The 56,460-nt window shown below is 72.1% G+C and carries 54 protein-coding genes and 2 tRNA genes (2 of these 56 running past the window's edge); 40 read left to right on the top strand and 16 right to left on the bottom strand.

Features of this window, described 5'->3' with window-relative positions; translation table 11 throughout:
- From AAD528_RS03105 to AAD528_RS03085, 5 genes are all read left to right on the top strand, one after another.
- Positions 1-843, top strand: partial view of a type II secretion system F family protein gene (locus tag AAD528_RS03105; RefSeq protein WP_345750558.1) — the 3' portion only. The gene continues 102 nt to the left of window position 1, outside the view; only the last 843 of its 945 coding nucleotides appear in the window; its start codon lies beyond the left edge, outside the window; its stop codon occupies positions 841-843.
- 62 nt (positions 844-905) lie between these two features.
- Complete coding sequence (locus tag AAD528_RS03100) at positions 906-1,112, top strand: hypothetical protein (protein ID WP_345750557.1); 207 nt, start codon at positions 906-908, stop codon at positions 1,110-1,112.
- A 17-nt stretch (positions 1,113-1,129) separates the two neighbouring features.
- A complete protein-coding gene (locus tag AAD528_RS03095; RefSeq protein ID WP_345750556.1) occupies positions 1,130-1,516 on the top strand; it encodes a TadE/TadG family type IV pilus assembly protein in 387 nt (128 codons plus the stop codon).
- Entirely contained in the window at positions 1,491-1,952 is a 462-nt protein-coding gene (locus AAD528_RS03090) for a TadE family protein (protein ID WP_345750555.1), read from the top strand. The genes AAD528_RS03095 and AAD528_RS03090 overlap by 26 nt, the downstream gene beginning before the upstream one ends.
- On the top strand, positions 1,949-2,377 hold the full coding sequence (locus AAD528_RS03085; protein ID WP_345750554.1) for a pilus assembly protein TadG-related protein: 429 nt from the start codon (positions 1,949-1,951) through the stop codon (positions 2,375-2,377). The genes AAD528_RS03090 and AAD528_RS03085 overlap by 4 nt, the downstream gene beginning before the upstream one ends.
- 7 nt (positions 2,378-2,384) lie before the next feature.
- On the opposite strand, the gene AAD528_RS03080 is transcribed toward AAD528_RS03085, so the two are convergent.
- Both AAD528_RS03080 and AAD528_RS03075 read right to left on the bottom strand, forming a co-directional pair.
- Entirely contained in the window at positions 2,385-4,478 is a 2,094-nt protein-coding gene (locus tag AAD528_RS03080) for a SpoIIE family protein phosphatase (protein WP_345750553.1), read from the bottom strand.
- Positions 4,479-4,628: 150 nt separating this feature from the next.
- On the bottom strand, positions 4,629-5,945 hold the full coding sequence (locus tag AAD528_RS03075) for an MFS transporter (RefSeq protein ID WP_375339570.1): 1,317 nt from the start codon (positions 5,943-5,945) through the stop codon (positions 4,629-4,631).
- Positions 5,946-6,022: 77 nt separating this feature from the next.
- On the opposite strand from AAD528_RS03075, the gene prfB reads away from it, so the two are divergent.
- The 8 genes from prfB (at position 6,023) to AAD528_RS03035 (ending at position 13,972) form a co-directional block, all read left to right on the top strand.
- Positions 6,023-7,132, top strand: a complete 1,110-nt coding sequence (prfB, locus tag AAD528_RS03070) for a peptide chain release factor 2 (protein WP_345750552.1) — start codon at positions 6,023-6,025, stop codon at positions 7,130-7,132.
- A 10-nt stretch (positions 7,133-7,142) separates the two neighbouring features.
- The gene (locus AAD528_RS03065) at positions 7,143-7,643 is read left to right on the top strand and encodes a DNA polymerase III subunit gamma/tau (protein WP_345750551.1); all 501 of its coding nucleotides are present in this window, start codon (positions 7,143-7,145) and stop codon (positions 7,641-7,643) included.
- Positions 7,640-7,987, top strand: a complete 348-nt coding sequence (locus AAD528_RS03060; RefSeq protein WP_345750550.1) for a hypothetical protein — start codon at positions 7,640-7,642, stop codon at positions 7,985-7,987. Before AAD528_RS03065 ends, AAD528_RS03060 begins: the two co-directional genes overlap by 4 nt.
- Positions 7,988-8,125: 138 nt before the next feature.
- Positions 8,126-9,715, top strand: a complete 1,590-nt coding sequence (gene serA, locus AAD528_RS03055) for a phosphoglycerate dehydrogenase (protein ID WP_345750549.1) — start codon at positions 8,126-8,128, stop codon at positions 9,713-9,715.
- 2 nt (positions 9,716-9,717) lie between these two features.
- A complete protein-coding gene (locus tag AAD528_RS03050) occupies positions 9,718-10,770 on the top strand; it encodes a 3-isopropylmalate dehydrogenase (protein WP_345750548.1) in 1,053 nt (350 codons plus the stop codon).
- Between the two features lie 34 nt (positions 10,771-10,804).
- Positions 10,805-11,911, top strand: coding sequence for a branched-chain amino acid aminotransferase (locus AAD528_RS03045; protein WP_345750547.1), 1,107 nt, complete (start codon positions 10,805-10,807; stop codon positions 11,909-11,911).
- 32 nt (positions 11,912-11,943) lie between these two features.
- Positions 11,944-12,717 carry a fumarylacetoacetate hydrolase family protein gene (locus tag AAD528_RS03040; protein WP_345750546.1) on the top strand — a complete coding sequence of 258 codons (774 nt, stop codon included), beginning with the start codon at positions 11,944-11,946 and terminating at the stop codon, positions 12,715-12,717.
- A 10-nt stretch (positions 12,718-12,727) separates the two neighbouring features.
- Positions 12,728-13,972: an MFS transporter gene (locus AAD528_RS03035; protein WP_375339581.1), complete on the top strand. Its 1,245-nt coding sequence runs from the start codon at positions 12,728-12,730 to the stop codon at positions 13,970-13,972.
- 6 nt (positions 13,973-13,978) lie between these two features.
- Here AAD528_RS03035 and AAD528_RS03030 read toward each other — a convergent pair whose 3' ends face one another.
- The gene (locus AAD528_RS03030) at positions 13,979-15,046 is read right to left on the bottom strand and encodes an aminotransferase class V-fold PLP-dependent enzyme (RefSeq protein WP_345750544.1); all 1,068 of its coding nucleotides are present in this window, start codon (positions 15,044-15,046) and stop codon (positions 13,979-13,981) included.
- Between the two features lie 147 nt (positions 15,047-15,193).
- Between AAD528_RS03030 and AAD528_RS03025 the strand changes: the two genes are divergently transcribed.
- The 3 genes from AAD528_RS03025 to AAD528_RS03015 all read left to right on the top strand — a co-directional run bounded on the left by AAD528_RS03025 (position 15,194) and on the right by AAD528_RS03015 (position 17,833).
- On the top strand, positions 15,194-16,135 hold the full coding sequence (locus AAD528_RS03025; protein ID WP_345750751.1) for a LysR family transcriptional regulator: 942 nt from the start codon (positions 15,194-15,196) through the stop codon (positions 16,133-16,135).
- A 10-nt stretch (positions 16,136-16,145) separates the two neighbouring features.
- Positions 16,146-17,672, top strand: a complete 1,527-nt coding sequence (gltX, locus tag AAD528_RS03020; protein WP_345750543.1) for a glutamate--tRNA ligase — start codon at positions 16,146-16,148, stop codon at positions 17,670-17,672.
- Between the two features lie 89 nt (positions 17,673-17,761).
- Positions 17,762-17,833: transfer RNA gene (locus AAD528_RS03015), tRNA-Gln, on the top strand.
- Between the two features lie 48 nt (positions 17,834-17,881).
- Here AAD528_RS03015 and AAD528_RS03010 read toward each other — a convergent pair.
- Complete coding sequence (locus AAD528_RS03010; protein ID WP_345750542.1) at positions 17,882-19,102, bottom strand: S8 family serine peptidase; 1,221 nt, start codon at positions 19,100-19,102, stop codon at positions 17,882-17,884.
- A 165-nt stretch (positions 19,103-19,267) separates the two neighbouring features.
- Between AAD528_RS03010 and AAD528_RS03005 the strand changes: the two genes are divergently transcribed.
- From AAD528_RS03005 to AAD528_RS02990, 4 genes are all read left to right on the top strand, one after another.
- A complete protein-coding gene (locus tag AAD528_RS03005; RefSeq protein WP_345750541.1) occupies positions 19,268-20,125 on the top strand; it encodes a class II fructose-bisphosphate aldolase in 858 nt (285 codons plus the stop codon).
- Between the two features lies 1 nt (position 20,126).
- Entirely contained in the window at positions 20,127-20,855 is a 729-nt protein-coding gene (locus tag AAD528_RS03000) for an HAD-IA family hydrolase (protein ID WP_345750540.1), read from the top strand.
- Positions 20,852-21,490 (top strand): dihydroxyacetone kinase subunit DhaL, encoded by a 639-nt coding sequence (dhaL, locus tag AAD528_RS02995; RefSeq protein ID WP_345750539.1) that lies wholly within the window; start codon positions 20,852-20,854, stop codon positions 21,488-21,490. Before AAD528_RS03000 ends, dhaL begins: the two co-directional genes overlap by 4 nt.
- Positions 21,491-21,572: 82 nt before the next feature.
- Positions 21,573-22,568 carry a dihydroxyacetone kinase subunit DhaK gene (locus tag AAD528_RS02990; protein ID WP_345750538.1) on the top strand — a complete coding sequence of 332 codons (996 nt, stop codon included), beginning with the start codon at positions 21,573-21,575 and terminating at the stop codon, positions 22,566-22,568.
- A 49-nt stretch (positions 22,569-22,617) separates the two neighbouring features.
- Here the strand turns inward: AAD528_RS02990 and AAD528_RS02985 are convergent, their stop codons facing one another.
- Both AAD528_RS02985 and AAD528_RS02980 read right to left on the bottom strand, forming a co-directional pair.
- The gene (locus AAD528_RS02985; protein WP_345750537.1) at positions 22,618-23,733 is read right to left on the bottom strand and encodes a hypothetical protein; all 1,116 of its coding nucleotides are present in this window, start codon (positions 23,731-23,733) and stop codon (positions 22,618-22,620) included.
- Positions 23,730-25,367 carry a sensor histidine kinase gene (locus AAD528_RS02980; RefSeq protein WP_345750536.1) on the bottom strand — a complete coding sequence of 546 codons (1,638 nt, stop codon included), beginning with the start codon at positions 25,365-25,367 and terminating at the stop codon, positions 23,730-23,732. The genes AAD528_RS02985 and AAD528_RS02980 overlap by 4 nt, the downstream gene beginning before the upstream one ends.
- Positions 25,368-25,436: 69 nt before the next feature.
- Here AAD528_RS02980 and AAD528_RS02975 point away from each other — a divergent pair, with 69 nt between their 5' ends.
- Positions 25,437-26,177 (top strand): hypothetical protein, encoded by a 741-nt coding sequence (locus tag AAD528_RS02975; protein WP_345750535.1) that lies wholly within the window; start codon positions 25,437-25,439, stop codon positions 26,175-26,177.
- Between the two features lie 7 nt (positions 26,178-26,184).
- On the opposite strand, the gene AAD528_RS02970 is transcribed toward AAD528_RS02975, so the two are convergent.
- The gene (locus AAD528_RS02970; RefSeq protein WP_345750534.1) at positions 26,185-26,823 is read right to left on the bottom strand and encodes an MBL fold metallo-hydrolase; all 639 of its coding nucleotides are present in this window, start codon (positions 26,821-26,823) and stop codon (positions 26,185-26,187) included.
- A 174-nt stretch (positions 26,824-26,997) separates the two neighbouring features.
- Here AAD528_RS02970 and AAD528_RS02965 point away from each other — a divergent pair.
- Positions 26,998-27,070, top strand: a tRNA-Glu gene (locus AAD528_RS02965).
- Between the two features lie 88 nt (positions 27,071-27,158).
- Here the strand turns inward: AAD528_RS02965 and AAD528_RS02960 are convergent.
- The 3 genes from AAD528_RS02960 to AAD528_RS02950 all read right to left on the bottom strand — a co-directional run bounded on the left by AAD528_RS02960 (position 27,159) and on the right by AAD528_RS02950 (position 30,598).
- Entirely contained in the window at positions 27,159-28,859 is a 1,701-nt protein-coding gene (locus tag AAD528_RS02960; RefSeq protein WP_345750533.1) for a long-chain-fatty-acid--CoA ligase, read from the bottom strand.
- Between the two features lie 84 nt (positions 28,860-28,943).
- Positions 28,944-30,053: a DUF4349 domain-containing protein gene (locus tag AAD528_RS02955; RefSeq protein WP_345750532.1), complete on the bottom strand. Its 1,110-nt coding sequence runs from the start codon at positions 30,051-30,053 to the stop codon at positions 28,944-28,946.
- On the bottom strand, positions 30,050-30,598 hold the full coding sequence (locus AAD528_RS02950) for an RNA polymerase sigma factor (protein ID WP_345750531.1): 549 nt from the start codon (positions 30,596-30,598) through the stop codon (positions 30,050-30,052). The genes AAD528_RS02955 and AAD528_RS02950 overlap by 4 nt, the downstream gene beginning before the upstream one ends.
- A gap of 284 nt (positions 30,599-30,882) precedes the next feature.
- Here AAD528_RS02950 and AAD528_RS02945 point away from each other — a divergent pair, with 284 nt between their 5' ends.
- The 7 genes from AAD528_RS02945 (at position 30,883) to AAD528_RS02915 (ending at position 38,542) form a co-directional block, all read left to right on the top strand.
- A complete protein-coding gene (locus AAD528_RS02945; RefSeq protein WP_345750530.1) occupies positions 30,883-31,881 on the top strand; it encodes a TerC family protein in 999 nt (332 codons plus the stop codon).
- Positions 31,882-32,123: 242 nt separating this feature from the next.
- On the top strand, positions 32,124-33,602 hold the full coding sequence (gene leuC, locus AAD528_RS02940) for a 3-isopropylmalate dehydratase large subunit (protein WP_345750529.1): 1,479 nt from the start codon (positions 32,124-32,126) through the stop codon (positions 33,600-33,602).
- Between the two features lies 1 nt (position 33,603).
- Positions 33,604-34,200, top strand: coding sequence for a 3-isopropylmalate dehydratase small subunit (leuD, locus tag AAD528_RS02935; protein ID WP_345750528.1), 597 nt, complete (start codon positions 33,604-33,606; stop codon positions 34,198-34,200).
- Positions 34,201-34,287: 87 nt separating this feature from the next.
- Positions 34,288-35,655 carry a UDP-N-acetylglucosamine 1-carboxyvinyltransferase gene (gene murA, locus AAD528_RS02930; protein ID WP_345750527.1) on the top strand — a complete coding sequence of 456 codons (1,368 nt, stop codon included), beginning with the start codon at positions 34,288-34,290 and terminating at the stop codon, positions 35,653-35,655.
- 10 nt (positions 35,656-35,665) lie between these two features.
- The gene (locus AAD528_RS02925; protein WP_345750526.1) at positions 35,666-36,409 is read left to right on the top strand and encodes a lysophospholipid acyltransferase family protein; all 744 of its coding nucleotides are present in this window, start codon (positions 35,666-35,668) and stop codon (positions 36,407-36,409) included.
- Positions 36,406-37,551 carry an NAD(P)H-dependent glycerol-3-phosphate dehydrogenase gene (locus AAD528_RS02920; RefSeq protein WP_345750525.1) on the top strand — a complete coding sequence of 382 codons (1,146 nt, stop codon included), beginning with the start codon at positions 36,406-36,408 and terminating at the stop codon, positions 37,549-37,551. Before AAD528_RS02925 ends, AAD528_RS02920 begins: the two co-directional genes overlap by 4 nt.
- Entirely contained in the window at positions 37,451-38,542 is a 1,092-nt protein-coding gene (locus AAD528_RS02915; RefSeq protein WP_345750524.1) for a D-alanine--D-alanine ligase family protein, read from the top strand. Before AAD528_RS02920 ends, AAD528_RS02915 begins: the two co-directional genes overlap by 101 nt.
- 6 nt (positions 38,543-38,548) lie before the next feature.
- Here the strand turns inward: AAD528_RS02915 and AAD528_RS02910 are convergent, their stop codons facing one another.
- Complete coding sequence (locus AAD528_RS02910) at positions 38,549-39,028, bottom strand: DUF3515 family protein (protein ID WP_345750523.1); 480 nt, start codon at positions 39,026-39,028, stop codon at positions 38,549-38,551.
- 57 nt (positions 39,029-39,085) lie between these two features.
- Between AAD528_RS02910 and thiL the strand changes: the two genes are divergently transcribed.
- A complete protein-coding gene (thiL, locus tag AAD528_RS02905; protein ID WP_345750522.1) occupies positions 39,086-40,081 on the top strand; it encodes a thiamine-phosphate kinase in 996 nt (331 codons plus the stop codon).
- Here the strand turns inward: thiL and AAD528_RS02900 are convergent.
- A complete protein-coding gene (locus tag AAD528_RS02900; protein WP_345750521.1) occupies positions 40,051-40,635 on the bottom strand; it encodes an RsmD family RNA methyltransferase in 585 nt (194 codons plus the stop codon). The genes thiL and AAD528_RS02900 overlap by 31 nt on opposite strands.
- A gap of 63 nt (positions 40,636-40,698) precedes the next feature.
- Here AAD528_RS02900 and AAD528_RS02895 point away from each other — a divergent pair, with 63 nt between their 5' ends.
- The 8 genes from AAD528_RS02895 (at position 40,699) to AAD528_RS02860 (ending at position 48,117) form a co-directional block, all read left to right on the top strand.
- Positions 40,699-42,879 carry an ATP-dependent DNA helicase RecG gene (locus AAD528_RS02895; protein WP_345750520.1) on the top strand — a complete coding sequence of 727 codons (2,181 nt, stop codon included), beginning with the start codon at positions 40,699-40,701 and terminating at the stop codon, positions 42,877-42,879.
- Between the two features lie 112 nt (positions 42,880-42,991).
- A complete protein-coding gene (locus AAD528_RS02890; protein WP_345750519.1) occupies positions 42,992-44,344 on the top strand; it encodes a D-alanyl-D-alanine carboxypeptidase family protein in 1,353 nt (450 codons plus the stop codon).
- A gap of 56 nt (positions 44,345-44,400) precedes the next feature.
- Positions 44,401-44,901 carry a pantetheine-phosphate adenylyltransferase gene (gene coaD, locus AAD528_RS02885; RefSeq protein ID WP_345750518.1) on the top strand — a complete coding sequence of 167 codons (501 nt, stop codon included), beginning with the start codon at positions 44,401-44,403 and terminating at the stop codon, positions 44,899-44,901.
- 116 nt (positions 44,902-45,017) lie between these two features.
- A complete protein-coding gene (locus tag AAD528_RS02880) occupies positions 45,018-45,506 on the top strand; it encodes a YceD family protein (protein ID WP_345750750.1) in 489 nt (162 codons plus the stop codon).
- A gap of 3 nt (positions 45,507-45,509) precedes the next feature.
- Positions 45,510-45,719, top strand: coding sequence for a 50S ribosomal protein L32 (gene rpmF / locus AAD528_RS02875; protein ID WP_050721097.1), 210 nt, complete (start codon positions 45,510-45,512; stop codon positions 45,717-45,719).
- 10 nt (positions 45,720-45,729) lie between these two features.
- Complete coding sequence (gene rnc / locus AAD528_RS02870) at positions 45,730-46,428, top strand: ribonuclease III (RefSeq protein WP_345750517.1); 699 nt, start codon at positions 45,730-45,732, stop codon at positions 46,426-46,428.
- A gap of 9 nt (positions 46,429-46,437) precedes the next feature.
- The gene (gene mutM / locus AAD528_RS02865; protein WP_345750516.1) at positions 46,438-47,346 is read left to right on the top strand and encodes a bifunctional DNA-formamidopyrimidine glycosylase/DNA-(apurinic or apyrimidinic site) lyase; all 909 of its coding nucleotides are present in this window, start codon (positions 46,438-46,440) and stop codon (positions 47,344-47,346) included.
- A gap of 123 nt (positions 47,347-47,469) precedes the next feature.
- Positions 47,470-48,117, top strand: coding sequence for a SatD family protein (locus AAD528_RS02860; RefSeq protein WP_345750515.1), 648 nt, complete (start codon positions 47,470-47,472; stop codon positions 48,115-48,117).
- Here AAD528_RS02860 and cofD read toward each other — a convergent pair whose 3' ends face one another.
- The 4 genes from cofD to AAD528_RS02840 all read right to left on the bottom strand — a co-directional run bounded on the left by cofD (position 48,118) and on the right by AAD528_RS02840 (position 51,716).
- On the bottom strand, positions 48,118-49,086 hold the full coding sequence (cofD, locus tag AAD528_RS02855; RefSeq protein ID WP_345750514.1) for a 2-phospho-L-lactate transferase: 969 nt from the start codon (positions 49,084-49,086) through the stop codon (positions 48,118-48,120).
- A 38-nt stretch (positions 49,087-49,124) separates the two neighbouring features.
- A complete protein-coding gene (locus AAD528_RS02850; RefSeq protein WP_345750513.1) occupies positions 49,125-50,216 on the bottom strand; it encodes a GNAT family N-acetyltransferase in 1,092 nt (363 codons plus the stop codon).
- A complete protein-coding gene (locus tag AAD528_RS02845; protein ID WP_345750512.1) occupies positions 50,216-51,307 on the bottom strand; it encodes a GNAT family N-acetyltransferase in 1,092 nt (363 codons plus the stop codon). The genes AAD528_RS02850 and AAD528_RS02845 overlap by 1 nt, the downstream gene beginning before the upstream one ends.
- Positions 51,308-51,389: 82 nt before the next feature.
- Positions 51,390-51,716, bottom strand: coding sequence for a hypothetical protein (locus tag AAD528_RS02840; RefSeq protein WP_345750511.1), 327 nt, complete (start codon positions 51,714-51,716; stop codon positions 51,390-51,392).
- Positions 51,717-52,261: 545 nt separating this feature from the next.
- On the opposite strand from AAD528_RS02840, the gene smc reads away from it, so the two are divergent.
- The gene (smc, locus tag AAD528_RS02835) at positions 52,262-55,828 is read left to right on the top strand and encodes a chromosome segregation protein SMC (protein WP_345750510.1); all 3,567 of its coding nucleotides are present in this window, start codon (positions 52,262-52,264) and stop codon (positions 55,826-55,828) included.
- Positions 55,825-56,460, top strand: partial view of a class I SAM-dependent methyltransferase gene (locus tag AAD528_RS02830; RefSeq protein WP_375339580.1) — the 5' portion only. Its footprint extends 492 nt past the window's final position; the window shows 636 of its 1,128 coding nt (coding positions 1-636); its start codon is at positions 55,825-55,827; the stop codon falls past the right edge of the window. The genes smc and AAD528_RS02830 overlap by 4 nt, the downstream gene beginning before the upstream one ends.

Raw genomic sequence — 56,460 nt, 5'->3', positions numbered from 1 at the left:
TCGGTGTCGCGCCGCATCGCGCCGTACATCCGCGAGGTCACCGATCCCGCCGGCACCACCGCGTGGGAGCTCATCGGACGGGCCGGGGCCGCCGGCGCCCTGGGGTGGTCGTCGGCGCTGGAGCGCGTCGCGACGTGGGTGGTGCGCGTCGTCGGCGCGCCCGACTCCCTCGCGCTGCGGCTCGCGCAGGCGGGGAGGGACCAGGATCCGGCGGCCTTCCGCGCCCGCCAGCTCGCTTGGGGTGTGGCCGGGCTCGTCGTGGGGGCGCTCGCCGTGGTGGTGCTCGCGCTCGCCGGAGCCTTCACCGGCCCGGCGCTGCTGCTGCCGGTCGCGGCCGGCGTCGGCGCGGTCGTGGTGTGCGACGTGCTGCTCACCGGGCAGGCGAAGGCCCGCACGGCCCGCATCGCCGACGAGCTGCCGACCGTGCTGGAGTTCCTCGCGCTCTGCCTCGCCGCCGGGGAGGGCATCCTCGACAGCCTGCGCCGGGTCGGATCCGTGGGCTCCGGAGAGCTGACGGCCGAGCTGCGCGTGGTGGTGCTCGACGTCGGGACAGGATCGAGCCTGCCGGACGCGCTCACGGCGATGTCGCGCCGCCTGCAGGTGCCCGCGCTCGCGCGCGCCGTCGAGCACACGGTCGCCGCACTGGATCGCGGCGCGCCGCTCGCGCAGGCCCTGCAGGCGCAGGCGACCGACGCCCGGGAGGACGCCAAGCGCGCGCTGATCGAGACGGCCGGGCGCAAGGAGATCCTGATGCTCCTGCCGCTCGTGTTCGGACTCCTGCCGCTGAGCGTGCTGTTCGCGGTCTTCCCCGGCGTGTTCATGCTGCGCCTCGGGATCGGCTGACGGACCAGACGGGCAGAGCGGCCGGACGACACAGACACAGACCACCGAGAGAGGACCGAGACATGGAACGACTGACCGAGGCGCTGACACAGCGCGCCCGCACCGCATGGGGCGACCTGACGGACGAGGAACGCGGCGACGTTCCCGGCTGGGTGCTGATCACGCTGATGACCGCGGGCCTGGTCGTCCTGATCTGGGCGCTGGCGGGACCCGCGCTCGAGGGCCTGTTCCAGCAGGCGATCGACCGGGTCACCGGCGGCCTGGCCTGACCGTGCGGCCCGCGGCCATGCGGCTCCCGGATGACGAGCGCGGCTCGAGTCCGGCGGAGTTCGTGCTCGTCGGCGGGCTGCTGACCCTCCTGACCCTCGGCGTCCTGCAGCTGGGGCTCGCGGTGTACGTCCGGAACGTGGTCCACGACGCCGCGGTGGAGGGCGCGCACCACGCGGCGCTCGCCGACTCCGGCCGGGCGGAGGGAGTGACGCGGACGCGCACGGTGATCCAGCGGGCCGTGGGCGCGGAGTACGCCGACGACATCACGGCGGCGTACACGACGACCGGGGGAGCCTCCTCGGTCACGGTGACCGTCCGCACCGTGCTGCCGATCGTCGGACTCGCCGGCGTGCCGGCGGCGATGGAGGTGAGCGCCAGTGCCCCGCTCGAGTCGCTTCCGTGACGCGCCGACCCGGGTGCGGACCGCGGTCGGCGACGACGCGGGTTCCGCGGCGCTGGAGTTCCTCTCGGTCGGGGTGCTGATGCTCGTCCCCCTCGCGTATCTCGTGCTCGCGCTCGGGCAGATCCAGGCGCAGTCCCTGGGCGTCGAGGCCGGAGCCCGGTTCGCCGCGCGCACGATCGCCGGGGGACAGGGCGATCCGGATGCAGTGCTCGCCTCGGTGACGCGGCAGTACGGGATCGAGGCGTTCGACGCCGACGTGACGTGCGTGCCCGCGGCGGCGTCGTGCCCGGAGCCGGGCGCCACGATCCAGGTGACGGTCACCGCCCGCGTGCCGCTGCCGCTCATGCCGCCGCTGCTCGGCCTCGACCGGATGACCAGCGTGCCGGTGCAGGCGGTCGCGGTGCACAAGGTGTCGCGATACTGGCAGGCCCGATGAGGCGCGACCTGTCGGCAGTCGACGTCGACGACGAGGGCAGCATTCTGCCGCTCGTGCTCGGATACGCCGTGCTCGCCATCGCGGTGATCCTCGTATGCGTCGACGCCACCTCCCTGTATCTGGCGCAGAAGCGGCTCGACGCGCTCGCCGATGCGGCCGCGCTCGCCGCATCCGACGGCTTCAGCCTGACGATCGAGGGCGACGAACCCCGCGCTCGGCTCGACGAGGAGCGGCTGCGCGTCCAGGCGCAGGCGATCGTCGAGGCGGCTCCCGGCGATCCGCAGCTCGTCGCGGCCGCATCGGATGACCTCGTCTCGGTGCGCGTGACCGTGGCGGCTGCCTGGCACCCTCCGGTGCTCGCGCCGTTCGTTCCCGACGGCGTCTCGCTGCGGGCGAGCGCGACGAGCCGGAACGCGCTCGACTGATCGGCCGTCAGGCGTGCCGGTGCAGGGCGAGCACTGTGAGGTCGTCCTCGGGAGCGCCTTCGACCGCTCGCGCGACCACGGCCTCCACGACCTCGGCCGCGGATCCGCCGCGCGGCAGCTCCGACCACACGTCGGCGAGGTCCTCGAGCGAGCCGCCCACTGCGTCGAGGACGCCGTCGCTGACCACCAGCAGGGTCTCACCCGGACGGATCTGCTCGGTGGCGTAGGTCCGCTCCTCGTCGGGCACGATGCCCAGCGGCAGCCCGTTGGCGGGGAGACGACGCGCGCTGCCGTCGCGGGTCAGCACGGCGGCCAGGCCATGGCCCGCGTCGATGTAGGTGACGGCGCCGGTCGGCGTGTGCACGAAGGAGCGGAACAGTGTGACGAATGCGCCCGCGTTGTCCAGGTCCCGCGCGATGCTGCGCTCCGCTTCGACCAGCGGCTGCACGACGTCGGCATCGGGGCCGTGGGCGCCCAGAAGCGAGCGCGTGGTCGCGGCGAGGATCGCGGCGCCCATGCCCTTGCCCATGACGTCGGCGAGTGTCAGCACGATTCCGTCCTGCACCGTGTGCCAGTCGTAGAAGTCGCCGCCGACGCTCCCCGCGGGCACGAAGCGCGCCGCCAGGTCGTAGCCGGGCAGATCCGGGAGCTCCGTCGGGAGGAGACCCTCCTGCACCTGGGCGGCTCGCCGCAGCTCCCGACGGCCTGCGGTGACGTCGCGCATCACGAGCACCGCGCCCTCCGCGGGGGCGGGCAGCCGCGCGGCCGTGAACGTGACGATCCGCTCGTCGTCGGTGCCTCCCGGATACACCAGGAAGTCGCGCTGGTCCGGGCCGGACTCCGGGATGGAGTCGAACAGCACGCGCAGATCCGGCAGCGGCCCGCCGTCGAGCTCGCGCACCCACATCATGTCGTCGACCCCGTCGGCGCCCGGGGCATCCGCGGCGGCCCCCAGCAGCAGGCGCCGTGCCGAGTGGTTGCGCAGGATCGTGTTGCCCTCGGGATCGACGACCCGCACGCCCTCGGACATGCTGTCGATGATCGTCTCGAGCAGCTTCGCCTGCGCCTCCGCGTCGCGGCGGGACCTCGACACCGCCGTCACGAGCGCCTCGCGCTCGTCTCGCTCGGCCGCCAGCGCGAGCCCGATCACGACCATCAGCGCGATGTAGACGTGCGCGGTCGCGATCTGGAACGACGGCAGGCCGACGTCGTCGAAGGGGCCGGTGCCGTCGATCGTGGTCGCGATGATGACCGTCGTGACGAGTGCGCCCTGCAGCGTGACGATGCCGGTCGGGAGCCGGGCCCCGGACCAGCAGGCGAGGGCCAGCAGCGGGAACACGACGTTCAGGTGGTCGAGCTCGGTGAACCAGTACCAGTAGATGGCGGGGCAGAGCAGCAGCAGGACGAACCACTCGATCGGATGCGCGCGCACCGACCAGCCGACCGCGGAGAACCGTCGCAGCGGCTCACGCGCCACGCGGCGACGGACCCACTCCATGATCGTGAAACCGAGCGGGGCGATCACCAGGATGCTGACGATGTTGCGTGCGCACCACAGCAGCAGGATGTCCCAGCCCCAGTCGCGACCGAGCAGGAGCGACTCGGTCTCCAGCAGCGGAGCCGAGACCGCGGGACCCGCGGCGGCGGCCGCGATGAACGACCACAGCTCTCGGCGCCCCTGGAGCCGGCCCCCCCGGTTGCGCCACACCTCGGGGCAGAGCCAGCGGATGACGGCCGCGCACACGAGCGACTGCACCGCCGCCGCGGCGCCTGCGGCGGCCGCGGTGATCCCGTTGCCGCCCGTCACCAGCACGGACAGCGCGGTGAGCACGCCGATCAGCGTGTGGTCGAGGAACGCCCACGGGCGGCCGGCGCGGGCGAGGACCCAGACGACGGACACGCCGGCCGCGGGCCACGTCATGCTGATGCCGGTGTCCGGCAGGACCGTCAGGCGGCCGAGGAAGGCGGCGATCGCGTAGACGACGGTGTAGACCGCGATCTGCATCGCGTCCCCGGACTCGAGCCGCCGGGAAGGCGTCACCCTGCCGTGGGTCGCCGGACCGTCTGCCACGTCCACCTCCGTCAGGTCGCGCTGTCGCATGTCGTTCGCGGTATGCAGGCCGTCCCAGCCGAGAGTACCTGCTGCTGGGCGCAGGATCCGCAGGGGTGGCGGACGACGCGGATGTCCTATATAGGCCCGGTCACGCGACTCAGCGGCACCTCCTGCCGACAGGGTGGCCGCCCGTCCGCCTCAGGGGCGCGGCACGAAGCGGGGCACCCAGCGCACGAACGCCAGCGCACCCAGCAGGCCGATCAACCCGATGCCGCCCGCGGCCACCGACAGCGAGGCGATGGCCGTCAGGCCCGAGACGACGAGCGGGCTGAGCGCTCCGCCGGCATCCGTGATTGTGCGCCAGGCGCCGAGGAACGCCGCGGGGGTCTGCTTCGGGGCGACGTCCGATCCGAGCGTGAGCAGGATGCCGCTCGAGAGCCCGTTGCCCACGCCGATGACGACGGCGAACACGCCGAACCACATCGCGGCCGCGTCGAGGTCGTGCGTGAAGGCCAGGGCGATCATCGCGCCGCCCATCAGCAGCAGCGACGGCACGGCGGCCCAGAGGCGCCCGAAGCGGTCCATCACCTGGCCGCTCGCGTAGAACAGGGCGAACTCCAGGGCTCCCGCGATGCCCACGATCAGCGCGATGGTCGACGAGTCCAGGCCGATGGACAGGCCCCACAGGGGCAGGATCGCCGGACGCGAGGCGCGCACGAACGACAGCGAAGCGGCGGCGAGACCGAGGCGCGACAGCACGCGACGATTGGCGCGGATGGTGGCGAACATCCCGAGGCGCTCGCGTGTGGGGATCGAGCCGGTGACGGCCTCGCCCGTGTCCTCCGGCTCGACGGACTCGTCGACCGCCGGGCGCACGGCGGCGCGCTCGGCGCGGGCGGCCTTCTCCTCCGGGTCGGGGCCGAACGTCACGAGCAGGCCCACGACGACGAGGCACGCGCCGAAGAACCAGATGCTCGCCTGCTCGCGCCCGAAGATGCCCAGCAGCGCGGCCGAGACGAACGGCCCGGTGAACGCGCCGAGGCGGAACGACCCTCCCAGGAGCGACAGCGACCGCGCGCGGAACTCCAGCGGCACGCGCGTGGTCATGAAGGTGTGCCGCGCGAGCGCGAACGCCGCGGCGCACAGACCCATCACGAACACCGACAGCATCAGCACGCCCAGGTGGCGCGACAGCAGCATGCCCGTGATGCCGAGCAGCGAGACGGCGGAGGCGGTGGCCATCGTGTACCGCTCGCCGAGCCGGGACACGAGCCACCCGGCGGGCAGATTGCCGCACAGCTGGCCGACCACGATCATGGCGGTCACGAGGGCGGCGGTGGCGAGGTCCGCGCCGAACTCGCGGGAGATGATCGGCAGCAGCGGCAGGATGGCGCCCTGCCCGAGAGAGTAGAGCGCCGTCGGTCCGTAGATCATCGGCGCGTAGCGGCGGATCGCCTCCGCGGCCGCGCCCGATCCGCGCTCGTCGCGCGCCCCGGATCCGCTGTCGCTCGTCATCGTCTCCACGCTACTCGCGCGGTGCCGCGGCTCGTGCCCGCGCGGCGCGACGCCGCGCCGCGATAGGCTGGGGCGTCATGCTTGAATACGATCCTTCCGCCGAGATCCAGGCGCTGCGCACCACGTTCGCGAACATCCGAGAGGTGGTCGACGTCGACTCGCTGCGCGCCGAGATCGCGCGGCTCGAGAAGGAGGCGTCCGAGCCCGGGCTGTGGGACGACACCGCCAACGCGCAGAAGGTGACGAGCGCGCTGAGCCACGCGCAGTCCTCGCTCACGCGCGTCGAGGGAGTCGAGCGCCGCCTCGACGACCTCGAGGTGCTCGTGGACCTCGCCAACGAGATGGGCGATGAGGACTCCGTGGCCGAGGCGCGCAAGGAGATCGCGGATCTCGAGAAGGTCATCGGCGATCTCGAGGTCAAGACGCTGCTCGACGGCGAATACGACGACCGCGGTGCGGTCGTCACGATCCGCTCGGGCGCCGGCGGCGACGACGCCACCGACTTCGCCGAGATGCTGATGCGCATGTACCTGCGCTGGGCCGAGCGCAACAAGTACCCCGTGAAGGTGCTCGACACCTCGTATGCGGAGGGCGCCGGCATCAAGTCGTCCACGTTCGAGGTCGACGCCCCGTACGCGTACGGCATCCTCTCGGTCGAGGCCGGCACGCACCGCCTCGCGCGCATCAGTCCGTTCGGCTCGGCCGACAAGCGCCAGACGAGCTTCGCGGCCGTCGAGGTCATCCCCGTCATGGAGGAGGCCGTCGAGGTCGAGATCCCCGAGGGCGACCTGCGCGTGGACGTCTTCCGCTCGTCCGGCCCCGGCGGCCAGTCGGTCAACACGACCGACTCCGCCGTGCGCCTGACCCACCTCCCGACCGGCATCGTCGTGTCGATGCAGAACGAGAAGTCGCAGATCCAGAACCGCGCCGCGGCCATGCGCGTGCTGCAGACCCGCCTCCTGCTGCTGCAGAAGGAGGAGGAGGCCGCCAAGAAGAAGGAGCTCGCCGGCACCATCACGGCGAGCTGGGGCGACCAGATGCGCTCGTACTTCCTCTACGGCCAGCAGCTCGTGAAGGACCTCCGCACCGGGTACGAGGTGGGAAACCCCGCGAGCGTGTTCGACGGCGACCTCGAGGGCCTGATCAACGCGGGCATCCGCTGGCGCAAGCGCAAGATCGAGGACTGATCGGATCGGCATGAGCTCGCGCGACGACGACGCCCTGTCCTGGGACGGCGACGAGGATCCGAGGAATCCGGCGCCGGGCCTGCGCGAGAAGGCCGGATCGCTGCCGCGCGGCTGGCGCGCGGTCGGCCGGGGGAGCGGCGAGGTCTCGAGCGACGACGGCCCGCCCGGCGACCCCGCAGGGACGACGGAGTCGTCCGCGCCGGCGCCGATGGGCAACGTGGCGCTCGTGAGCATGGGGGTGCTGGCGGGCGTCTACACGCTGTACGTCGTCGGCTGGGCGCTCGGCGGCTTCCGGCTGCGGGACCGGATCCAGGCCGACACGGGCGCGGTCGCCGATGTCATGTTCCAGGCGGCGCTGTGGCTCGCCATGCTCTCGCCCGTCATCTGGTTCCTCGTCACGATGCACGTCACGCGCCGCGCGGCGCCGTGGCGCCGGTTCGCGGGACTCGCGATCGGCATCGTGCTGCTCGTGCCGTGGCCGTTCGTGATGATGGGGGTGCTCGGCCGATGACCGCCTCCGAGACGACCCGCCGCACGCCGCCGACGTGGGCCGTGGCGGCGATCGCCGGCCTGTTCGGTCTGCTGTTCGCCTACGCGGTGTGGACCGCCGTGAACTACCTCGTCGCGACGGTGCAGGCCGCGGGGGCGGCGGGCCTGTCCCTGACGACCATGGGCTGGGTCGTCTGGGTGCTCGCGATCGTCCTGCCGATCCTGCTGTTCGCGGTCGCGCTGGCCCTCGGGCTCCGCCGCGGCCTGCTCTCGCTCGCGCTGTTCCTGCTCACCGCGCTGACCCTCGTGGCCGCGTTCTGGCTCGACGTCGTGGCCTACACCACGACCGTGCAGATCATCGGCTGAGCCGCCGCCGGCGTCCGGACGGCTCCGGGGCCTCCGGTAGGGTGGCAGTCAGAATCGCGCTCCGATGGCGTGGCGCGACGGACACACCCCAACACCCGCGCACTTCCCCATGCGCACGCCTCGAAGGATGATCCACCCTTGCCGAAGCCCGTCGTCGTCATCGCCGAAGAACTCTCTCCCGCAACGATCGAGGCGCTCGGTCCCGATTTCGACATCCGGACGGTGGACGGAACGGATCGTCCCGCGCTGTTCGACGCCCTCGCCGACGCGAATGCGGTGCTGATCCGGTCGGCGACGAAGATGGACGAAGAGGCCATCGGCCGGGCGCCGCAGCTCAAGGTGATCGCCCGTGCGGGCGTGGGTCTCGACAACGTCGACATCAAGGCGGCCACGACCGCCGGCGTCATGGTCGTGAACGCGCCGACCTCCAACATCATCTCGGCCGCCGAGCTCACGTGCGGCCACATCCTGAGCCTGGCGCGGCACATCCCGCCCGCCTCCATGGCCCTCGCCGGCGGCGAGTGGAAGCGCAGCAAGTACACCGGCACGGAGCTGTTCGAGAAGACGCTCGCGGTGGTCGGCCTCGGCCGGATCGGCGCGCTTGTCGCCGCGCGGATGCAGGCGTTCGGGATGCGCGTGGTCGCGTACGACCCCTACGTCACGCCGCAGCGCGCCCAGCACCTGGGCGTCGAGCTCGGCAGCCTCGACGAGGTGCTCGAGCAGGCGGACTTCCTCACGATCCACATGCCGAAGACGCCCGAGACCACCGGCATGATCTCCACCGCGCAGCTGAAGCGGATGAAGCCGACCGCCTACGTCGTGAACGTCGCGCGCGGCGGCCTGATCGACGAGGCCGCGCTCGCGCAGGCGCTGCAGGACGGCGAGATCGCCGGAGCGGGCCTCGACGTCTTCACGAGCGAGCCGCCGACCGACACGGCACTCACCGGCCTGCCGAACGTCATCGCCACGCCGCACCTCGGCGCCTCGACCGACGAGGCGCAGGAGAAGGCGGGCATCGCGGTGGCGAAGTCCGTCAAGCTCGCGCTCGAGGGCGACCTGGTGCCCGACGCCGTCAACGTCGCGGGCGGCGTGATCGACCCGTTCGTGCGCCCCGGCATCGCGCTGGTCGAGAAGCTCGGCCAGGTGTTCAGCGGCCTCGCCAAGAGCGCCGTGACGAGCCTCGACCTCGAGGTGCGCGGCGAGCTCGCGGCCTACGACGTCAGCGTGTACCGCCTGGCCGCGCTCAAGGGGATCCTGACCAACGTCGTCAGCGAGAACGTCTCGTACGTCAACGCGCCGCTGTTCGCCGAGCAGCGCGGCATCGAGACGCGCATGACCGTCGAGACCGAGAGCCCCGAGTACCGCAACCTCACCACGCTGCGCGGCGCCCTCGCCGACGGCAGCGTGCTGAGCGTGTCGGGCACGCTCGCGGGCACCCGGATGGTGCAGAAGATCGTCGGCATCAACGGCTACGAGATCGAGGTGCCGATCGAGAAGCACCACGTCGTCCTGATCTACAGGGACGCGCCGGGAATCGTGGCGATCTACGGCCAGAAGTTCGGCGCCGCGGGCATCAACATCGAGGGCATGCAGGTCGCGCGCGAGCAGGCCGGGCTGGCGCTCAGCATCGTGACGGTCGACCAGCGCGTGCCCGACGAGGTGCTGGAGGAGATCGGGCGCGACATCGAGGCCCCGGTCATCACGCAGATCGAGATCACGGAGGCGTGAGCATGGCGCGCACGATCAGGCTCGCCGTCATCCCGGGCGACGGGATCGGTCCCGAGGTCGTCGCGGAGGCCGAGAAGGTGCTCGACGCGGTCACGGCCGGATCGGACGTGGTCTTCGACAGGACGCGCTTCTCCCTCGGGGCCGCGCGGTACCTCGACACCGGCGACACGCTCACCGACGAGGACCTCGACGCGATCAGGGCGCACGACGCGATCCTGCTCGGCGCGGTCGGCGGCGTGCCGGGAGATCCGCGTCTCACGGACGCCAACATCGAGCGCGGCCTGCTGCTGAAGCTGCGCTTCGAGCTCGACCACTACGTGAACCTGCGTCCCTCGAAGCTGTACCCGGGTCAGCCGGGGCCGCTCGCGGACCCCGGCGACGTCGACTTCGTCGTGGTGCGCGAGGGCACGGAGGGACCGTACGTGGGCAACGGCGGATCCATCCGGCGCGGAACCCCGCACGAGATCGCCAACGAGACGAGCGTCAACACGGCCTACGGCGTCGAGCGCGTCGTCCGCTACGCGTTCGAGCTGGCCGAGCGGCGCTCGAAGAAGCTCACGCTCGTGCACAAGACCAACGTGCTCGTGAACGCGGGCGCGCTGTGGCGGCGAGTGGTCCAGGAGGTGGCGATCGGATTCCCCGAGGTCGCCGTAGACTACCTGCACGTCGACGCGGCCACGATCTTCCTGGTCACGAACCCCAGCCGCTTCGACGTGATCGTCACCGACAACCTCTTCGGCGACATCCTCACCGACCTGGCCGGCGCCGTCACCGGTGGCATCGGCCTCGCCGCCTCGGGGAACATCAACCCCGCCGGCGCCTTCCCCTCGATGTTCGAGCCCGTGCACGGATCGGCGCCCGACATCGCAGGCCGCGGCATCGCCGATCCCACGGCCGCCATCGGCTCCATCGCCCTGCTGCTCGATCACCTCGGGCTGCGTGAGGAGGCGGATCGCGTCACGCGCGCGATCGAGGGCGACATCGACTCCCGGGGCGCGGAGCCCCGCAGCACGACGCAGATCGGCGACGCGATCGCCGCCCGTCTGCAGGCGTAACCTGGGCGCACGCGCCCGAGACAGGACCTCCACAATGACCGACACCCTCGCTCAGACCGCCGCCGCGCTCGCCCCGCTCGAGTTCGCCGTCACGAAGAACCTCGCGGCGAAGTCGCCCACGGAGCGCCAGCAGATCCTGCAGGATCCGGGCTTCGGCACGCACTTCACCGATCACATGGTCGACGTCTGCTGGTCGGCGCGTGGCGGCTGGCACCGCCCGCGCGTGCAGCCTTACGGCCCGATCAGCCTCGACCCCGCCGCGGCCGTGCTGCATTACGGCCAGGAGATCTTCGAGGGCATCAAGGCGTACCGTCACGCGGACGGTGCGGTCTACACGTTCCGGCCGGAGCAGAACGCCCTGCGCCTGCAGCGCAGCGCGCGTCGCCTCGCCCTGCCGGAGCTGCCGACCGAGTACTTCCTGCAGTCGCTGCGCGAGCTGATCGCGGTCGACGGCGCGTGGGTCCCCTCGGGCGAGGACCAGAGCCTGTACCTGCGCCCGTTCATGTTCGCCAAGGAGGCGTTCCTCGGCGTCCGCCCCGCGAACAAGGTCGCGTACTACCTGATCGCGAGCCCCGCCGGCTCGTACTTCAAGGGGGGCGTGAAGCCCGTCACGATCTGGCTCTCCGAGCGCTACCAGCGCGCCGCCAAGGGCGGCACGGGCGCCGCCAAGACCGGCGGCAACTACGCCGCGAGCCTGCTGCCGCAGGCCGAGGCGTACGAGAACGGCTGCGACCAGGTCGTGTTCCTCGACGCCGACGGCAACATCGAGGAGCTCGGCGGGATGAACATCCTGTTCGTGAAGAAGGACGGCACGATCGTGACGCCCGCCTCCGACACGATCCTGGACGGGATCACGCGCAACTCGATCCTGGAGCTCGCGCGCGACCGCGGGCTCACCGTCGAGCAGCGCCCGGTGACGCTCGCGGAGTGGCGCGAGGGCGTCGCGTCGGGGGACATCACGGAGGTGTTCGCGTGCGGCACCGCCGCCGTGATCACGCCGATCGGCGCGCTCAAGGCCGCGGGCTTCGAGGATGCGCAGCCCATCGGCGAGCTCGCGCTGTCGCTGCGCGAGGAGCTCACGGACATCCAGTACGGCCGCCGCGAGGACCGGAAGGGCTGGCTGCACCGGCTCGACGCCTGAGGTCGGCGCCGTGTCGCGGATAGGCTGATCGGGTGAAGATCGCCCGGTTCAGCCACCACGACACCATCCGCTACGGCATCCTCGACGGGGCCGATCTCGTCGTCCTCGCGGGCGATCCGATGTTCGCGGGATTCGAGACGACGGGCGAGCGCGTGCCGCTCGCCGACGCCGCCCTGCTGGCCCCGGTGATCCCGCGCTCCAAGGTCGTGTGCGTCGGTCGCAACTACCGCGATCACGCCGCCGAGCTCGGCAACGAGGTGCCGAAGCAGCCCATGCTGTTCTTCAAGCCGAACACGTCGGTGATCGGCCCCGGCGACACGATCGTGCGCCCGCCGCAGACGCAGGACACCCAGTGGGAGGGCGAGCTGGCCGTCGTGATCGGCCGGATCGCGAAGAACGTGAAGGCCGAGAACGCCCTCGACTACGTGTTCGGGTACACGGTCGCCAACGACGTCACGGCCCGCGACCTGCAGAAGCCCGACGGCCAGTGGGCGCGCGCGAAGGGCTTCGACACGTTCTGCCCCCTGGGTCCCGCGATCGAGACCGACTTCGACCACACGAAGGGCGAGGTCATCACGCGCCTGAACGGCGAGGAGAAGCAGCGCGCGCCGTTCACGGACATGATCTTCGACATCCCGTTCCTGATCGAGTACGCATCGGCGGCGTTCACGCTGCTGCCCGGCGACGTGCTGCTCACCGGCACTCCGGCGGGCGTCGGCCCGTTCCGGGCCGGCGACACCGTGGAGGTCGAGATCCCGGGTCTCGGCATCCTGCGCAACACCGCGCGCGACGCGCTCACCTCCTGACGTGACGACGCTGCCCGACGCCCCGGAGGTCGCCCGGATCCAGGGACGCACCGTCCGGGTGCTGGCCGCCGGCCAGGTGCTCGGCGGCGTGTCGTTCGGCGCCACCGTGTCGCTCGGCGCGCTGCTGGCCGCCGACCTCTCGGGCCAGGAGTCGCTGTCGGGCTTCGCGACCGCGTCGGTCACGCTCGGCGCCGCGCTCTGCGCGATCCCGCTGGCGCGGCTGGCGGGGCGGCGGGGCCGGCGGTTCGCCCTGACGCTCGGGAACGCGTTCGCGCTCGTGGGCATCGCGATCGTGATCTCCGCCGCCGCCCTGCGGCTGTTCCCGCTGCTGCTGGCGGGCGTGATCCTGATCGGCGCGGGCAACGCCGGAAACCTGCAGTCCCGCTTCGCGGCGACCGATCTCGCGACGCCGCAGCGGCGCGGGCGCGACCTCGGCACGGTCGTCTGGGCCACGACGGTGGGCGGCGTGCTCGGACCGCTCATGATCACCCCCGGCGAGGCGCTGGGCGCGGTCGTCGGCATGCCGCCGCTGACCGGCGCGTACCTGTTCTCGATCGTCGCGCAGCTGGCGGCGCTGATCCTGTATCTGATCGCGCTGCGGCCGGATCCGCTCGCGTTCGCGCAGCACATCGCCCGCTCGGCGGGGCCGTCCGGGCCGGTCGTCGAGGCGGATCGGCCGGTCGCCGCGCGCTACGCGATGCTCGCGGTCGCGTCCTCGCATGTCGTGATGGCGTCCGTCATGGCGATGACGCCGATCCACCTTTCGCACATCGCCCACGTGGGGCCGCACACCGGGCACGGCGGGGGCACGACGCAGCTCACGCTGCTCGTCGGCACCACGATCGCGCTGCACGTGCTCGGGATGTACGGCGCCTCGCCGCTGTTCGGGTGGCTCGCGGATCGGATCGGCCGCGTCACGACCGTGCTGACCGGGCTCGGGATCCTCACGCTGTCGCTCGCGATCCTCACGCTGTGGCCCGAGCGCCAGCCCGCCGTGGTGATCGGGCTGTTCCTCCTGGGCCTCGGATGGAGCGCCGGGACCGTCGCGGGCTCGGCGCTGCTGACCGAGAGCACCCCGATCGCGCGGCGGCCGCGCCGGCAGGGCCTGAGCGACACCACGATGACGGCGTCGGCCGCGGTCGGCGCGGTGCTCGCGGGGGTGGTGCTGGACGGCCCCGGGTACGGCGCCCTCGCGCTCATCGCCCTCGGCATCGTCGCCGTCGCGGCGCTGCTGTCGCCGCTCGGCCGGCGCTGAGCGCGCTCAGTCGCGCAGGGCGCGCACGGCCCGGGCGACGTCCTCCTCGTCGTTGAAGACGTGGAACGCGAGCCGCACGCGACCCGCGCGGCCCGACGCGGTGATCCCGGCCCGCGTCAGGCGGGGGAGATCCTCGCCCTCCGGATCCGGCCACGACACGATCGCGCCGGCGATCCGCGGCGCGGGCAGCCCCAGCAGCTGGCGGCACCCGGCCGCGAGCGCCGTCGTGTGCGCATGGAGCGCGGCGGGATCCGCGTCGGCGAACAGCGCGAGCGAGCGCTCCGCGCCCACGAACGCCTGCCACGCCGGGGAGACGTCGAGACGCGTCGCGTCGGTCGCGAGGGAGTTGTCGTGGCCGTAGCAGGATGTCCACGGGTCCGCGCCCGCGTACCAGCCGGCGAACAGGGGCGGGATCTCGCGTGCGAACTCCTCGGACACCGCGAGGAAGGCGACGCCGCGCGGGGCGCACAGCCACTTGTAGGCGTGGCACACCAGCGCGTCCACCGACGCGGCGGCCACGGGAAGCCAGCCGATCGCCTGCGCGCCGTCGCACAGCGTGCGCGCGCCGTGGCGCCGCGCGGCCTCCGCGATCGCGGGCAGGTCGGCGACCTCGCCCGTCGCGGACTGCACGAGCGAGAACGCGACCAGCGCGGTCTCCGGGCCCACCGCGTCGGCCAGCTCCGCGAGCGGCACCGCGCGCACGCGGAGCCGCCGGGGGGAGTGGACGAACGGCATCAGCAGCGACGAGAAGTCGCCCTCGGGAACGAGCACCTCGGCGCGCTCCGGGAGCGCGGCGGCGATGAGCGCGACGAAGGTGGAGGTCTGCGAGCCGATCGCCACGCGATCCGGCGTCGCGGCGACGATCCGCGCGAAGTGGGCGCGGGCGCGCTCGGCCGCCGCGGTGTAGCCGACCGGGTCCATCCGCCCGGCCGCCGCCGCCTCGGCATCCGCGACGATCGCGTCGCACGCCGATCGGGGCAGCAGCCCCGTCGTGCAGGCCGCGAGATATCCCGTGCCGGTGGCGAACTCGGCGCGGAGATCGGTCGACGGGGACGGCAGGGTGAGGGAGGCCATGACGACAGCGTCGGACGTGGCGCCGTATTCGTCTACGTCCAGTGTCTGATGAATCACATGCGATGTACTTATGGTTGAACCGTGACGGATCCGCAGGGGAGTCGCGCCGCGTCCGCGCCGGCGCTCGAGGCGACGGACCTCCGCCTGATGCGCGCGGTCGCCGACGGCGGCTCGATCACGGCCGCGGCGGTCGCGCTCGGATACAGCCAGCCGGCCGTGAGCCAGCACATCAAGCGGCTCGAGGCGCGCACGGGGCTGGCGCTCGTCGAGCGGATCGGGCGGCGCGCCCGCCTGACCGAGGCCGGCCGGCTGCTCGCGGGGCACGCGCCCGCGGTGGTGACGGCGCTCGAGGCGGCGCAGGAGGATCTCGCGCTGCTGCGCGGCGGCGGAACCGGGCGCGTGAGGCTCGCGGGGTTCCCGTCGGCGTCCGCGACGGTGCTGCCGCGGCTGGTCGCCGAGCTGGAGCGCGACCGCCCCGGCATCAGGCTCGAGTATGTGGAGGCGGAGCCGCCCGAGGCGGTCGAGGCCGTGCGGGAGGGGCGCGCGGATCTCGCGCTGACGTTCAGCTTCCCCGGCGACCGCGACGATCCGCACGGCGAGAGCGCGCGGGGCCTGTCGGTGCGCGTGGCGGGGCAGGAGGATGTGCTGCTGGTCCTGCCGGACGCGCATCCGCTCGCCGGCGACGAGGTCGTCGACGTCTCGCGCCTGGCGGGCGAGAACTGGATCGGCGGGTGCCCGCGGTGTCGCGGGCACCTGCTGGAGCTGTGCGGCCGGGCGGGATTCGCGCCGCGCATCGCGTTCGAGACCGACAACTTCGTCGCCGTGGAGGGACTCGTCGCCCAGGGGATCGGCGTGGCGACCCTGCCGCGCATGGCGCTGGAGGCGACCGCACGACGCACCGGCGTCACGATCCGGCCCCTGCCCGGCCGGGAGCGGCGCACCCTGCACCTCGTCGCCGCGCGGGGATCCGAGCGCGTGCCGTCGGTGCGGGCCGTGCTCGCGGCGCTCGACCGGGTGCTGCCGGCCGTGCTCGGCGCGGACCGATCCGCGCCGCCGACCGGCCAGCGGTCGTCCGGGGCGCGCAACTAAGCTGGAGCCGATGTCTTCTGCACCCGATCCCCGCCCCGTCGATCCTCGAACCACCAAGGCCACCGGCGCCGATGTCCGCGTGCGCTTCTGCCCGTCGCCCACCGGACTGCCCCACGTCGGCCTGATCCGCACCGCCCTGTTCAACTGGGGCTACGCGCGCCACCACGGCGGCAAGCTCGTGTTCCGAATCGAGGACACCGACGCCGCGCGCGACAGCGAGGAGAGCTACCAGCAGCTGCTCGACGCGCTGCGCTGGCTGCACATCGACTGGGACGAGGGCGTCGAGGTGGGCGGTCCGCACGCGCCGTACCGCCAGTCGCAGCGCACCGACCTGTACCTCGAGGTGCTGGAGAAGCTGAAGGCCGCCGGCGCGGTCTACGAGAGCTTCTCGACCGCGGAGGAGATCGACGCGCGCAACGAGGCGAACGGGCGCGCCAAGCAGCTCGGCTACGACAACTTCGACCGCGATCTCACGGACGAGCAGAAGGCCGCGTTCCGCGCGGAGGGGCGCCAGCCCGCGCTGCGCCTGCGGGTGCCGGACGAGGACATCACGTACGTCGACCTGATCCGCGGCGAGGTCACGTTCCCGGCCGGATCGTTCCCCGACTTCGTGATCGTGCGCCCGAACGGCGCGCCGCTGTACACCTTCGTGAACCCGGTCGACGACGCGCTCATGGGCATCACGCACGTGCTGCGCGGCGAGGACCTGATGCCGTCGACCGCGCGCCAGCTCGTGCTGTACGCGGCGCTCGTCGACGCGGGCGTGACGACGTTCATCCCGCGATTCGGCCACATGCCGCTCGTGCTGGGCGACGGCACCAAGAAGCTGTCGAAGCGCGACCCGCGCGCCGACCTGTTCCTGCACCGCGAGCGCGGCTTCATCCCGGAGGGCCTGCTCAACTACCTCGCACTGCTCGGCTGGTCGATCGGGCACGACCGCGACGTCTTCTCGCTCGACGAGTTCATCGCCGCATTCGACGTCGCCGACGTGAATCCGAACCCGGCCCGCTTCGATCAGAAGAAGGCCGAGTCGATCAACGGCGACCACATCCGCATGCTCGAGCCCGCGGACTTCGCCGAGCGGATCCTGCCCTACCTCGTCCAGGCCGGCGTGGTGGGGGAGAGCCCGACCGGCGAGCAGCGTGCGCTGATCTCGGCCGCCGCGCCCCTGATCCAGGAGCGTCTGCCGCTGCTCGGCGACGCGCCGGGGCTGCTGGGCTTCCTGTTCGCGGAGTACGTCACGTACGACGAGGACGCCCGTGCCGGGCTCCCCGACAACGCCGTCGAGGTGCTCAAGGCGTGCGTCGACGCGCTGGAGCCGCTCGCCGAGGACGGCTTCGACGCGGCGGCCATCCAGGGCGCGCTGTCGGCCGCACTGATCGACGGCCTGGGCCTGAAGCCCCGCGTCGCATACGGCCCGCCTCGCGTCGCGATCACCGGCCGCCGCGTCTCGCCGCCGCTGTTCGAGTCGATGGAGCTGCTCGGCAGGACCGAGTCCGTCCGTCGTCTCGTGGCCCTCGTCGAGGAGCTCTCGTAGCCCGACACGCCATGGCGACGTGTCCGGTTTGGAGTCGTCCGCGGGGTCGGGTAAGCTAGACCCTCGGTACGGCTTCGGTCGGATGCCATTGGGGTATGGTGTAATTGGCAACACGGCGGTTTCTGGTTCCGTTGTTCTTGGTTCGAGTCCAGGTACCCCAGCTTCAAGAAAACCCCCGCTCCGGCGGGGGTTTCTCGTTTCAGACAGGCTCACCCGGCCCGTGTCGAGACCGTGACCGGCGCGGTCTGCGCCGACCAGACGCCCTCGATCATGGACTGCCCCGCGATCTCATATGTGGCATCCGTCGCGAGCTCGCCGAGCTCGACGGAGCCGCTCCTCGCGGGCGAGGTGGACCACTCCGACGTCTGCGCGTCGGCGTTCAGCCGCAGGTTCGCGCCGTCCGGGACGTCGGTGACGACCGGTCGTGACTGAGAGACGATGACCTCCTTGATGCGGGTGGGGCCGAGCGCGGGGTTCGCCTGGAGGATCTTGGCCACCACGCCCGACACCTGGGGCGCAGTTCCCGAGGTCGTCTCCCACGGGGCGTACACGGTGACGACCTGCCCGTAGGGCTTGTCGCTCACGCGGGCATCCTCCGTCGAGGACGACGAGGTCCAGATGATCCGCGGGTCGGCGTCCGCGAGGCGGGCGTCCACGTCCACGTCCCCGTCCCCGGCTGCGATCACGAGGGGAATGCCCGCATCGAGCAGACGGGCTATCTGCGCCGCGACGCCCGGGTCGTCGGCGCCGCCCTCCTGCATTCCCGCCAGCTCGAGGGACGCACTCACGACGGCGGGGGCGCCGGATGACGCGTGATCCGCGAGGATGAAGTCCACGCACGCCTCGAGCGTGGCGGCACCGATTCCGGCGCCACCCTCCGCACCGGGATCGTCGTAGACCGAGACGGATACCACCGTGGCGCCCTTCGCGACACCGGCGACAGTTCCCGCCGCGAGCTTCGCGGCCTCGGTCCCGTGAGGGATCGGATCGGCGTCGTACGCCGTGGGACCGAGAGAGAACCCCGGCGCGATGCGCCCCGACAGCTGGGCCTCGCTGCCGTTGATGCCGGAATCGATGAAGTACATGCGGACGCCCGAACCGTTCCACGTCCACGCGTACGTGCCGTTCATCGCCGAGCCGCCGTCGATGCGGTCCAGATGGGCGGGCGCGTTCGATTGAATGGATGTCCCCGGAGCTGTCAGGTCGGTGCGTCGCCAGAGGATACGGCTCTGGCTCGCACCGGGCGCGGGCGTGAACGAGATCCGCACGGAGTCCTCGCCGCCCGAGGCGCTCAGGCCGATGCTCGACGACGGGCGGCCGCCGATGGTGGTGCCCTGCCCCGCGATCACCAGCAGCGACAGTCCGATCAGCCCGCCCAGCGCCGTCCACCTCACCGTGCGCGGGAGGCTGCTCGAACCGCGTGCTTTCATCCTCCCAGTGTCCGGTGCATCGCCCCGAAAATCACCCGTGGTGTATCAGCCGGCATCGTGACAGTCTCAGCATCAGACGATCCGATCCGCGCATCGCTTGCGACGGAGAGGACCGTGCGGACCCGGCGATGACGCCGCGTCCGAGGCTGCAGAGAGGGAGCGCCCGTGCCCGTCGTCACCCTGAAGGAGCTCGTCGACCGCTCGTTCGCCGAGCGGTACGCCGTTCCGGCGATCAACATCTTCAACGACCTCACCCTCGAGGCCGTCCTCGCGGGCGCCGTGGAGGCGTCCTCGCCGGTCATCGTGCAGACGTCGGTCAAGACCGTGAGGATGTACACCGCCCCGGTGCTCGCGGCGATGTGGCGGTCCATGACCGCGGGCATCGAGGTGCCGGTGGCCCTGCATCTCGACCACTGTCCGGATCGGTCGGTCATCACCGAGTGCCTGCTCGAGGGATGGAACTCGGTGCTCTTCGATGCGAGCGAGCTGCCCGTCGAGGAGAACCAGCGCCAGACGATCGAGGTCGTCGCCGAGGCGCGGCGTCACGGCGCGCACGTCGAGGGCGAGATCGAGGCGATCCAGGGCGTCGAGGACGACCACGGCTCCGACGCGGAGTCGACCCGGCAGTCGCTCGAGGTGCAGCTGCGCTTCCTCGAGGCGACCGGGGTGGACGTGTTCGCCCCCGCGATCGGCAACGCCCATGGCAGCTACAAGACGACGCCGACGCTCGACGGGGAGCGGATCAGCCAGCTCGTCGCGGCGCATCCGGTCCCGATCGCCCTGCACGGCGGCTCGGGGCTGACGACCGAGCAGTTCCAGGACCTCATCGCCCGCGGCTGCGCGAAGGTCAACATCTCGACCGCGCTCAAGGAGCGCTTCATGCAGTCCGAGCTCGCGTTCCTCGAGCAGGCGCGCGAGGCGCAGAAGTGGGATCCGCCGTCGCTGTTCCGCTCGACGCGCGCCGCGGTCATCGAGCTCGTGACGGGGCTCGCCGCGACCTTCGGCAGCGCCGGGAAGGCGTGACATGCCGACGCTCATCTTCGACTGCGACGGGGTGCTCGCCGACACCGAGATGCACGGGCACCTGCCCGCGTTCAACCAGGCGTTCGAGGAGCTCGGCGTGCCCATCCACTGGTCCGTCGACGTGTACGGCGAGAAGGTGAAGATCGGCGGCGGCAAGGAGCGCATGCGCAGCGAGTTCACCCCCGAGCTCGCCGCGCGCTGGGACGGATACCCCGCCACCGACGCGGAGGTGGACGAGCTGATCCTCGCCCTCCACCGCCGGAAGACGGACATCTACACCGACCTGGTCGACCGCGGCCGGATCGAGCCGCGACCGGGCATCGGACGGATCGCCCGGGAAGCACATGACGCGGGCTGGCGCCTCGCGGTCGCCTCCACCTCGGCCGAGCCGTCGGTGCGGGCCGTCCTCCGCCGCGCGGTCGGAGACGACCTCTACGAGCGCTTCGCGGTGTTCGCGGGCGACATCGTGCCCGAGAAGAAGCCCGCGCCGGACATCTACCTCCGGGCGCTCGAGGACACGGGCACGGACGCATCCGACGCCGTCGTCGTCGAGGACAGCGGCATCGGCGTGCGAGCGGCGCGCGCCGCCGGCATCGCCACCGTCGTCACCGTGAGCGCGTACACCGGCGACGACGACTTCACCGGTGCGGCGCTCGTGCTGCCGGATCTCGGATCCACCACGTTCGATCAGATCGAGACTGTGCTCGCCACGGCGAGGAGGGGCGCATGAGCGCTGCAGTCGAGACGACGCGATTCGTCGTGCGGACGATCGCGCAGACGGCGGTCGACAACGAGAAGTACTTCGGCGACCTCGACGCGGTCGTCGGCGACGGGGACTTCGGCTTCTCCCTCGCGCGCGGATTCGAGAAGGTCCTGGAGGACATCGACGGCTACCCGGACGACGCGGCCTCCGCGCTGCTGCAGTCCGCCGCGATGACGATCTCGAGCCGCGTCGGCGGGACCTCGGGCCCGATCTGGGGCACCGCGTTCCTCCGTGCCTCGATGGCCGCGAAGGGGAAGGACACGCTCGACATCGGCGACGTCGTCGCGATGCTGCGCGCCGCGGTCGAGGGCATCAAGGCGCGCGGCAAGGCCGAGCTCGGGGAGAAGACGCTGCTGGACGCTCTCGTGCCCGCCACGGACGAGCTGGAGCGCGCCGCGGCCGACGGCGCCGACCCCGCCGCCGCGCTCGAGCGGTTCGCCGCGACGATGCGCGAGGCCGCCGAGGCGACGAGCGCGCTGCAGGCGATGCGCGGACGCGCGAGCTACTCCGGTGCCCGCTCGATCGGGTCGCCCGACGCCGGCGCCGTCGCCCTCGCCGTGATCGCCGAGAGTCTCGTCGCCGCCTGGAGCGAGCGGCCCTGAGGACGCGCCCCCTCGTCCAACGCCCGAGGGCGCACCGTCGCGTCCTCGATCCAACCGGTCGCACAGACCAGGAAGGCAAGTCATGAAGAAGTTCGTCGACGACCCGAAGCAGTTCGTCCCGCAGATGCTGGAAGGACTCGCGCTCGCCAACCCGGACACGCTGCGCTACGTGCCCGAATACAACCTGATCCATCGTGCCGACGGCCCGAGCGACGAGCGCGTCTCGATCGTGCAGGGATCCGGATCCGGTCACGAGCCCGCGCACGTCATGACCGTCGGGCCCGGCATGCTCACGGCGGCTTGTCCCGGCGACGTGTTCGCGGCGCCACCCGTCGAATACGTCATCGAGACCGTCAAGCTGATGCGCTCCGCCAAGGGCGTGCTGCTGATCGTCAACAACTACACGGGCGATCGCATGGCGTTCGAGATGGCCGAGGAACTCGCGGCGGCCGAGGGGATCGAGGTGCGCACGGTGTTCGTCGACGACGACGTCGCCGTGAAGGACTCGCTCTACACCGTGGGGCGCCGTGGCGTCGCCGGCAACTTCTTCGTGATGAAGGCCGTGGGAGCGGCGGCGGAGTCGGGCGCGTCGCTGGACGAGCTCGTCCGGATCGCCGAGAAGGTCAACTCGGTCACCCGCACGATGGGCCTCGCGCTCACGGCCTGCACGCCGCCCGCCAAGGGATCACCGCTGTTCGAGCTCGGCGACGACGAGGTCGAGCTCGGCGTGGGCATCCACGGCGAGCCCGGGCGCGAGCGCGTGAAGCTCGGATCGGCGACCGAGATGGTCGGGTGGCTCCTCGAGCCCGTGGCCGGCGACCTGCCGGTCGCGTCCGGCGACCGCGTGGCGCTCATGATCAACGGCCTGGGCGGCACGCCCGTGAGCGAGCTGTATCTCGCGTACGGCATCGCCCACAAGGGGCTCACGGGCAAGGGCGTCACGGTCGACCGCTCGTACGTCGGGGAGTACTGCACGTCGCTGGACATGGCGGGCATCTCGCTCACGATCGTGCGCCTCGACGAGGAGATCGACACCCTCCTCTCCGCGCCCGCGGAGATCGCCATCCGCGTCTTCTGACCCGGACACGGCCGCGCCCCGGGCCCAGGCCCGGGGCGCGGTCGTCTGCTCAGGCCGACACGCGCCGCCAGCGGTCTCCGCCCTCGGCGGCGGCCGCCTCGAGGGCCTCGTCCGCCGCGCGCACGAGGTGCTCGAGCTCATAGCCCGAATCCCGCACGGACGCCCATCCGACGCTCGCCGACAGACGCACGGTGGCGCCGACCTCGCCGTCCATCGACACGACGTCGTGCAGCAGCGCGCGCACCTGCTCGCGCAGCACCTCCGTGGCCCGCGGCACCAGCACGACGAACCAGCCTGGCGCGCGGTGGCCGATGTCCGCCTCCGCCGGGAAGCCGCGCCCCACGCGTCGCTCGAACGCGTCCGCGAGCTCGCCGAACGCGGTCTCGCCCCACGCGAGGCGCAGGTCGTCCGCGTCGTCGAGGCGCACGCTGAGCACCGACCAGGACCGCTCGCCGCGCTCCCGGGCCCGCCGCAGCCGCTCGCCCGCGACCGTGGAGAAGTGCAGCCAGTGCGCGGGGTCGTGGCGCTCCTGGGGGACGGATCGCTGCGCGAGCCAGAGCAGGGTGACGAGCGCGCACACGATGTTGACGAGCATCCCGACCGTGTTCACGTTGCGCGTCAGGGTCAGGTCGGCGGGCCCGGACAGCGGCACGACGAGCACCACCAGCGCGTTCGCCACCGCGATGAGCACGAAGGCGCCCGATACGACCGCCAGCGGCAGCAGCATCCGGTGGCGGCGCTCGGGGATGCGGCGCAGCTCGAGGAGCGTGAGCGCGGGGAACACCGCGTTGACGAGATACACGGCGCGGAACGCGAGGCTGAAGGGCGTGCCGTCGTCGGCCAGGGCCAGCACGGCGGCGGAGAGCCCGCCGACCGGCAGCACCAGCCAGGCGCGCGGCGGCGCGCCGCGCCAGGCGCGCAGGCCGGCCCAGATGAGCACCTGCGGGGCGAGCAGCGCGCCGAGCGTGGCGCGGCGCAGCGCCTCCGCGTCGAGCTGAGCGGCCGCCGTGGTGAGCGACGAGAAGATCAGCGCGAGGAAGAACGTGACGGACCACAGCAGGGTTGCCGAGCTCGGGCGCGGCAGGAAGCCGAGGCCGATCATCATGACCGCGGCGAGGGTGCAGACCGCGATCTGGGGCAGTCCGAAGTCGACCGCGGCGCTCATCGGACGGCCTCGGCCGGTGCGGTGGGGAGGCGCACGGTCACGGTGGTGCCGAGGCCCGGCTCGCTCTCGACCTCGAGCGCTCCGGCGTGCGCGGTCACGATGGCGCGCGCGATGCCCATGCCGAGCCCCGTGCCGGGCACCGCGTGCTCGCGTGCCGTCTCGGCGCGGAAATACGGCTCGAACACGCGCCCCAGGTCGTCCGCGCCGATGCCGATGCCGGTGTCGTGCACGGCCACGATCGTCTCCTCGTCTCGCCGACGGCACGAGATCCGCACCGTGCCGTCCCGCGGCGTGTACTTGATCGCGTTGCTGATCAGGTTGTCGATCACCTGCCGCAGGCGGAAGCCGTCGCCGACCACATGCACCCGCTCGTCGCCGTCGAGCTCCAGCCGCAGTCCGCGGGCCGCGGCGGCCGGCTGGAACGATTCGAGCGAGCCCTCCACGATGGAGCGCAGCTCCACGGATCCGATCTCGGGCTCGATGGCGGGCTGGGCGGGAGGCTGCAGCACCTCGCTCAGGAGGCGCTCCATGCGCTCACCCGCGCGGCGGATCGTCTCGAACTTGCGTCGGGCCGAGCCCGGCAGGTCCATGTCGTCCAGGCCGAGGTCGGCGTGGCCGATCACCGCCGTGAGCGGGTTGCGCAGCTCGTGCGAGACCACGGATGCGATCCGCTGGCGCGCGTGCTCCGACTCGATGAGCGCGGTCACATCGTGCACGACGAGCAGGACCGACGGCGGCTCCGCCTCGCCGCCGTCCAGCACCCGTGCCGAGACCGACAGCGCGCGCCACTCGCCTCGCGCGTCGAACAGCCAGACGCGCTCGTCGTCGAATGTCTCGCCGCGCGCGGCGCGCAGCAGCGGCCGCTCCTGCTCGGGCAGCGGCGCGCCGCCGCGTTCGCCGTACTCCACGGCGCGCGCCGGATGCCACGGGTTCCGCCGGTCGATGCCGTGCATGCGCGCGTACGTGTCGTTCATGGCGATCAGCTCGCCGTCCGCCGAGAGCCGCACGATGCCGACGTCGATCGCGTTGATCATGAGCGATACGTTGCGCTCCTGCTCGCTGACCCGCTCGAGGGTGGCCTGAATCCGGCTCGTCTGCGCGCGCAGCAGGCGCTTGAAGGCGCGCGTCTGCCCCGAGGTGGCGTGTCCGGTGACGCCGATGAACGTGAGGCACAGCGTGATCACGACGATGCGCAGCGCCACGGTGTCACCGCCCACGCCGAGGGTCGCGTCGGCGAGCATGATCCCCACCACCAGCGCGAGCGCCGAGATCAGCGCGGCGAGCGGGAAGTGGGTCGCGAGCCAGATGACCGGGAACACCCACAGAAACCCGAGCCGGAGCTCGCCGCCCGCCGACATGAGCCCGATGCCCAGGATGTCCAGGAAGGGGAGCACCCCCACGATGCTCCGGGGGAGCCGCGACCAGGGCGCCGCCAGTGCGGCCATCGTGACCGCCAGGATCAGCACGACTCCCGTCGCGAACGTCCAGCTCGTGATCCGGCCCGGCGTCAGGGCCTGCACGACGAGCGAGATCACCACGACGGTGACAGCCAGGGCGAGCTGGGTGAGCCAGATGGAGCGGGTCCGGGCGTCGGGCGAACGGTCCATCCGCGCCCGTGTGCCGCTCACCGTCATGTCGCGATCCTAGCGACGCCGCGACCGCACGCCGGACCGGCGCGGCTGCCCGAGTGCTTGAATGAGCGCGTGGACGAAGCGGTCGAGCTCGCGGAGCTGAGGCGCCGCGCGTACGGTCCGGAAGGCGGCATCGATGCCGTGGGCCTGGCGCGTCTGCGCGAACTGGAGGAACGGGCCCACGAGCGCGCCCGGCCCGCCCCGGTGGTCGAGCCGGAGCCCGCGCCGGTCGAGCCGCCGATCGCGCCCATGACCGCGCCGGGGCAGGAGCCGGAGGCGGACGCGCCGGAGCAGGATGCGTCGACGCCGCGCTCGTCGTCCGTCGCGGCGTGGCTGCGCCGGCGGTCGGTCTGGCAGGTCGCCGCGGCCGGCGTCCTGGGCGGAGCCGCGGTGGTCGTGGGCGGGAGCGCGATCGTCGCCGCGGCGAACGCGCAGAGCCCGGTCGCGACGCTCCGGATGACCGACGACCAGCGCGACGACAGGTACTTCGGCGTGCGCGATCTGCAGCCGCACGAGATGTTCCACGGCTTCGACGTGCGCTCCAAGCACGAGCACGGGGTGGCCTGTCTCTACGTGGCCTTCCTGGACGAGTCGGACGAGTCGTGGTTCGGCGACATGGACTGCGCGCCCGCGGCGGACATCGCGCGCATCAGCGTGTGGGTCGGCAGCACGTCGATCGATTCGTGGCGCGTGATCAACCGGCAGGTGGACGGCATCGCGCCGCGCACCTACGTGCGCTTCGAGCTGCGCGGCGACGACGTCGAGGTCTGGACGACGCGGCTGCCCGAGCCCTCAGGCTCGTCGGGCGCCTGACCGCGGCTCAGATGTCGAGGCTGTCGCCCGGCTCGAGCACGTGGAATTCGCCGCCGTTCTGCTCGACAGCCCACTGCAGGCGGCTGAAGTGCATGGCGCGGCCCGCGACCGACAGCGTCATGTCGTGCGTGCCGAAGGCGCGGCGCGGCTGCACCGCGAGGGTGAAGTCCATGGCGTCGCCGAGCCGCAGCCACGGCGCCCCGGTCGGGATCGCGAGGGTGTCGACCAGCACGCCCTCCGGCACGGCGTACGAGTCGCCGGGGTAGTACAGGAGGTCGTCCACGAGCACGCCCACGTTGTCGACGAGCGGGATGCTCGAGTGGATCTCCTCGTGCCTGCCGCCGAAGAAGCGCAGCGAGAACGGCCCTGCCGTGAGCTCGTCGCCGGGGGAGACCACGGTCACGTCCCGGTCCGGGATGGCGGCGGCGACGGCCGCGGTCGTGAAGATGGGCGCATCCGGGGCGGAGTCGAAGATCCGCTCCAGCTGCTCGGGCGTCCAGTGGTCGGCGTGCTCGTGCGTGATCACGACCGCCTCGAGCGCGTGCAGATCCGCCATGCCCGTGAGGAAGCTGCCCGGATCGATGACCAGCGTGGAACCGTGGGCCTCGACGCGGAGCGCCGCGTGCTCGTGCTTCGTGATGCGCATGGTCCGAGTCAATCACCCGCGGCGCGCAGGAGGGCGCGTCCGCGCCCCTGACAGCGTGCGACACGCGCGGGATGTGCTGTTCGCGCGCCCCGATTTGTTCACCGCCCGGACCTCATGCCATACTCTTCTAGTTGCCGGAAACGGGAACGGGGGTCCGGAAGGATCCCGACGCACGGCCCCATCGTATAGCGGCCTAGTACGCTGGCCTCTCACGCCGGTAACGCGGGTTCGAATCCCGCTGGGGTCACACAGACAGCGAAGCGCCCGTCCACTCGGACGGGCGCTTCGTCGTATCCGCGCGCCCGGCCGCCGGGGAGGCCGATGCAGCCCGCCCGTCAGCCGCCGATGATGCGCTGACGGACCTCGCGCCGGAGCACCTTGCCGATGAGCGAGCGCGGCAGGTCGTCCATCACGACGATGCGTCGAGGCACCTTGTAGGCCGCCAGATGCACGCGGCAGAAGTCCCGCAGTCCGTCGAGGTCGACGTCCGCCCCTTCGCGCAGCACCACTGCGGCCGCGACGGCTTCCCCGCCGTCCCCGCGCGGCACGGCCACGACGGCCGCGGCGGTCACATCGGGATGGGATCCGAGCGTCTGCTCGACCTCCGTGGGCGAGACGTTGAAGCCCCCCGTGATGATCAGCTCCTTGAGCCGGTCGACGATCGTGACGAAGCCGTCCGGCGACACCGTCGCGATGTCGCCGGTGCGCAGCCACCCGTCGGCGAGGAGCACGGCGGCCGTCTCGTCGGCGCGCCGCCAGTACCCGCTGAACACCTGAGGCCCGCGCACCAGCAGCTCGCCGGCCGCGCCGGACGGCAGGTCCTTCATGGCGTCGTCGGGATCCACGATGCGGATCTCGGTGCTCGGGAACGGCACGCCGACCGTGCCGGGACGGCGCGTGGGTCCCATCGGATTGCCGAGGGCGACGGGAGAGGTCTCGGTCATCCCGTATCCCTCGACGAGGAGTCCCCCGGACGCGTCCTCCCAGCGGTCGACGGTCGCCACGGGCAGGCTCATCGCCCCCGAGATGGCGAACCGCACGCTGCGCAGATCGAGGCGACCGTGTGCCGATGCGCGCGAGAGCTGGTCGTAGATCGGCGGCACGGCGGGCAGGAACGTGGGCGGGCTCTTCCGAGCCGCCTCCGCGACGAGGCCGACGTCGAACGCGGGGAACAGCACGAGCCTCGCGCCGATGCTCATGGCGAATGTCAGGCACAGCGTCATGCCGTACGCGTGGAACAGCGGGAGGACCGCGTAGAACGTCTCCGCGCCGGTGCGCAGGCCGGGCACCCAGGCCTCGCCCTGCATCGCGTTGGCGCGCAGGTTCCGGTGAGTGAGCATCGCCCCCTTCGGTGCGCCGGTCGTGCCGCTCGTGTACTGGAGCAGGGCGATGTCGTCCAGGCCCGGACCGGGGACGCGGCGTCGCAGGCCCCGTCCGCCGATGAGGGTCTCCCACCCGAGCACGCGGCGAGCGGTGGGCCGCGCGGTGAGCTTCGCTCGCGCCTCCCGAGCCTTCGCGAGCGGCAGTCTCAGGGCGAGCCGCTTGCCGAGGGGCAGCGCCGCGGTGATGTCGACGCTCACGATCACGTCGGGCCGCACATCCGGCGGAAAGTCCGCCACGGTGTCGTGCACCTTGTCCCACACGATGGCGTGCCGTGCGCCGTGATCCTCGAACTGATGCCGCAGCTCGCGCGCCGTGTACAGCGGGTTGTGCTCGACGACGATCGCCCCGAGTCGCAGGACCGCATAGAACGCGACGACGTGCTGCGGACAGTTGGGCAGCACGATGGCGACGCGATCGCCCTTGCCGACGCCTCTCCGGCGCAATCCCTCCGCGGCGAGCTCGATGTCGCGCCCGAGCCGGCGATACGTGGTCGTCGCGCCGAAGAACTCGAGCGCCGTCTTCCGGCCGTGCCGCCGGACGCTCTCGGCCAGCATCTGCGGCAGGGTCTGCGTCACCTCGCCGATCTCGGCGGGGACATCGGGCGGATACGCCGTCAGCCACGGCTTCGATGCGTACGGGTGGGACGAAGTCATCTTCCTCCTCGTTTCGGCGACCGGACCATGGTACGCGGCGGCGTCGCCGCGGACGCCGGAGGTCGGCCGGACCTCGGGGGCGCGTCACTCCACGCGGTGCTCGGCGTCGCGGCGGTGGAGGAAGCGCAGCACGCCCCACACGACGAGCCACGCCACCGCGAGCACGGCGGCCCAGGGGAGGACGAAGCCGAGGGCGATGACGAGGCCGTTGAGCACCGCGAGCAGGCCGTTCCAGCCGGTCTCGAGACCGTCCCCGAAGCCGGCGGGGTCGGGCTCGACGGGCGGGGGCTCCCGGAGCAGCGACACCGACAGCGTCGACATCGCGACCTGGCCCTCGAGCGACTCGAGCTGGCGCTCCAGCGACTCGAGCTCCGACTGACGCTGCGACAGCGTGGACTCGACCTGCACCAGGTCGCCGACGCTCCCCGACTCCTCGAGCAGCTCGGTGAGACGGTCGACCGACGCCCGGGCGGCGTCGATGCGCGCCCGCAGGTCCACGGCCTGCGACGTCACATCCTGCGTGCCCACCCGGCTGCTCGCCACCTCGCCGACGTCGTCCAGCGCGTCCATGAACGGATCCAGCTCGGCGGACGGCACGCGGATCGAGACGAAGCCGCCGTCGTCCGGCACCCAGACGGTGTCGACGGTCTCCTTCGCCGGATCGAACGACTGGTCGGCGCCGATCGAGAGCTGCTCGACCCATCCGTCGTGCGCGGCGGCGAGCTGCGTGATCTCCTCCGCGGCCGCCGCGGCGTCGTCGACGACGACGCTGGCGGATCCGGTGCGGACGATCTCGCGATCCCGGTCAGCCGACAGCTCCTGCCCGCTGCGAAACAGGTCCACGTCCCCGTCCGCGTCCTCCGCGGCGGGCGCCTCGACGGCACCGCCGCCGTCGGCGTCCTGCGCCGTGTCGCCGCGCCCGGGCGGCATCGGCGCGGATTCCGCCGCGCTCCCGCCGGCCGACGTGACTCCGCCGATGCCCTGCAGCACGGCGGGGGAGACCACGGCGCCCACGACGACGATCGCGGCCGCGATGCCCAGGCCCGACCAGAGCCGGCGCCGGCGGCGCGCCCCGGTCGAGCGGGATGCGCGCTCGTCCGCGATGATCCGGAACACGCGGTCCTCGATGCCGGCGAGCGTCTCGTCCGACACCTCGGGCAGCGCGCCCCGGTCCCTGCTCTTCTCCGCGCTCATGACGCCTCCTCCTTCACGGCGGTCCGCAGTCTCGTGCGGATGCGGGAGAGACGGTTGCGGACGACGCCGTGCGCGACGCCGAGCTCGTCCGCGGCGGCCTGGTAGGCGTATCCGTCGCCGACGCACAGCCGGAAGATCCGCTGATCGAGCGGGCTCAGCCCGTCGACGGCGCGGAGGATCCGGTCGGCCAGGTCGGCGTCGATCACCTGCTGCTCGACGTCCACCGTGTCGGCGGAGCGCTCGTCCAGCCGATCCGCCTCCGCCCGCCGCAGCGCCCGCAGGCGGTTGGCCGCCTGGAACCGACAGATCGTGGCCAGCCACGGCAGCAGCGACTCGCCGGCCAGTTCGAACCCCGACAGCTTCCGCCACGCGGCCACGAACGTCTCCTGCGTGACGTCCTCGGCATCCGCCGCGGAGCGCAGCAGCCCGTGCGCGATCCAGTACACGGGCCGCGCGTGCCGGCGATACAGCTGCCGGAACGCGCTCTCGCTCCCGTCGGCGGCGCGCGCGACGAGCGCGGCGTCGCTCTCGCCGGTGCTGTCCATCGCCGTCCGATCCTCCGGGCCTCGTGTCTCTCACCCTGTCAGTGTCGGCGCGCGCCGGATCGTCTCGATTCCGCATCGGATCCGGCACGCCCGCTGTGCACAGCGGGACGGGATCCGTCGCCGCGCCCGTTATCCTGGTCGAGCGAGAGGGAGTATCCCGTCAGCGCGCGCTCGTCATCACGGATCTCGACGGTGGGATCCCGGGCCGCACCGCCTTCGACGGCGGGGGAGAGACTCTCGTCGAATCGCCGCACCTCCGAAGAGGTCGTACCGAAAGGCCCTGAATGGACCTCGCTCTCCCCGTATGGTTCGAAGTCGGATCGCTCGTCGTGCTGACGCTGATCCTGGTCGCGGACCTGCTGCTGATCCTGAAGCGTCCGCACATCCCGTCCACCAGGGAGTCGACCCTCTGGGTCGTCTTCTATGTCGTGCTGGCGCTGATCTTCGCGGTGCTGATGTGGATCTTCGCGGGCGAGCAGCCCGCGCAGGAATTCCTGCTCGGATGGCTGACCGAATACAGCCTCTCGATCGACAACCTGTTCGTGTTCGTCCTGATCATGACGCAGTTCTCCGTGCCTCGGAAGCTGCAGCAGGAGGTGCTGATGGTGGGCATCATCATCGCGCTCGTGCTGCGCGGCGCGTTCATCATGCTCGGCGCGGCCCTGATCGAGAACCTGTCCTGGATCTTCTACATCTTCGGCGCTTGGCTGATCTACACCGCGATCCGCCAGGCTCTGCCCGAGAAGCACGACGAGGATGAGAAGGAGGAGACCGCGATCGTGCGGTTCCTGCGCCGCTTCATCGACATCAGCGACTCGTACGACGGCAACAAGGTCCGCACGACGATCGACGGCAAGCGCTTCTTCACGCCGCTGCTGCTGGTGTTCGTCGCGATCGGCGTGACCGACCTCATCTTCGCCGTCGACTCGATCCCCGCGATCTACGGTCTGACGCGCAGCCCGTTCATCGTGTTCACGGCGAACATCTTCGCCCTGATGGGCCTGCGTCAGCTGTACTTCCTGCTGGGCGACCTGCTGACGAAGCTGAGGTACCTGCACTACGGCATCGCGTTCATCCTGGCGTTCATCGGCGTCAAGCTGTTCTTCCACGCGCTGCACGAGAACGAGCTGCCCTTCATCAACGGCGGCCACCACGTCGAGTGGGCGCCGGAGATCAACAACTGGGTCTCCCTCGCCGTGATCGTCGTGTCGATGACCGTCGCGACGATCGCCAGCCTGATCTCCTCGTCCCGCGAGAAGCGCCGCGAGTCGGTCGAGGGCTGACACCCCTACCGCGCACTGTGACGGGCGGCGCGGAGATTCTGCTGAGGAGCAGGATCTCCGCGCCGCCTTCGTCTGTGCACTCTGTGCCGGGAACCGACCCATCCCGTGCAGGATGCTATGCTCGCCCCATGCGGTTCGCCGGAGTCCTTCTCCTTCTGCGCCGCGACGGGATCCCCCTCTAGGCCTCTCCCCGTCGCGGAGTCCGTCGCGCAGGCCGACAACGCGAACCCTGGAGAAGAGCAATGAGCGAGAACACGATCCCCGAACGTCCCCGCACCCTGGCCGAGAAGGTCTGGGACGACCACCTCGTCGTGAAGGGCGAGGACGGGCAGCCCGACCTGATCTACATCGATCTGCACCTGGTGCACGAGGTCACGAGCCCGCAGGCGTTCGACGGCCTGCGCGCGGAGGGACGTCCGCTGCGCCGCGTCGACCTGACGATCGCGACCGAGGACCACAACACCCCCACGCTCGACATCGACAAGCCGATCGCCGACCTCACGAGCCGCACGCAGATCGAGACGCTGCGCCGCAACGCCGCCGACTTCGGGGTGCGCCTGCATTCGCTGGGCGACAAGGAGCAGGGCATCGTCCACGTCGTCGGCCCGCAGCTGGGCCTGACGATGCCGGGCATCACGGTCGTGTGCGGCGACAGCCACACATCCACGCACGGCGCATTCGGCGCCATGGCGTTCGGCATCGGCACGAGCGAGGTCGAGCACGTCATGGCCACGCAGACGCTGCCGCTGAAGCCGTTCAAGACCATGGCGATCACCGTCGAGGGCGAGCTGAAGCCGGGCGTGACGGCGAAGGACATCATCCTCGCGGTGATCGCGAGGATCGGCACGGGCGGCGGTCAGGGCTACGTCCTGGAGTACCGCGGCAGCGCCATCCGGTCGCTGTCCATGGACGGCCGGATGACGATCTGCAACATGTCGATCGAGGCGGGTGCGCGGGCCGGCATGGTCGCGCCCGACGAGACGACGTTCGCCTACCTGGAGGGCCGCGATCACGCGCCCAAGGGCCAGGACTGGGACGACGCCCTCGCCTACTGGCGCACGCTCCCCACGGACGAGGGCGCGGTGTTCGACGCCGAGGTCTACATCGACGCGAACGAGCTCGAGCCGTTCGTGACGTGGGGCACCAACCCGGGCCAGGGCGTGTCGCTGAGCGACGTCGTGCCGACCCCGGCCGACATCGCCGACCCCAACGAGCGCGCCGCCGCCGAGCGGGCGCTGCAGTACATGGACCTGACGGCCGGCACCCCGATGAAGGAGATCCCGGTCGACGCGGTCTTCATGGGCTCGTGCACGAACAGCCGGATCGAGGACCTCCGCGCGTTCGCGTCGATCATCCGGGGCCGGAAGAAGGCCGACGGCGTGCGCGTCATGGTCGTCCCCGGCTCGGCCCGCGTGCGCCTGGAGGCCGAGGCCGAGGGCATCGACCGGATCGTGAAGGACTTCGGCGCCGAGTGGCGCTTCGCGGGCTGCTCGATGTGCCTGGGCATGAACCCCGACCAGCTGGCGCCGGGGGAGCGCTGCGCCTCGACGAGCAACCGCAACTTCGAGGGCCGGCAGGGCAAGGGCGGCCGCACGCACCTCGTGTCGCCGCTGGTCGCGGCGGCCACGGCGATCCGGGGCACGCTCTCGAGCCCGTCGGATCTGGATGCCGATGCGCAGTTCGCGACGACCGGCTCCAACGAGCACGCCATGGAGGCCTGACATGGACAAGTTCACGACGCACACCGGTGTCGCCGCGCCCCTGAAGCGCTCGAACGTCGACACCGACCAGATCATCCCGGCCGTGTTCCTGAAGCGCGTCACCAAGACCGGCTTCGACGACGCGCTGTTCCACGGGTGGCGCCAGGACCCGGAGTTCGTGCTGAACCGGGAGCCCTTCCGCGCGGCGTCGATCCTGATCGCGGGCTCCGACTTCGGCACCGGATCCAGTCGCGAACACGCCGTGTGGGCGCTGCGCGACTACGGCTTCAAGGTGGTGCTGAGCCCCCGCTTCGGCGACATCTTCCGCGGCAACTCGGGCAAGCAGGGCCTGGTCACGGGCGTGATCTCGGAAGACGACGCCGAGCGGTTCTGGACGGCGATCGACGCGCAGCCGGGCGCGGAGATGACGGTCGACCTGATGGCGCGAACCGCCACTCTTGGCGACTTCACGGCCGCGTTCGACATCGACGATTACACTAGGTGGCGGCTCCTCGAAGGGCTCGACGACATCGGGCTCACGCTGCGCAGCGAAGACAAGATCGCGCAGTTCGAGGCCCGCCGCGAGGCGTGGCGGCCGCGGACGACACCCGTCTCGTGAGCCCGGCCGGGTCCCTTCCGGGATCCGGGATCGCCTCGTCACACCGAGCGGCCGACCGCCGCGAGATCCCTAGTGAGGCACCACCACATGACTCTGATCGGCGACGCCAAGACCCCCGGCACCCCGGCCTACGCGTCGGGTGAGGTCCTCGAGATCCGCGGGGGGCGCTCGCTCCAGGGTCAGGTCGACGTGCGCGGGGCGAAGAACCTCGCGACCAAGGCCATGGTGGCGTCCCTGCTGGGCGAGACGCCGAGCATCCTGCGCGACGTCCCGGACATCCGCGACGTCGAGGTGGTGCGCTCGCTGCTCGAGGTGCACGGAGTGCACGTGACCGAGGGCGACGAGGCGGGCTCGCTCGTGCTCGACCCGGCGGACGCGAAGTCGGCGAACTTCGAGGAGATCGACGCGCACGCGGGCTCGTCGCGCATCCCGATCCTGTTCTGCGGACCGCTCCTGCACCTGCTGGGCCAGGCGTTCATCCCGGACCTCGGCGGCTGCCGCATCGGCGACCGCCCGATCGACTTCCACCTCGACGCCCTCCGCAAGTTCGGCGCGATCGTCGACAAGCAGCCCAGCGGCATCCGCCTGTCGGCGCCCGAGGGACTGCACGGCGCGCACATCGAGCTGCCCTACCCGTCCGTCGGCGCCACCGAGCAGGTGCTGCTCACGGCCGTGCGCGCGAAGGGCGTCACCGAGCTGCGCAACGCGGCGATCGAGCCCGAGATCATGGATCTCATCGGCGTGCTGCAGAAGATGGGCGCGATCATCTCGTACGAGCCCAACCGCGTGATCTTCATCGAGGGCGTGGACGAGCTGCGCGGCTACGACCACCGCTCGCTGTTCGACCGCAACGAGGCCGCGTCGTGGGCGTGCGCCGCCCTCGCCACGGACGGCGACATCTTCGTCAAGGGCGCCCGCCAGTACGAGATGCTGACGTTCCTGAACGTGTACCGGAAGGTCGGCGGCGACTTCGACATCACCGACGAGGGCATCCGCTTCCGCCGCGGCAAGGCGCCGCTCAAGGCCATCACGGTCGAGACGGACGTGCACCCCGGCTTCATGACGGACTGGCAGCAGCCGCTGATCGTGGCGCTGACCCAGGCCAACGGCGAGTCCGTCGTCCACGAGACCGTGTACGAGAACCGCCTCGGCTTCACGCGCGCCCTCGTGCAGATGGGCGCCGACATCGTCGTGCACGAGCGGGGCCTGGAGGGCGAGCACCGCCGCGTGCCGCGTCGGGCGCTCGAGCAGGCCGCCGTCATCAACGGCCCGACCCCGCTGCACGGCGCCGACATCGTCGTGCCCGACCTGCGCGGCGGCTTCAGCTACGTGGTGGCCGCCCTCGCCGCCGAGGGCACCTCGCGTGTCTCGGGTGTGGGCGTCATCCGCCGCGGCTACGAGAAGTTCTTCGAGAAGCTGACGGCCCTCGGCGCCGACTTCGACGTCGTCGGCTGAGCGAGGCGAAGTGAGCTCTCCCGAGAAGAGCCGGCCCAGCTGGTTCTGGCCGCTCGCGGCCCTCATCGTCCCGGTCGTCGGCCTGCTGGCGAGGATCCGCATCACGGGCGCCGAGAAGCTGCCGCGCGAGGGCGCGTACATCCTGTCGCCGAACCACGTCAGCGAGCTGGATCCGGTGATCGTCGCGGTCGGCATCTGGCGGCTCGGCCGCGCGCCGCGGTTCATGGCGAAGGACAGCCTGTTCCGCATCCCGGTGCTGGGCGCCGCGCTGCGCGCCACCGGCATGGTCCCCGTGTCCCGCACCTCGTCGCGCGACTCCGCTGCCCAGACGATGTCGCAGGCCACCGCGCTCGTGGCGGACGGCCGCGGCGTGATCGTCTACCCCGAGGGCACGCTCACGCGCGACCCCGACCTGTGGCCGATGCGCGGCAAGTCGGGTGCCGCCCGCCTCGCGCTGGCCGGCGACATGCCGCTGATCCCGGTGGCGCAGTGGGGCGTGCAGGACATCATGGGCCGCTACGCGCGCGGCATCAGCGTGTGGCCGCCGCGCAAGCTCGTGCGCATGACGATCGGCGATCCCGTCGACCTGTCCGATCTGAAGGATCGCCCGACGGACCCGGCAGCGATCGTCGAGGCCACGCGCCGCCTGATGACGGCGATCACGGCGCTTCTCGAGGAGATCCGCGGCGAGCAGGCGCCGCCGGATCGCTGGGATCCGTCGTCGCACGGACAGGCAGAGACGGGGCGTCTGTGAGCCGCCAGCCGGGGGGCCGCCGGTCCGACGGCCCGAAGGTCGTCGTCGTCGGCTCGGGCAGCTGGGGCACCACGTTCGGCAAGATCCTCGCCGACGGCGGCGCCCAGGTCACGATGTGGGCGCGCCGTCCCGAGCAGGCGCACGAGATCGACGAGGCCAAGCGCAACTCGAAGTACCTGCCGGGCATCAACCTGCCCCGCTCCATGCACGCCACCCATGACCTGCGCGCGGCGCTCGACGGAGCCACGCAGGTGTACGTCTCGGTGCCGAGCCAGTCCGCGCGGGAGACGCTGCGCGCCATGCGCCCGTATCTCACGGACGACGCCGTGCCGCTCGTGAGCCTGATGAAGGGCGTGGAGAAGAAGACGAATCTGCGCATGAGCCAGGTGATCGAGCAGGAGCTGCAGTGCGATCCGGCGCGGATCGCCGTGGCGAGCGGGCCGAACCTCGCGCTCGAGATCGCCAAGGAGAACCCCACCGCCGCGGTCATCGCGTCGGGGAGCCAGGACACGGCCGACGCGGTCGCGCGCCGCTCGCGCAACGAGTACTTCCGCAGCTTCGTGAACACCGACGTCACGGGCACGGAGTTCGGCGGCGTGCTGAAGAACCTGATCGCGGTCGCGATCGGCATCGTGGACGGCGTCGGCTACGGCGAGAACACCAAGGCCTCGATCATCACGCGCGGCCTGGTCGAGATGACCGACTTCGCGGTGGCCTACGGCGCCCAGCCGGGCACGCTGCAGGGCCTTGCGGGCCTCGGCGACCTGATCGCGACGTGCCAGTCGCCGCTCAGCCGCAACAACACGGCGGGCCGCCTGCTCGGTCAGGGATACAAGTTCCAGGAGGTCATCGCCCAGATGAACCAGACGGCCGAGGGGCTCTCGTCCGTCGGTCCCATCCTGCAGCTCGCCAAGGAGGCGGGGGTCGAGATGCCGATCGTGCAGCAGGTGAAGATGGTGCTGGACGGCCGGATGAACCCGCGCGAGATCGCGCCCCACCTCACGACAGACGACGACACGCCGCAGGGCGAAGGGACGCAGAATGGCCAGAACGACCGTGGCGGTGCTCTTCGGAGGGCGCTCGAGCGAGCACTCGATCTCCTCCGCGACGGCGGGCGGAGTCCTCGGAGCGATCGACCGTGACCGCTTCCGCGTGATCCCCGTGGGCATCACGCGCGACGGCGCCTTCGTGCTGGAGCAGGACGATCCCGGGCGTTTCGCGCTCGACGCCGCGAAGCTGCCCGAGGTCGTCGACAACGGCACGCGCATCCTGTGGCCGTCCGTGGGGGACCGGATGCTGCGCGTCGCGCGCGCGGACGGCGCCGTGGACGAGCTGGCCGAGGTCGACGTCGTGCTGCCGATCCTGCACGGTCTGCACGGCGAGGACGGCACCATCCAGGGCTTCCTCGACATCCTCGAGCTGCCGTATGCCGGCGGCGGGGTGCTCGACTCGGCCGTCTGCATGGACAAGCACTTCACGAAGATCGCGCTGCAGGCCGAGGGCCTGCCGGTCGCGCCGGGGCTGACCGTGCGCGCCTCGCGCTGGGCGGCGGATGCCGACGGCGTGCGCGCCGGGGTCGCGCAGCTCGGATACCCCGTGTTCGTCAAGCCCGCGCGTGCGGGCTCGAGCGTCGGCGTCTCGAAGGCGCATGACGCGTCCGAGCTCGACGAGGCGATGCGCGTCGCGCTGGCCGAGGACGACAAGGTGCTCGTCGAGGCGGGCATCGTCGGCCGGGAGATCGAGGTCGCGATCCTCGAGGGCCGCGACGGCGGGCGTCCCCGTGCGTCGCTGCCGGGCGAGATCGTGCTGACGACGCGCGAGTTCTACGACTTCGACGGCAAGTACCTCGGCGGCGACGGAGCCGAGACCGTGTGCCCCGCGGCCCTCACCGAGGACGAGACCGAGCGCGTCCGGGAGGTCGCCCGCCGAGCGTTCGAGGCGGTCGACGGGCGCGGGCTCGCGCGCGTGGACGTGTTCCTCACGGCCGACGGCGAGATCCTCATCAACGAGCTCAACACAATGCCGGGGTTCACGCCGATCTCGATGTTCCCGAAGTGCTGGATCGCGTCGGGCATGACGTACGCCGAGCTCATCACCGAGCTCCTCGAGCTGGGGATGGCCCGCGCGGCCTGAGGCGGCTCAGCCGTCCTCGGGGACGGGCGTCGCGTCCTCCACGTCCACGCACGACGCGTCGGTCGGGAACGGCTTCACGATCCGGCTGATCACGGGCAGGACGTCGGAGGGACTGATGACCTCGGTGTCCACGAACACCTGCGTGGCGGGCGTGCGCCCGTAGGTCGTGATGCGCTGCATCGGCAGCTCGGAGGTGTCCACGACCCAGTCGACGCCCTCGAAGGTCACGCACTGCAGGGTCGTCGGGCCGGGCGGCTCGACGCCGCAGCTGAGGAGCACCCCGGTCGGGTCGCCCCACGCGCCGGTGGCCTGGGCGTCGGTCCAGCGCCGCTCGAGGTCCCCGATCGCGTCGGGGAGGTGCACCGTGACCTCCGCGCACAGCGGGTCGTTCGCGTGCTCCGCGGCGGGAAGCGACACGGTCGCGGCGCATCCGGCGAGGCCCAGGGACAGGACGAGCGCGGCCGCGGCGGCGATACGACGGATCACCGCATCAGCCTAGGCCGCCGAGCCTGAGGGGCGACCCGGCGTGACTACGCTGAGGGGATGCACCAGGCCCCCGCGGACCCCACGATCGGCGAGCTGAGCGAGGGGGACACCCTGGCCCGGATCGTCGCCCGCACGGGGCGCGCCGCCGCGGCGGTCGTGGGGCCGGGCGACGACGCCGCGGTGGTCGCCGCGCCCAGCGGATCCGTCGTCGCGACGACCGACACGCTCGTGCACGGGCCCGACTTCCGGCTCGCGTGGTCGAGCGGCTACGACCTGGGGTGGAAGGCCGCGGCCGTGAACCTCGCGGACGTCGCCGCGATGGGCGCGCGTCCGACGGCGCTGCTCGTGGCGCTCGCGATGCCGAGCGACACCCGGATCTCCTTCGTCGAGGCCCTGGCGGACGGGCTGCGCGAGGCGTGCGACGCGCTCGCCCCCGGCTGCGCCGTCGTCGGCGGCGACCTCACGGTGTCGGCGACGCTGACGCTCGCGATCACGGCGCTCGGCGACCTCGAGGGGCGCGAGCCGGTGCTGCGCTCGGGCGCCCGTCCCGGCGACGTCGTGGCTGTGGCGGGGGAGCTCGGCATCGCGGCCCGCGGCCTCGCTGTGCTGTTCGACCGGTTCCGCGACGTCGCCGGCGCACCCGTGCCGGTCGACCCGGCGCGGCTCGCGGCGGGGGAGCGCGAGGCGCTCGCGGGCCAGCTGCGCCCTGCACCGCCGATCGGCCTCGGCGCCATGGCGGCGGTCGCCGGCGCGCACGCCCTGATGGACGTCTCGGACGGGCTCGGGCTCGACGCCCGGCGCATGGCCGACGCGTCGGGCGTCTCGATCGATCTGGATCCCGCCGCCCTCGGCGACGACCCGGTCGCGGCGATCGAGGGCGGCGAGGACCATGCGCTGCTCGCGACGTTCGCGGACGACGTCCTGCCGCCCGGATTCCGTCCCATCGGGCGGGTCCTCGTGCGTGCCGAGGCGCCGGTGCTCGTCGCGGGCCGCGCGTACGGCGGCCCCGGCGGGTGGGATCCCTATCGGGACTGGGACTCGGTCGCGGGCTGACCCCACCAGAGCGCGGTGTCGCCGTAGGCCCGGTCGCGCAGCGGCTCGAGCCCCGCGGCGGCCCAGTCGGGGGCGCCGGACCGCGACGCGCGCTCGACGATCACGAGGGCGCCGCGCGCCAGCACGCGGGCGAGCGCCGCGAGGTTCTCGGCGAGCTCGGCGTCCGGGAGGTCGTACGGCGGGTCGAGGAGCACGAGGTCGAAGGGCCCGGATGCGCGGCGCAGCCAGGTGCCGACCGCCGCGGCATGCACGCGGACCGGGGGAGCGCCCGCGCCCATCGCGCGGCGCACGCCGTCCGCGTTGCGGCGGGCGATCGCGGCGGCGGGCTTCGCGCGCTCCACCAGGTCGACGGATGCGGCACCGCGGCTCGCGGCCTCGAGGCCCAGGGCGCCGGAACCCGCGTACAGGTCGACCACGCGGGCGCCGTGGATGGCGTCGCTCGCCTCGAGCGCGCCGAACAGCGACTCGCGCACGCGGTCGCTCGTGGGCCGGGTGCCGGATGAGGGCACGTCGAGGCGCACGCCGCCCGCGGCCCCCGAGATGATCCTGGTCATCTGTCGAGGCTATCCGGGGTGCACCGCCCGTCCCGTGTCGGAGCCCCGACCTAGACTCGGGGCATGTCGTTCACCCTCGACACGCCGCTGATCGTGGCGCTCGGCGACAAGGCCGCCAAGGCGCTGTCGCGCGCGTTCGGCATGTCGACGGTGGGAGACCTGCTGGCGCACTACCCGCGCCGGTACGCGCTGCGCGGCGAGCTCACACCCATCGACGACCTGCCGATCGGCGAGCTCGCGACGGTGATCGCCGAGGTCAAGTCCGTGTCCGCGCGGCCGATGCGCAACCGCGGCGGCAGGATGCTCGAGGTCGTGATCGGCGACGGCAAGGGCGAGCTGACGCTGACGTTCTTCGGCCAGGCCTGGCGCGAGCGCGAGCTCACGCGCGGCCGGCGCGGCGTGTTCTCGGGCAAGGTGGGCGCCTACCGCGACAGGCTGCAGTTCTCGCACCCGGACTACCAGCTGTTCGACGACGCGCGCGCCTCCGGCATCGCCGAGGCCGACGAGATGATCCGCACGCCCATCCCGATCTACCCCGCGACCGCGGTGGTGGCGACGTGGGCGATCCAGAAGTGGGTCGCGGAGGTGCTCGACCGGCTGGGCGACGTGCCCGATCCGGTGCCCGACGAGCTGCGCTTCCGCGAGGCGCTGCTGACGGCGCGCGAGGCGCTCGAGTGGGTGCACCGGCCCGAGACGCGGCCGCAGATCGACGCGGCGCGCGGCACGCTCCGTATGCACGAGGCGCTCGTGCTGCAGACCGCGCTCGCGCAGCAGCGGCAGTTCGTCCGGATGATGTCCGCGACGAAGCGACCGGCCGGCGAGGGGGGACTCCTCGCCCGGTTCGACGCGGCGCTGCCGTTCGAGCGCACGCCGGATCAGGTCACGGTGGGACGCTCGATCGCGATGGACCTGACGGCGGAGTGGCCCATGAACCGCCTCGTGCAGGGCGAGGTCGGCTCGGGAAAGACCCTCGTCGCCCTGCGCGCCATGCTGCAGGTGGCCGAGTCCGGCGGGCAGTCGGCCCTCATCGCCCCGACCGAGGTGCTCGCCGCGCAGCACCTGCGCTCCATGGCCCGCATGCTCGGCCCCGGCCTCGCGCCCGAGCTGATGCCGACCCTGCTGACGGGTCAGATGCCCGCCGCCGAGCGCCGCAAGGCCGCGTTGCGCGTGGCATCCGGGCAGGCGCTCATCGTGATCGGCACGCACGCGCTGCTCAGCGAGGCCACGACCTTCGCCGACCTCGGGCTCGTCGTGGTCGACGAGCAGCACCGCTTCGGCGTCGAGCAGCGCGAGATGCTGCGCGCGAAGGGGTCGAGCCCGCACGCGCTCGTGCTCACGGCGACGCCGATCCCGCGCACGGTCGCCATGACCGTGTTCGGCGATCTCGACGTCTCGACGATCCGCACGATGCCCGCCGGTCGCGCCGGCATCCAGAGCTTCGTCGCCCCCATCGCCGAGAAGCCCGGCTGGTTCGGACGGGTGTGGGATCGCGCGGCCGAGGAGGTCGAGAAGGGGCACCAGGTCTTCGTGGTCTGCTCCGCGATCGACGCCGAGAAGGGCTCGGCGACCCCCGGGGGCGACGACGGCACGGGCGGCGGCGCGCCGCCCGTCGAGGGCGAGGCCGCGCGGCCGCACTGGGGCGTCATCCAGGTCGCCGAGATGCTGCAGCGGCACCCCCGCGTGGGCGAGCTGCGCATCGCGACCCTGCACGGCAGGCTGCCCGCCGACGAGAAGGACCGCATCATGCAGGACTTCGCGCGCGGCGACATCGATGTGCTCGTCGCGACCACCGTGATCGAGGTCGGCGTCGACGTGCCGAACGCCTCGACCATGGTGATCCTCGACGCCGACCGCTTCGGCGTCTCGCAGCTGCACCAGCTGCGCGGGCGCGTCGGCCGCGGCGGGGTGCCCGGCCTGTGCCTGCTGGTCACGGAGGCCGAGCAGGGCACGATCGCGCGGGCCCGCGTCGAGGCCGTGGCCGCGACGCTCGACGGATTCGAGCTCGCCGAGGTCGACCTCGAGCTGCGCGGCGAGGGCGACGTGCTGGGCGACGCGCAGTCGGGCGTGCGCTCGTCGCTGCGGCTGCTGCGCGTCGTCAAGGACGCCGACCTCATCGCCCGCGCGCGTGGCGAGGCCGAGCGGATCCTCGAGCAGGATCCGACCCTCGACGCCCATCCCGACCTGGCCGAGGCGCTCGCCCGACGCGTCACCCAGGAGGAGCGCGCGGCGCTCTCGAAGAGCTGAGGTGCCGCCGCGCGTCCTCTCGCTTGTCGGGCGCCGCGCTCGACCTGCGCCGGTGGGTCCTGACATGATCCGGTGTCATGACGTGCGGCGCCGAAGCTCTCCTGGGGGCGGCATGACGACGGATGATCGGGTGGGGGATGAGCTCTCCGATTTCGCCGACCTGATGCGGACCCAGCCGGACTTCCGCGACGACGCGCCCCCCGCGGATCCCGAGGGGCGGCGCCGACGCGCGCGGCGGGTGCAGCTCGTCGTCGGCATCGTGGCGCTGCTCGTGGTCGGCGCGCCCGCAGGCTATGCGGCCTGGGCGCTGAACGCCCCACTGGCCGCCCCGGAGGCGGAGTACGTCGCCCCCTCGGTCCCGGTGGTGGAGCCGGCGGAGATCGTGTTCCCCGCCGAGGGCGACACCGCCCTGAGCATCTCGGGCGGCGACGCGTACCTCGACGCCGGCGCGAGCGGCATCCCCGAGCACAGCGGCACGGACGAGCAGCGGTCGGTCGCGAGCATCGCGAAGCTCGTCACGGCGCTGGTGGTGCTCGATGCGTTCCCGCTCGCCGACGCTGACGATCCCGGCCCGACCATCACCTTCAGCAGGGCCGACCACGATCTCTACGACCAGTACTACGTGCGTGGCGCCACAGTCGCCGCGATGCCCACGGGAAGCTCGATGTCGCTGCACGACGCCCTCGCGACGATGCTCATCCCGTCGGCGAGCAACTACGCCGACGCCGTGTCGACGTGGGCGTACGGCTCGCGATCGGCGTTCCTCGACGCCGCCCGCGTCTGGCTGGCCGCGCACGGTCTCACCCGCACGAACATCGTCGATCCCACGGGGCTGGATCCCGGCAACACGAGCACCCCGAGCGATCTGCTGAGGCTCGGCACGCTGGCGGCGGCCGACCCCACCATCGCGCGGATCGCGGCCACGCCCCGTCTCTGGCTGGAGGGACCCGGGTCGATGGTGAACACCAACTCGCTGCTGGGCGCCCACGGGGTCACGGGGCTGAAGACCGGCAACCTCGGCCCGGGCACCTTCAGCCTGCTGTACACCGCCTCGCTCAGCGTGGGGGCGGACGAACCGCTCTCGGTGACGGGCATCATGCTCGGCGGCATGAGCCGCGCGGCCGTCGACGAAGGCGTCGGCAGGTTGCTCGAGAGCATCCGCGACGGCTTCCACAACGTGCCCGTCGCGACGCGGGGGCAGCAGGTGGGCACCTACTCGACGCCGTGGGGCTCCGAGGCGCGAGCCGTGGTCGCTCGGGACGCGCGGATCTTCACGTGGTCGGATACGCCGATCAGCGTGGCGATGGACACCACCACCCCCGCGACGTACACCGACGGCGACGTGGTCGGAACGCTCACGTGGACGGCCGGCGCGAGCACAGCGACGGCAGACATCGTGATCGAGGGCGCGATCGCACCACCCGACGAATGGTGGCGGCTCACCCACCCCGACGAACTGGGCTGATGCATGCCGAGGGGAGCGGGCCGCGACCAGGGAGGACGGAAAGATAGGCTGGCCGAATGAGCAGCCGGATCGCCGTCGTCCCCGGATCCTTCGACCCGCCGACCCTCGGTCATCTCGACGTGATCCGTCGTGCCGCGCGTCTGTACGACGAGCTGCACGTGGTCGTCGTGCACAACCCCGACAAGGCCGGCATGCTGCCCGCCGCCCAGCGCGTGTCGCTTCTCGAGCAGTCGATCGCCGAGGACGGGATGGACGGCAATGTGATCGTCGGGGCCTGGAGCGTCGGCCTGCTGGTCGACTACGCGCAGGAGGTCGGCGCCGGCGTGCTGGTCAAGGGCATCCGGTCGCAGGTCGACGTCGCGTACGAGACGCCGATGGCGGTCGTGAATCGGCACCTCGCCGACATCGAGACCGTGTTCCTGCTGCCCGAGCCGTCGCACGCGCTGGTGTCGAGCTCCCTGGTGCGTCAGGTCGCGGGCCTCGGCGGCGACGTGTCGCCGTACGTCCCGCCCGCCGTCTCGCGATTCCTCGCCAAGGCCGGCGCGAACGACTTCTGAGGCCGCGTGCACCCGGCCCGCGTGGAGATGCGCGCGGGTAGCATCGAAGCGTGAGATCTCGACTTTCCGGACCCTTCGTGCTGCCCGTGCGCGACATCGCGCGCAAGCCGGGGGAGATGCGCGAGCACTCCCTGACCATCCCCGCCCCGGAGCGCTGGGGCGAGGGCATCGTGTCCGTCCCGCAGGGCCAGGAGCTCGACCTCTACGTGCGCCTCGAATCCGTGCACGAGGGCATCCTGGTGTCGGGGAACCTCGACACCGAGTACGAGGGCCAGTGCGGTCGCTGCCTGCGCGACATCGCCGAGCCCCTCGAAGTCGAGATCCAGGAGCTTTTCGAGTATCCTGGATCGGAAACATCTGACTTCGAGGTTCAAGACGACCACGTGGATCTTGAAACTCTGGTCAGAGATGCGACCGTTCTGGCGCTTCCGTTTCAGCCGGTCTGTCAGCCGGATTGCCCCGGCCTTGATCCGGTCACGGGCGAGCGGCTGACCGAGCCGGCAAGCGCCCAGCAGGCGCCCGTCGATCCTCGATGGGCCGCGCTCCAGAACCTCACCGACCACGGAGCGGCGCACGACGCCGCCCGCGACACAGAAGAGAGCTAACTCATGGCTGGTAACCCCCCGAAGCGGAAGGTCTCCCGCTCCAACACCCGTTCGCGCCGCGCGCAGTGGAAGGCCGAGGCCCCCGCGCTCGTCAAGACGGTCGAGAACGGCAAGGTCGTCTACAGCCGTCCGCACCAGGCCAAGGTCGTCACCGACTCGCAGGGCACCGAGCTGTTCCTGGAGTACAAGGGCCGCAAGGTCGCCGACGTCTGATTCGGCACCCGTGACGAACGACAGTCGCGGACCTCAGCACCTCACCGAGAAGCTCGGCGTCGAGATCGACGCCGAGCTTCTCGGCTTAGCGCTGACGCACCGCTCCTTCGCGTATGAGAACGGCGGGATCCCGCACAACGAGCGCCTCGAGTTCCTCGGCGACTCCGTGCTGGGCCTGGCCGTGACGACGATGCTCTACACGCGCTTCCCCGAGCTGGAGGAGGGCGCGCTCGCCAAGCGGCGCGCGAGCGTGGTGTCGACCGTGGCGCTGGCCGAGATCGCGCGCGGGATCGGGTTGGGCATGCATATCCTGCTCGGCCGCGGCGAGGAGCTCACGGGCGGACGCGACAAGGACTCGATCCTGGCCGATGCCATGGAGGCCGTGATCGGCGCGACGTACCTGTCGGCCGGCAGCGAGACCGCCACCGCGATGGTGCTGGGCCTCATCGAGCCGTTGCTCGAGGACCCCGAGCGCTACGGCGCGGCGATGGACCCGAAGACCGCTCTGCAGGAGATCGCGGCGCGGCAGGGCTTCACCCCGCCCGTGTACGAGGTCACCGCCAGCGGACCGGATCACGAGCGGCGCTTCGTCGCGACCGTGACGGTGGGGGAGTTCTCCGCGGACGGCGAGGGCACCAGCAAGAAGACGGCCGAGATGGCCGCGGCGCTCGACCTGTGGCGGCGCCTGAACGACCGCGCGCGGGTCTGAGCGCCTCCGATGCCGGAGCTGCCCGAGGTCGAGGTGGTGCGCGCGGGGCTCGCCCCCGCCGTCACCGGCGCGCGCGTGCTCGGCGTCGAGGCGCATGACGCCCGGGCGCTGACGCGTCACGCCGGCACCGCGTCCGAGTTCGAGGCGCGGCTCACCGGCCGCGCCATCACCGGGACGGCCCGCCGCGGGAAGTTCCTGTGGCTGCCGCTGAGCGACGACGCCGGGGCGATCGGCCCCGAGGCGGTCATGGTGCACCTCGGGATGAGCGGGCAGATGCTGCTGCGCGCCCCCGGGGCGCCCGCCGAGCGCCACGAGCGCGTGCGGATGGCGATCGAGCATCCGGATCACGGCGAGCTGGCGGTGGTGTTCGCGGATCAGCGGACGTTCGGATCGCTCGCGATCGATCCGCTCGTCCCCACGCCGGACGGCCACGCGGGCGGGTATGGCGACGACGCGCCGTTCGTCCCCGCGCAGGCGGCGCACATCGCGCGGGATCCGCTGGATCCGGCGTTCGACGACGCCCTGTTCCGGCGGCGCCTCGCGGCCAAGTCGTCGGCGATCAAGCGGGTGCTGCTGGACCAGACCGTGGTGAGCGGCATCGGCAACATCTACGCCGACGAGGCGCTGTGGGCCGCTCGGGTCCACCCCGAGACGCTCGCGCGAGAGCTGTCCACGCGCACGGCGAACCGGCTCCTGGCCGAGGTGCGCGCGGTGCTCGCGAAGGCGCTGGCCGAGGGCGGCACGAGCTTCGACGCGCAGTACGTCAACGTGAACGGCGAGGCCGGCTACTTCGCGCACAGCCTGAACGCGTATGGGCGGCACGGGCAGTCGTGCCCGCGGTGCGGCCGGATGATCGTGCGCGCGGCGTTCGCCAACCGGAGCAGCCACTTCTGCCCGTTCTGCCAGCGGCGGCGGTGACCCGGTGCCGACGGCGTCCTCATCCTCAGCGCGACCGCTCCGCTCGCGCGACATTCGCTGATATCCGCCTTCACTTAAGTGAAACAACTTAAGTGAGCGGCGATATCAGTGTATCCTGCGAGCATGGCCGTCACGATCATCTCCGACGTGGTCTCCTCCCGCGAGGCGCCGGACCGCGACGTCCTGCAACGCGAGATCGAGTCGGCGGCTCTCGCGGTCGAGAAGGCGCACCCGCGCGCGGTGCAGCCATGGTGGCCCACGGCCGGTGACGAGTTCCAGGCCGTGTACGACACGATCGAGGACGCGCTGGTCGCCACGCTCTATCTGCAGCTCGCCCTGCCCGAGGGTGTCGTCTGCCGATTCGGGATCGGCGTCGGCGACATCACGCCGGTCGCGTCGATGCTCGCCGAGGCGATCCAGGACGGGCCAGGGTGGTGGGCGGCCCGGGACGCCGTGCAGCGCGCGGAGGAGCGCGACCGGGGCCGGCTTCCTGGCGGCCGCTCCTGGCTGACCGTGCACGAGAGCGCGCCCGCCGAGCTCCGTGCGCAGGAGGGGATCGTCAACGCGTACCTGCTGCTGCGAGATCAGGTCGTGGCCGACATGAGCCCGCGTGCGCGGCGCGCCGTGTTCGAGAGCTGGCGCGGTCTGCAGCAGAAGGAGGTCGCCGAGAAGGAGGCCATCACGCAGTCCGCGGTGTCGCAGGCGATCAACAAGCCGCTCGTGAGGGCGCTGCGGCTGGGCGCGAGGGACCTGGGCGGCGAGAAGGCCTGATCAGCGGAGCGTCGAGGCCAGCTCGAGGGCATCCTGCGCGAGTCGGGCGGACGTGTCTGGATCGCGCATCCACAGCGGCACCGCGCGCGCGGCGATGCCCTCGTCGCGCAGCGGGGCGACGGCGTCCCCGTCCGACTCGTCCACGAGCCAGCCGTCCAGCAGGCCGCCGGCGCTCCGGGCCCCGTAGTGCCGGGCGACGGCCTCCGCGCTCGTCTCGACGCCGATCGCGGCGAGGCACGCGTCCGCCATGCCGCGCACGACCGCGCCGGAGATGATGCCCGAGACGCCGACCACCGGCGCGGGCGTCCCCGCCAGGGCCTGGCGCATGCCGGGCACCGCGAGCACCGGGCCGACCGAGACGACCGGGTTGGATGGCGCGATCAGCACGACGTCGGCGCGCGCGACCGCGTCGCGCGCGCCGGGGGAGATCGCGGCCCGCTCGATGCCGCGCTGCGCGAAGCCGGTCGCGGGCAGCTGCGCGCGATGGCGCACCCACCACTCCTGGAAGTGGACCGGATCGCGGTCCGCCAGCAGGACGTGCGTGTCGATCTCCGAGTCGGTCGCCGGATGCAGCGTGACGCCGAGATCCCAGCGGGCCCCGAGACGCCGGTACACCTCGGACACGCTCAGCCCCTCGCGCAGCCACGCCGTGCGGGCGATGTGCGTGCCGAGGTCCAGGTCGCCGAGCGTGAACCAGTCCGGGGCCGTGCCCCACACGGCCAGCTCGGCCGACACCCGCTCTGTCTCGCCGGCGCGACCCCAGCCGCGCTCGGCGTCGTTCACGCCCGCGAGCGCGTACAGCAGGCTGTCGTGATCCGGCGCGATTCGCAGCCCCGACACCCACCAGTCGTCCGCGGTGTTGACGACGACGTCGATCCGGCCGCCCTGTCCCGCCCGCCGCACGTGCTCGCGCAGGCCCTTCACGAAGCGCGCGCAGCCGACGCCGCCGCCGATCACGGTGTAGTTCACTCCACAACCGTAATCGGCGGCGACGCGAGGGCGTCGACTCAGGAGAGCCTCTTCTCCCAGGCGCCCGCGTACGAGGCCGGGACGAAGCCGACCTTCTCGTTGACGTCGAGCATGTAGCGGTTCTCCTCGGCGTTGAACGTCGACACGCGCGGCGACTGGGGCACGTGCTCGTGCCATCTCTTCAGGCCGACGCACTTGACGATCGATCCCAGGCGGTGACCGCGGTGCTCCGGCATCACGAGCGTGCCCCACTGTGAGGTGGGACGCGTGCGATCCGGGCCGATGGTGAGCTCGTTGAACGCGGCGACCCGCCCCGACGGCGTGTGGATCACCAGGGTCACGCCGATCAGCGTGCCCGCCTCGGCGAAGCGCTCGTCGCGCTCGAACACGCGCGCGGCGTCCCATGCGGCCTGCTCGCTCGCCATGTCGCCCGTGGGCGGGTCGGAGTACATCCGCGCGATCGCTGCCGCGTAGCCGTCGGCGTACTCCGGCGGCGTCGGGCCGGCCCACCACGCGGTGCGGTAGTCGGGCCCGGCCGTCGCCAGTGCCTCGTCGAGCAGCCGGTCGGTCGCGTCGTACGACCCCGCCAGCTCGAACACGCTGTTGCGCTCGACCTGGCCGAGGCGGTAGCCCGCGGCCAGCATCCGGCGCGTTGCCGCGTCCTGGCTCGGGATCCACCCCACGCCGGTCGGCGGGACCAGGCGGTCCTCGACCGGGTCGGGGCGGTGGATCGTCCACGACTGCAGGATCGTGCGGCCGTGCGCGCGCGCGATCCGGTCGATCTCCGCCATCAGCGCGTCGGACGCGGCGCCCGTCTCGTGCTCCTCGACGAGCGTCACGTCGATCTCGGCCGAGTCGCGCGTGGTCTTGTCGAACTCGACGCGGACCGCGCCGACGATCTCGCCGTCCACGCGCGCGACGGCGCCGTGGGTCACGCGGTACGGCGTCTCGCGCCACCGGACCAGCATCTCGGCGGCCTCGTCGTCGTGCAGATCCGTCCCGGACGCGCGGCGCCAGGCCTCGTTGCCGATCCGCACCATCGCGAGGAAGTCCGCCGCGTCGGGGGCATCCAACGACGCGGGGATCGCGAGCGGCTCGATCCGGATGTCCATCAGGGTCTCCTGTCCCATCACAGTTCCTTCTTCCACTCGCCGGACGCGACGGCGGGGCGGAAGCCCACGGCCTCGTTCACGTCCAGCATGTAACGGTTCTCCTCGGCGTTGAAGGTCATCACGCTCGGGGAGGTCGGCACGAGCTCGTGCCAGCGGATCAGGTCCAGGCACTTCACGATCGTGCCGAGGCGGTGCCCGCGGTGCTCCGGCAGCACGAGCGTGTTGTGGTTCTCCGTGCGGCGGCCTCGATCACGCCCGATCACGAGCTCGTTGAACGCCGCGACGGCGCCGGTCGGCTCGTGGATCACCGCGGTCACCGCCATGATCTGGCCGGAGTCGGCCTTGAGCTGCTCGCGATAGCGGATGCGCTCGGCGTCCCAGACCTCCTCCTCCCACTCGAGCTCGCCGCTCGGCGCGTCGGTCGCCATGCGGGACACGGCGTAGGCGTAGCCGTCGACGTGCTCGTCGGGCGCGGGCGACTGCCACCACACCGGGCGGTAGTCGGGACCGGCCTTCGCGAGCGCCTCGCCGAGCATGCGGCGCGCGTGATCGAGAGAACCGGCGAAGTCGAACACGCTGCAGCGCTCGACCTGGCCGAGGGAGTAGCCGTGACGCAGCAGCAGCCGGGTCGTCTCGGCCTCGGCCGGGATGGATCCGATGCCCGCCGGCGACGGGAGCCGCTCGCCGGGCAGATCCTCGCGCACCAGGTTCCAGGACTGCAGGACGGATCGGCCGTGCTCGCGGGCGAGACGCTCGAGATCGTCGAGCAGCGCGTCCTCGATGCCGCGACCGCGCAGCTCGGGGCGCACGAACGCGGCGCCGTGCGCCGTCTTCTCGCCCTCGCGGTCGTACTCGAAGATCAGGACGCCGGTGATCCGGCCGTCCTCGTCGCGGGCGACGTGGACGCGGCGCTCGACATACCTGGTCGAGCGCAGCGCGACGAGCCACTCGGACGGCTCGACATCGAACAGGTCGGTGCCGCTGTCGTGACGGCCCGCGGCGGTCATGATCTCGGCGGCGGCCAGGAGGTCGGCGGCATCGGCCGCGTCGATCGTGGCGGGGACGGACAGCGCGTCGATGCGCAGCCCGGACAGGGGAGCGGATGTCACAGGAGACATGAGAAGTGATGCTTCCTTCGAGAGGGGGAGGATCGGGGCCGGGCGATGACGCCCGGCCCCGGGGGGTTGTGTGTCAGCGACCGAACTGCGTGCCGTGGAGGCCGCCCCATGCGCGGATGAGGTCGAGCTCCTGCTGGCGCTTGAGGAGCTCGCGCTCCAGGTGCCGTTCGTGCAGGTCGGCGTCCGCGGCCCGGCCCTGCACGGGGCGCGTGCCCCAGAGCATCAGCCTCAGGCCGATCCACATCGCCACCCGGTCGGGAAGCGCAGTGCGGGCAGAGCGGTTCTGCAGCCTCTGCGTCACCGACGGCGGTTGCGGCGGATGCGACGTGCGCACGGCCTGCGCCTCGGAGCCCTGGACGAGGGCGTCGCGGCGGTCGGTCGTGGTGTTGTGGTTGGACATGGTGTCTCCTCGGTGAGGCCCCCGGGCGGGGACGTGGATGGATGATTCCCCGAGCGGGGAGGATCCCGCCGCCGGAGCGGACAGGGGGATGGCGGCGATCGACGCGGCCGAAGGGGCCGCGGATCGCGGGATCCGCTCCGCCGAGCGGAGCGGGTGCCGGAGGGAGGTCCCTCGCAGGCGGATGCCTCAGGAGGGAGCCCTCACCGGGCAGACGGGTGGCGTGCGGGCGTCAGATCGCCGCGCGGAGGCCGCGCGAGTACGCCCGGACGGCGGTGCCGATCCCCATGAGCGGGGTGGCCGCATCGAGGCGCGAGGCGCGGAATGCCGGAGTGAATTCGGTGATCATCGCGCCCCTCCTCTCGTTCGTGCGTGGGTCGCGGATCCCGACATTAGCGGCGCCGTTCAGCGTCCGTCAAGCGTTCTCTCAGGCGTGTCCGGGCCGCTGTCGCGTGGCGCACGACCTGGGGCGGGGCGTCGGGTAGCGTGAAATCCGCAGATTTCCGGGGATTCCCGCCCCGGATCGACCGGTCGAGAAGGGAGCGCGGATGCACCTGAAGAGCGTGACGCTCAAGGGCTTCAAGTCGTTCGCGCAGCCGACGACGTTCGCGCTCGAGCCGGGGGTGACCGCGATCGTCGGCCCCAACGGATCCGGCAAGTCCAACGTGGTCGACGCCCTCGCCTGGGTCATGGGCGAGCAGGGCGCCAAGACCCTGCGCGGCGGCAAGATGGAGGACGTCATCTTCGCCGGCACCGCCACGCGCGGCCCGCTCGGGCGCGCCGAGGTGCAGCTGACGATAGACAACTCGGATGGCGCGCTGCCCATCGAGTACGCCGAGGTCACGATCAGCCGGACGCTGTTCCGCAGCGGATCCAGCGAGTATGCGATCAACGGCGAGTCGTGCCGCCTGCTCGACGTGCAGGAGCTGCTGAGCGACTCGGGCCTCGGACGCGAGATGCACGTGATCGTCGGACAGGGGCGGCTCGACGCCGTGCTGCAGGCGACGCCCGAGGACCGTCGCGGCTTCATCGAGGAGGCCGCGGGCATCCTGAAGCATCGCCGGCGCAAGGAGAAGACCCTCCGCAAGCTCGACGCCATGGAGCAGAACCTCACGCGCCTGAGCGACCTCGCCGGCGAGATCCGGCGGCAGCTGAAGCCGCTCGGCAAGCAGGCCGAGATCGCACGGGAGGCGCAGACGATCGCGGCGATCGTGCGCGACGCCAAGGCGCGCCTGCTCGCGGACGAGGTCGTGCAGCTGCGCGCGGCGCTCGCGGATCACGCCCGCAGCGAGCAGGAGCGCCACACCGAGCGCCTCGTGCTGCAGGACGAGGCCGACGGCGTGCGCAGCCGGATCGCGCACCTCGAGCGAGAGCAGAACGCCGAGGCGGTGGACGAGGCGCGGCGCGTGACGTTCGCGCTCGAGCAGGTGCAGGAGCGCCTGCGCGGGCTGTTCACGCTCGCCAATCAGCGCCTGGCGCTGCTGGGCGCCGACGAGGATCAGGGTGCCGTGTCGGTCACGGTCACGCAGGCGGCCATCGACGAGGCGCGCGAGGAGATCACGCAGATCTCGGACGGGCTCGGCGCCGCACAGGACGCCGTGCAGGCGGCGTCCCGCGCGGTCGTGCGCGCCCGCGGCGAGCTCGACGCGCTGGACGCCGACATCGCAGAGCAGAGCGCGCTGGTCTCGGAGCACGACATGCGGCTCACCGCGCTGCGCGGCTCGGCCGACGCGGCGCAGTCGGCCCTGGCAGCGGTGCGCGGCGGCGTGCTGCGCCAGCAGAACGCGCTCGACGCCGCGGACCAGCGCCGCGTTGCGGCCGCGGAGGAGCTCGAGCGCATCGACCCGTCCCAGGGTGCCGAGGGCCTGGTGTCCGAAGGGTCCGCCGCGGAGCACCAGGCGGCATACGAGGCCGCGCAGCGGGAGACGAACGAGGCCGAGGCCGAGCTGGAGCGGATCCGCGAGGCGCACCGGGCGGCCGAGCGCGAGGCGGATGCGCTGACCGCGAAGGTCGCCGCGCTCTCGAGCGCGCTCGACGTGCAGAACGGCGCCGCCGCGCTCATCGCGCGCGGCGGCGACGGCGTGCGCGGGCTCGTCGGCGACGAGGTGCACGTCGACGCCGGCTACGAGGCGGCGATCGCCGCCGTGCTGGGTCCGCTCGCGGAGGGCGTGCTGGTCGACTCGCGCGCGGCCGCGTTCGCCGTGGCGGAGAGCGCGGGCCAGTTCGGCGTGGTCGACATCGTGATCGCGGATGCGGATGGCGCCGACGCCGACGCCGCCGCGCCCGCGATGCCCGGTGTCGTGCCGGCGCGGGACGTCGTGCGCGCGCCGGAGGGCCTCCTGCGCATCCTCGCGCACGTGGCAGTCGCCGAGGACCTCGCGGCCGCACGTGCCGCGTTCGAGGCGGCGCCCGATGCGCCGATCACGGTCGTGACGCGCGCCGGCGAGGTGTGCACCGCCCAGACCGTGCGGGCCGGGACGGGAGAGCGCTCGCGCCTCGAGCTGCAGGCCGAGCGCGACGCCGCCGCCGCACGCCTCGCCGAGGTGCGCGTGCAGGTCGAGGAGCACACCGTGCTGCGCACCGAGGCGAACGAGCGCCTGCAGACCTCGCGGCGCCGGGCGAAGGACGCGCTGCAGGAGCTGCGCGAGCACGACGCCCAGCTGGCCCAGCACGCCGAGCAGCTCAACAAGGCCACAGTGCGGCACGAGGCGGCGGTCGCCGAGTGCGAGCGCCTGCAGGCGGGACTGGCCCAGGCGCAGGGCGCGGTCGCGGACGCCGAGGCCAAGGCCAAGGCCGCGACGGATGAGCTCAACGCCGCGCTCGAGAAGCCCCGGCCGATCCTGGACGCGTCCGCGCGCGACGACTACCTGGCCGCGCTCGAGACGGCGCGCGAGCAGGAGATGCGCGCGCGCCTCGACGTCGAGACCCTGCGCGAGCGCGTCCGCGCGGCCGAGGCCCGCGCGGCGAGCCTCGAGCGGCAGCGCGAGCGGGAGCGCGAGGCGGCGGCCGCCGCCGCGCGCCGCGCGGTCGTGCGCCGGCGGCAGCGCGAGATCGCCCAGGGCGTCGCGGCCGAGCTGCCCCACCTGCTGGACTCGGTCGACCGCTCGGTGAGCGAGGCGCGCATGGCCCTCGCCGAGGCGGAGAGCGCCCGCGCGACCGTCACGGCCGAGCTGCGCGAGCTGCGCGGCAAGGAGGCGGGCCTGCGCGAGCGGCTCACGGGGCTCACCGAGAGCGTCCACGGACTCGAACTGCAGATCCACGAGAAGAAGCTCCACGTCACGAGCCTGCTCGAGCGGGTGTCGAGCGAGCTGGGCCTGGGCGAAGAGATCCTCGTCTCGGAATACGGCCCGGATCAGCCGGTCCCTCGCGATGTCGCCGACATCGATGGGGCGTCGGATCTGGTCGCGGACGCCGAACATGCCGATGAGGGCATGCACGGGTCGATCCCATACGACCGGCGCATGCAGGAGCGGAGGCTGCGCGACGCGGAGCGGAAGCTCGCGCAGCTCGGCCGCGTCAACCCGCTCGCGCTCGAGGAGTTCGCGGCACTCGAGCAGCGCCACAGGTTCCTCACCGAGCAGCTCGACGACCTCGTCCAGACCCGCAAGGACCTGATGACGATCATCGCCGACCTGGACGAGCGCATGCAGGTCATCTTCGAGGCCGCGTTCGAGGACACGAAGACCGCCTTCACCGAGGTCTTCCCGATCCTGTTCCCCGGCGGAACCGGATCCATCGCCCTGACGAACCCGGACGACCTGCTCACGACCGGCATCGAGGTGTCGGTGCGACCCGTCGGCAAGAAGATCGAGCGGCTGTCGCTGCTGTCCGGCGGCGAGCGGTCGCTCGCGGCCGTGGCGTTCCTGACCGCGATCTTCAAGGCCCGCCCGAGCCCGTTCTACATCCTCGACGAGGTCGAGGCGGCGCTCGACGACGCGAACCTCGGGCGCCTCCTGGGCGTGTTCGAGCAGCTGCGCGAGTCGAGCCAGCTGATCGTCATCACGCACCAGAAGCGCACCATGGAGATCGCCGACGCGCTGTACGGCGTCTCGATGCGGCAGGACGGCGTCTCCGCCGTCGTCGGCCAGCGGATCTCCGAGCGGGCGGCATCCTGAGCTCCGCGGTCGAGGCGTTCGACGCCATCGCGCCGCGGCTGCGCCGGTGGCCCGACGTCGAGGCGCACGATCTGGTCGCGGCCGACGCGAGCGACCGGCTGATCCTGAGCGAGGCGGGCGACGTGGCCGGCGACGTCGTCGTGATCGGCGATCGCCACGGCGCGCTGTCGCTGTCGCTGCTCACCGCCGATCCGGACGTCCGGATCCGGGTGCACCAGGACGCGATCACGGGCGAGCGCGCGCTGGCCGCGAACGCCGCGGCGCTCGGCATCGGGCTCGAGCGCGTGACGTGGCACGATCTCGGGCCGGAGCTCGCGGCGGGCGCGTCGACCGTGCTGCTGCAGCTGCCCCGCTCCCTGGATGCGCTGGACGAGATCGCGCGGGTGGTCGCGGGCGCCGCGGCGGACGACGTGCGACTCGTCGCGGGCGGCCGCGTGAAGCACATGACGCTCGGCATGAACGACGTGCTCGGCCGGCACTTCTCCGCGGTGACCGCGAGTCGCGCCGCGAGCAAGTCGCGCGTGCTGCGCGCGGGCGCGCCGATCCGCGGCGCGGGAGGCGAGTGGCCGCGGGCGCAGGAGCATCCGGATCTCGGCCTCACGGTGTGCGCGCACGGCGCGGCATTCGCGGGC

The sequence above is a fragment of the Microbacterium rhizophilum genome, from assembly GCF_039605615.1.
Taxonomy (GTDB): Bacteria; Actinomycetota; Actinomycetes; order Actinomycetales; family Microbacteriaceae; genus Microbacterium; species Microbacterium rhizophilus.
This window is presented reverse-complemented; position numbering and strand designations above follow the sequence as displayed.

Coding starts and splice junctions, on each gene's coding strand:
- AAD528_RS03100 (WP_345750557.1), top strand. CDS start 906: ATGGAACGACTGACCGAGGCGCTGACACAGCGCGCCCGCACCGCATGG.
- AAD528_RS03095 (WP_345750556.1), top strand. CDS start 1,130: ATGCGGCTCCCGGATGACGAGCGCGGCTCGAGTCCGGCGGAGTTCGTG.
- AAD528_RS03085 (WP_345750554.1), top strand. CDS start 1,949: ATGAGGCGCGACCTGTCGGCAGTCGACGTCGACGACGAGGGCAGCATT.
- AAD528_RS03080 (WP_345750553.1), bottom strand. CDS start 4,478: ATGCGACAGCGCGACCTGACGGAGGTGGACGTGGCAGACGGTCCGGCG.
- AAD528_RS03075 (WP_375339570.1), bottom strand. CDS start 5,945: ATGACGAGCGACAGCGGATCCGGGGCGCGCGACGAGCGCGGATCGGGC.
- prfB (WP_345750552.1), top strand. CDS start 6,023: ATGCTTGAATACGATCCTTCCGCCGAGATCCAGGCGCTGCGCACCACG.
- AAD528_RS03065 (WP_345750551.1), top strand. CDS start 7,143: ATGAGCTCGCGCGACGACGACGCCCTGTCCTGGGACGGCGACGAGGAT.
- AAD528_RS03060 (WP_345750550.1), top strand. CDS start 7,640: ATGACCGCCTCCGAGACGACCCGCCGCACGCCGCCGACGTGGGCCGTG.
- AAD528_RS03050 (WP_345750548.1), top strand. CDS start 9,718: ATGGCGCGCACGATCAGGCTCGCCGTCATCCCGGGCGACGGGATCGGT.
- AAD528_RS03045 (WP_345750547.1), top strand. CDS start 10,805: ATGACCGACACCCTCGCTCAGACCGCCGCCGCGCTCGCCCCGCTCGAG.
- AAD528_RS03030 (WP_345750544.1), bottom strand. CDS start 15,046: ATGGCCTCCCTCACCCTGCCGTCCCCGTCGACCGATCTCCGCGCCGAG.
- AAD528_RS03025 (WP_345750751.1), top strand. CDS start 15,194: ATGCGCGCGGTCGCCGACGGCGGCTCGATCACGGCCGCGGCGGTCGCG.
- gltX (WP_345750543.1), top strand. CDS start 16,146: ATGTCTTCTGCACCCGATCCCCGCCCCGTCGATCCTCGAACCACCAAG.
- AAD528_RS03010 (WP_345750542.1), bottom strand. CDS start 19,102: ATGAAAGCACGCGGTTCGAGCAGCCTCCCGCGCACGGTGAGGTGGACG.
- AAD528_RS03000 (WP_345750540.1), top strand. CDS start 20,127: ATGCCGACGCTCATCTTCGACTGCGACGGGGTGCTCGCCGACACCGAG.
- dhaL (WP_345750539.1), top strand. CDS start 20,852: ATGAGCGCTGCAGTCGAGACGACGCGATTCGTCGTGCGGACGATCGCG.
- AAD528_RS02990 (WP_345750538.1), top strand. CDS start 21,573: ATGAAGAAGTTCGTCGACGACCCGAAGCAGTTCGTCCCGCAGATGCTG.
- AAD528_RS02985 (WP_345750537.1), bottom strand. CDS start 23,733: ATGAGCGCCGCGGTCGACTTCGGACTGCCCCAGATCGCGGTCTGCACC.
- AAD528_RS02980 (WP_345750536.1), bottom strand. CDS start 25,367: ATGACGGTGAGCGGCACACGGGCGCGGATGGACCGTTCGCCCGACGCC.
- AAD528_RS02970 (WP_345750534.1), bottom strand. CDS start 26,823: ATGCGCATCACGAAGCACGAGCACGCGGCGCTCCGCGTCGAGGCCCAC.
- AAD528_RS02960 (WP_345750533.1), bottom strand. CDS start 28,859: ATGACTTCGTCCCACCCGTACGCATCGAAGCCGTGGCTGACGGCGTAT.
- AAD528_RS02955 (WP_345750532.1), bottom strand. CDS start 30,053: ATGAGCGCGGAGAAGAGCAGGGACCGGGGCGCGCTGCCCGAGGTGTCG.
- AAD528_RS02950 (WP_345750531.1), bottom strand. CDS start 30,598: ATGGACAGCACCGGCGAGAGCGACGCCGCGCTCGTCGCGCGCGCCGCC.
- AAD528_RS02945 (WP_345750530.1), top strand. CDS start 30,883: ATGGACCTCGCTCTCCCCGTATGGTTCGAAGTCGGATCGCTCGTCGTG.
- leuC (WP_345750529.1), top strand. CDS start 32,124: ATGAGCGAGAACACGATCCCCGAACGTCCCCGCACCCTGGCCGAGAAG.
- leuD (WP_345750528.1), top strand. CDS start 33,604: ATGGACAAGTTCACGACGCACACCGGTGTCGCCGCGCCCCTGAAGCGC.
- murA (WP_345750527.1), top strand. CDS start 34,288: ATGACTCTGATCGGCGACGCCAAGACCCCCGGCACCCCGGCCTACGCG.
- AAD528_RS02915 (WP_345750524.1), top strand. CDS start 37,451: ATGGCCAGAACGACCGTGGCGGTGCTCTTCGGAGGGCGCTCGAGCGAG.
- thiL (WP_345750522.1), top strand. CDS start 39,086: ATGCACCAGGCCCCCGCGGACCCCACGATCGGCGAGCTGAGCGAGGGG.
- AAD528_RS02900 (WP_345750521.1), bottom strand. CDS start 40,635: ATGACCAGGATCATCTCGGGGGCCGCGGGCGGCGTGCGCCTCGACGTG.
- AAD528_RS02895 (WP_345750520.1), top strand. CDS start 40,699: ATGTCGTTCACCCTCGACACGCCGCTGATCGTGGCGCTCGGCGACAAG.
- AAD528_RS02890 (WP_345750519.1), top strand. CDS start 42,992: ATGACGACGGATGATCGGGTGGGGGATGAGCTCTCCGATTTCGCCGAC.
- coaD (WP_345750518.1), top strand. CDS start 44,401: ATGAGCAGCCGGATCGCCGTCGTCCCCGGATCCTTCGACCCGCCGACC.
- AAD528_RS02880 (WP_345750750.1), top strand. CDS start 45,018: ATGCGCGAGCACTCCCTGACCATCCCCGCCCCGGAGCGCTGGGGCGAG.
- rpmF (WP_050721097.1), top strand. CDS start 45,510: ATGGCTGGTAACCCCCCGAAGCGGAAGGTCTCCCGCTCCAACACCCGT.
- mutM (WP_345750516.1), top strand. CDS start 46,438: ATGCCGGAGCTGCCCGAGGTCGAGGTGGTGCGCGCGGGGCTCGCCCCC.
- AAD528_RS02860 (WP_345750515.1), top strand. CDS start 47,470: ATGGCCGTCACGATCATCTCCGACGTGGTCTCCTCCCGCGAGGCGCCG.
- AAD528_RS02850 (WP_345750513.1), bottom strand. CDS start 50,216: ATGGGACAGGAGACCCTGATGGACATCCGGATCGAGCCGCTCGCGATC.
- AAD528_RS02840 (WP_345750511.1), bottom strand. CDS start 51,716: ATGTCCAACCACAACACCACGACCGACCGCCGCGACGCCCTCGTCCAG.
- smc (WP_345750510.1), top strand. CDS start 52,262: ATGCACCTGAAGAGCGTGACGCTCAAGGGCTTCAAGTCGTTCGCGCAG.